Below are 57,274 nucleotides of genomic sequence, written 5' to 3' on the forward strand. Positions count from 1 at the left end.
GGTGCCGGCCCCCGGCCCGGCGGAGGACACCACCGGCGCACCCCGCCCCCTGCGCCGCCGCGTCCGGGGCGCGACGCTGCGCAGCACCGCCGATGCCGCCCGCCAGGCGGCGCGCCCCGCTCCCCGGCCGGCCGACGCGGACGCGGTCCGCTCCGCCCTCGAGGAGTTCGAGGCCGCGGTGGAGCGCGCGCACCGCGACAGTGCCGGCCAGACCGCCCCGCACGACAGACGCGACCAGAACCACCTCACGGAAGGAGCGGAGCAGTGAGTACGCCGACAGGTGACACTCCGGCAGGCGGCACCACGCGGGCCGACCTGCAGGCCGCCGCAGCCGACTTCACCTGGCTGCTCAACCGTTTCGCCACCGAGACCGCGGGCGTCGTCGACGCCATCGCCGTCTCCTCCGACGGACTGCTCATCGCCGTCTCCGAACTGCGCGAGCAGGCCGACTCGGAGCGGCTCGCCGCCATCGTCTCCGGCATCACCAGCCTGGCCGCCGGCGCCTCGGGCAACTACGGCCTCGGCGGCCTCAACAAGGTCATCATCGATCTGGAAGGCGGGCACGTGCTGGTCTCCGCGATCGGCAGCGGCGCCGTGCTCGGCGTGGTCACCGACAAGGAGGCCAAACTGGGCAACATCGCCTACGAGATGACCCTGTTCGCCAACCGGGCAGGTGCGGCGCTCAGCCCCCAGCTCGTGCTGGAGCTGAAGAACAGCGTCGGCGCCGCGTCGACGGGGTGACCGGTTTCCACCCGGTCGAGGAAGGAAGTACCGCCCATGGCGGACGGCCGCACTCCGCGAAGTGCCGGCGAGGACGGCTTCTCGCCCCCGGGCCCGCCGGACCCGGTCGGTCCCGCTCCCGCCGTACGGCCGTTCCTGGTCACCGCCGGCCGGGTGGCGCCCACCGCGTCCGGCCGGCCGGTTCCCGTCGAGACCCAGGTGGTGGCCACCGCCCTGGGTCTCCAGACCCTCGAACGGCTCTCGTTCGAGCAGCACGACATCGTCGCCGCCTGCCGGCAGCCGCAGTCCATCGCGGAGATCGCAGCACGGCTGCGGCTGCATCTCAACGTGGTCCGCGTCCTCGCCGAGGACCTGCGCGCCGCGGGGCAGCTGACGGTGCACGTGCCGCACACCGACGTCACGCACGACGCTTCCGTCCTGCGCAGGGTTATCGATGGCCTCCGCGCCATCCCCGACTCCCGGGGGGTACTCCGTGACACCGACTGAACCCGTCGCCCTCGGCACGGCGGCGCAGACCGCCGAACGGCCGCCGCTGCCGGTCAAGATGGTGATCGCGGGCGGCTTCGGCGTGGGCAAGACCACCGCCGTCGGCTCGATCTCCGAGATCGAGCCGCTGACCACCGAGGCGGCCATCACCGAGGTCGCGGCGGGCGTGGACGACCTCACGCACACCCCGCGCAAGACCACGACGACGGTCGCGATGGACTTCGGCTGCATCACCATCGACCCGACCCTGAAGCTGTATCTGTTCGGCACGCCCGGCCAGGAACGGTTCGGCTTCATGTGGGACGACATCGTGGAGGGCGCCGTCGGCGGACTCGTCATCGTCGACACGCGCCGCCTCGACGACTGCTACGCGGCCGTGGACTACTTCGAGCACCGGCAGATCCCGTTCGCGGTCGCCCTCAACGCCTTCGACGGCACGGTGGAGTACGACGTGGACCAGGTCCGCTGGGCGCTGGACGTCTCCGAGCACATCCCGGTGGTCGTCTTCGACGCCCGGGAGCGCGGTTCGGTCCGCGACGCGCTGCTGGTCGTCCTGGAACTGGCGCTGGCCCGCACGGAGGGATGACGCGCGGGGGGCCGGCACCCGGTCCCCCGCTCCGTCAGTCGCTCCGTCGCACCCCCGGGGACACGACCGCCCGCGTCACCGCCCAGAACACCGCGAGCGTCACCAGCGCCAGCACGGCCACCAGGGTCGCCCCGCCCACGACCTTCTCGTAGTTCCTCTGGTAGAGGCCGTCCACGATGTACCGTCCGAGGCCGCCGAGACTGACGTAGGCGGCGATGGTGGCCGTCGAGACGATCTGGATGGCCGCCGAGAGCAGACCGCTCATGATCAGCGGCAGCGCTACCGGCACCTCCACCTGGAAGAGGATCCTCGGTTCCGTCATGCCCATGCCCCGCGCGGCGTCCACAGGGGCCGGGTCGAGGGAGCGCACCGCCTCGTACGTGGTCACCAGGATCGGTGGGACGGCCAGGACGACCAGCGGGATCATCACCGGCAGCAGTCCCAGCCCGAGCAGCACGAACATCAGCACGAGCAGACCGAAGCTGGGCAGCGCCCGGGCGGCGGTGGCGATGAGGGCGAGGACGTTGCCGCCGCGCCCGGTGTGACCGGTGAGCAGACCGACCGGCAGCCCGAGGGCGGCGGCGATGCCGAGCGCCTCCAGCGAGTACTGGACGTGTTCGAGCAGACGGTGCGGAATGCCGTCGTAGCCGTGCCAGTGGGCGCTGTCGCTGAAGAACGCGTGGACGAAGTGCAGTACGTTCACCGGACGGTGTCCTCCAGGGCGGGGGCGACCGGCTCGGGCCGTCCGGTCGCCGACCTCGGTCCGCCGCCCGCCCCGCGCGGCATCCAGGGCGTCAGCAGGAGCCGTACGAGCACCAGCGCGGCGTCCACGAGCATCGCCAGGACGGCCGTGGTCACCACGGAGTTCACCGCCAGCACGGGCCGGTGGTAGAACATCGCGTCGGCGAGCAGATTGCCGAGCGCGCCCTGGTTGCCGATGAGGGTGCCGACGCTGACGAGGCTGATGCTGGACACGGTGGCCACCCGCAGGCCCGCGACGATGGCGGGCACGGCGATCGGCAACTGCACCTGCAGATAGCGGCGTACGGGTCCGAAGCCCATGGCGCTGGCCGCGGCCAGCGTCTCCTGCGGCACCGAGCGCACGCCCTCCACGATCGCCGGGACGAGCACCACCAGGCTGTAGACGGCCAGCGGGATCATCACGGTGAGCTCGCTCTGGCCGGTGTAGTCGATGAGGACGACGAAGAACGCCAGCGACGGGATGGCGTACAGAACCGTCGTCACCCCCAGCACGGGCACGTACAGCCAGCGAAAGCGCACGCACAGCTGGGCGAGCGGCAGGGCCGCGGCCAGGCCGGCCAGGACCGGCAGCAGGGCCTCCCGCAGATGCAGCCCGATCAGACCGAGCCAGCTGTGCTGGAGATCGCTCGGGATGTCGAAGAACCCGCTCATCCGGCGACCTTCTGGTCCGGGATGCCCGCGGCGTGGGCGCTGCGGATCGCCTCGCCGATGGTCTGCTGGGAGACGACGCCGACCACGCGGCCGGTACCGTCCACGGCCACGGACCAGCCGGTGGGCGAGAGCACGGAGCCGTCGAGCGCGGCGCGCAGCGAGTCCTTGCCGTACTCGAACGGCCGCCCGTACGGCAGCAGCCGCTCCGCCTCGATGCTCCCCGCGACCAGGTTCCCGGGCTCGCTCCAGCCGAGCGGCCTGCCGTCGAGGCCGGTGACGAGCAGATACGGCACCCCGGGCATGGAGCGGGAGGCGATCTGCTCGGCGGTGGAGTCGACGGCGACGATCGGCGTCGTCTCCAGCCGGAGGCTCTGCGAGGTGAAGAACGACAGCCTGCGGATGCCGCGGTCCGCGCCGAGGAAGTCCTCCACGAACGCGTCGGCCGGCGACGACAACAGCTCGGCGGGCGGCGCGAACTGGGCGAGCCTGCCGCCCGTGCGCATCACGGCGACCTTGGTGCCGAGCCGGATCGCCTCGTCGATGTCATGGGTGACGAAAACGATGGTTTTGCCCAACTCGCCCTGGATCCGCAGAAGTTCCTCCTGCAGTCCCTTGCGCACGACCGGGTCGACGGCGGAGAAGGGCTCGTCCATCAGCAGCACGGGCGGGTCCGCGGCGAGCGCGCGCGCCACGCCGACGCGCTGCTGCTGTCCGCCGGAGAGCTGGTACGGGTACCGCTTGGCGAGCGACGCGTCGAGCCCCACGCGCTCCATCAGCTCCCGGGCGCGTGCGCGGGCCCGGTCCTTGCTCCAGCCGAGCAGCCGGGGCACGGTCGCGATGTTGTCGACGATGGTCCGGTGCTGGAAGAGCCCGGCGTTCTGGATCACGTACCCCATGGACCGCCGCAGGGAGTTCACGGGCTGCCGGCTGATGTCGACGCCGTCCAGGGTGATGACGCCCTCGCTCGGCTCGACCATCCGGTTGATCATGCGGAGGGTCGTCGTCTTGCCGCAGCCCGAGGGGCCGACGAGGACGGTGATCGAGCGGCCCGGGATCTCCAGCGACAGCCGGTCGACCGCCACCGTGCCGTCCGGGTACCGCTTGGTGACTGAATCTATCCGTATCAAAGCGCCGAATACCCTTCGGGTGTGGCAAGAGGCGGCCCGATCACGGCCGTTGTCGCGCGGGCCGTTGCCGGGAAAGTCTAGACGCCGTGCGGAGCGGCACCGCGGCCGGACGATGCACGAGAACCCGAAAGGGTGGTACGCCGGCCCCGGATCCTCCCTGGGCCGATCGACACTTCCGCGGCCCGTGGTTCTCCCGGCACGGCGTCCGCTTGTTCAGCCGTGGGCGGGGCCGGGCGACGTGCCCCGAGACGGCGACGAAGGGCGGGGCACATGGACACCGTGCACGACCGCGTTCCGCGCGCGGACGGGATGCCGCGTCCCCGCGCCGCTGCCCTCGTCGCCCGCGTCACCGCCCTCGACCGGCTCACGCCCGGCCACTCGCAGTGGTGGACCCGCAGGGTCCTCGACCGCTTCCAGGCGGGCGGCCCCGAAGAGCACCCGCACGCCTTCCGCCGGACGCCGCACGGACGGGCCCGGCGGACGGCGGTGGTCTGAGCGGCGGCGCCGGCTCGGCCGTCGCCACCCCGACCGGCCGACCCCACCGGCGGCCCCGCGAGCGCGCGCTGCGCCGCGCCCGGTGGCAGGGCACCCGATCGTGCCGCCTCGGTGTGACAGAAGAGCGCCGCCGCACGCTGGGGCAGTCGGCATGAAGAAGAACTCCGCCAGAAACGACGACATGCCTGACTACCAGTGGGCAAGGATGGATACGGGCATGGGGAACAGACCAAGCCGGGGCAGAACGTTCGGCCCCCGGCTCGCGTACCCCCGCGGCCATGTGCGCGGGGCCGGCGGCGAGGTCCAGGGCGCCACAGCGCCCCTGGTCACCCGCGCGCTGACCGAGAACGCCCTCACCCCGGAGTCCGAACGGCGGGCGACGGCCGCGTTCCGCGCCGCCCGTGACGCCGGCGTGCACAAGGGTGCGCACACCCGGCGGCGCGACGACTGGCGACCACACGCGCGGGGCGGGGTGCGGTGCCGGTGAGGGCCGCACGGGAGTGGGGCGGCCACCGGAAGACCGGCGGCTCACTCCTCCTCGGTCCGCAGAGCCGGCCGGATCGCGGCGGTGACGGTGGGGTCTGACTCCCGGCAGGCGACCATGCGCGCCCACGTGCCCAAGTCGCCGCTGCCGAAGGCCGGGTGCGGACAGAGCCCGCGCCTCCGGCTCTTGTCGACGTCTGTGCCCGCACTCGGGCGTCCCGTCCGAGTCGCTGGGGCAGCCGTACTCCGAGAGCTGCGCAGACCGGACGGATTCCCTGATCCAACCGATTCGTGCGGGTCCGGAGAACCGGGACATCCCTCTGGACCGGGAGACGGCTCCGCGCCCGACCGCGTCGAACCGGACGGATGTCCGGCGGGCTCTGGAGCAGCGGCGTCAGGCGCAGTACACGGACATGGTGCGCGACCTGCCGGTGCTGATCGACGAGTCGGCACAGACGGTGCGCACCGAACCGGCGCGCGAGGGGCTCCGCACCACATGCGTCCGAACGAACGCGTGTACGACGTTTCTTCGTTATGATCACGCCCGGCAAGGCCGTAGCGCAGTGGTCGTCGCGCCCACGCAGCAAGCTGGAGGACGTCGGTTCGAATCCGACCGGCCTTGCCGCCTTTTGCCATGGAGGAACGTCGATCGGTGTCGGTTCGTCCTGCCGCGGGCGGAGGACGGCACCGTCCCTGCCGGTGGCCGGGGACCGGCCGGGGACCGTGGAGTGGTGATGACACAGCAGACGCCCGTACGCTGCCCCGCGATCGAGCACCCGGACATCCCCCTCGCGGATCCGGTGCTCCTCGACCCGATGCTGAACCGGCTCGCCTCGCCGGATCCGGTCCGGTCCGACGTCTCCTTCCCCCTCGGAACGCTGCGTGCGGACGGCCGGGTCGACCTGTGCAAGCAGGGCCTCGGACCGGGCGGGGCCGCCCGGGTGTTGCCGGTGGCCGCGTCCTCGCCGCACGCCGTCCACGTCCTGCTCGGCACCAACTCCATCGGGGACGACGGCGCACGCACGGTGGCCGGCGCCCTCACCGAGGGGCACGGCCTGCGCACGCTCTATCTGGGCTGCAACCGCATCAACGCCGAGGGCGCGGGGGCGCTCGCCGAGCGGCTGGCGGCGGACGACACCGTCCGCGCCCTGTGGCTCAAGCGCAACCCGGTCCGCGACGACGGCGTCCGCGCACTCGCCGCCGTGCTGCGCCGCAACACCGCCCTGCGCACCCTCGATCTGGTCAACACGGGGATCACCACCGACGGCCTGTCCGCACTGCTCGCCGCCCTCACCGGGCGGGCCCGGCCCCTGGAACGCCTCTTCCTCGGCGGCAACGGGCTGACCCCCGAGGCCGCGCCGCTCCTCGCCGCCCTCGTCCGGGACGCGGGCGTCCGCGAGCTGTACCTGCCGGCCAACCACCTCGGCGACGAGGGCGCGACCGCGCTGGCGGCCGCGCTCGACCCGGCCCGGCCGGTACGCCTGGGGCTCGGCGGCAACGGCATCGGACCCTCCGGTGCGCGTGCCCTGGCCGATGCCCTGGGCGGGATCGAGACGCTCGACCTGGGCCGGCCGCCGTCCGAGCGGAGCCTCGGCGCCCCCGCGAACACCATGGGCGACGCGGGAGCCGCCGCGCTGGCCACGGCGCTCGCGGGCAGCCCGCTGCGCCGGCTCGAACTGCGCCACACCGGCCTGACCGGCCGGGGAGCGAAGACTCTCCTCGCGGCCGTGCGCGACGACTCGCCCCTGGAGTACGTCGGGCTGGGCCCCGGCCTGCCGCGCAAGGTGAAGCAGTCCTTCAACCGGCTCATGCGGCCGGCCTCCCGACCGCATCCCGATCTGCACGCGATAGGGAGTGCCTACCGTTGAGCCGATTTCCCCCCGCCGAGGCGGCGGACTGGCGGCGGATACGCCGTTACGCGGTGCCCCGGTGGATGATCGAGCGCGCGACCGCGCGCCGGCTGGCCGGTGACTGGGCCGGCGCCTGCGCCGCGGCCGCCGTGGACGTGGACTTCGAACTGCCCCGGATCGCCGGGAAGTACGGTGCGGACGTCGCCACCGCCGTGGCCGACGACCTCCATCACTTCGCACCGGACCTGCTGCGGTGGCACCTTCCGCGGCTGCTGGGCGGACGGACGACGCTCGCCCCCAACCTCACCGTGCTGCTCTCGGGCCACCATCCGCCGGGCCGGGGCGGGGCGCCGTACCTCTACGTCCTCACACCCGCGATGACCGAGGGACCCCAGCGGCTGACCCTGCGGTTCGGGCAGCTGGGAGAAGAACACCGCCCGGGCGCCGCGGACATCACCACCGAGGACTGGACGACGGCGCGGCACCTGTGGGACGTACGCCATGCCGCCGAGTTGCGCGAGCACTGCGGCGGCAACGCCGAGAGACCGCCGTTCCTCAACGCCGACGGCACCCCGCGCCCGCCGTCGGAGCTGCCCCGCTCGGACCCCGGCGACGATCCGGCGGAGCGCGCCGAGTGGGCCGCCCTGCTGCACGAGGAGGGCGAGGTCGAAGCGGCCTTCGCCGCCGCGGGCGTCACGGCGGATCTGACACCGCCGCCCTCCCGCGGCTGGTACCACACGGACCCGAAAGCCCTCCTCGCCGCACGGCCGTTCAGTCTGACCCGGCTGGAGCCGGGGATCCGGCGGCTCGCGGAGGCAGGAGCCGGGAACCGCTTCCGGATAGCCAACGGCTGGCGAAACTCCATCCTGCTGGAACTGACGGACCGGACCGGCCCCGGCGGCGGACTGCGGGTCAGTGTCGTCCAGGAGGACGACAGTCCGGTCATGCCTCGGGCGCTGTGGCGCGAGCTCCCGGACCTCGGGCTGCTGCGGTCCGGCCGGCTCGCGCCGGCGCAGCTCCACCCGCTGGTCGGCGCCGCGCTGTTTCCGTCGCTTCCGGTCCCCAAGGGCCCTCCGGGACCGGAGGCACCCGTGCCGGTGCGGGTCAGGTGCCGCGGCTCCTGGCACCGGGTGCTCTCCCGCGGCGGCCGCCTCGACGTACCGCACGGCGAGGAGGAGCAGCAGCGGGAGCGGGCCATGCGCGCCTTCGGCGGCGCTGTGGCCGGCTGCTTCGCCGTCCAGCAGGCGTGGACATCGGGCACCGGGCGGCTGCCCCGGGCCCTGCGCGACCAGCGGCGGGAGCTGTTCCTGCGCGCCCAGCACGGCGACACCCCCGGAGTGCTGGAACTCCTGGATGCCGGGGTCGATCCCCGGATCCGGGACGGGGCCAGGCGCGGCCTGCTGCACGTACTGAACCTGCTCGACCACGAACCGCTGCTTCCCCGGCTGCTGTCGGCGGGACTCGATCTCGAGGGCAGGGACCACCGCGAGCGCACACCGCTGTGTGCCGCGGTCGGCCACGGCGGTTCCGTGGCCCTGGTGGAGGCGTTGCTCGCGGCCGGGGCCCGGATCGACGTGGTCGACACCATGGAGCTGTCGCTGGCCCAGGTCATCCGCAAGTACAAGCGGCACGACCTGGCGTTCCTGCGGGAGCGCGTGGAGAAGGAACATCCCGGTATCGGCGCCGACTGGTGGGAGGAATGGGAGCAGTGAGCGCACCCGACAGGAGCGCCGGAGGCCGCGAGGCCGCCGGCCGCGATCTGCCCGCCCCGCTCGCCGCGGCCGACGACCTGCGGCGCAGGCTGCGCGGCTCGCGCACGGAGCCGTCCGCCAGCCCCCAACTGGAGACGCTGGCGCTCGCGGTGACCGCCAACCAGCCGGTCCTGCTGTGGGGCGAGCCGGGAATCGGCAAGTCGGCGGGCATGGAGCAGCTCGCCGCGGGCCTCGGGATCCGGCTGGAGACCGTCGTCGCCAGCGTCCATGAACCCTCCGACTTCGCCGGTCTGCCCGTCATCGGTGACGACCCGGCGACGACCGGTGTCCCGATGGCGCCGCCCGACTGGGCGGTCCGCCTGGCCCGGGCCGGGCACGGTCTGCTCTTCTTCGACGAACTGTCCTCGGCACCGCCCGCCGTCCAGGCGGCGCTGCTGCGCGTGGTGCTCGAACGCCGGGTGGGCAGCCTGGTCCTGCCCGATGCGGTGCGGATCGTCGCCGCCGCCAACCCGCCGTCGAGCGCCGCCGACGGCTGGCACCTCAGCCCGCCGCTGGCCAACCGGTTCGTCCATCTCCACTGGACGCACGATCCGCGCACGGTGGCGCGCGGCATGGCCGGTACCTGGCCGGCGATGACCGTTCCGGTCGTCGATCCCGCCAAGGCCCCCGGCGCGGTCGCGCGGGCCCGCGGCGCCGTCTCCGGTTTCCTGACCGCCCGGCCCGGCCTGGTCCACCACATGCCGTCCGACGCGGAGAGCCGCGGCCGGGCGTGGCCGTCTCCCCGTACCTGGGAGATGGCGCTGGCGCTGCTCGCGGCCGGCTACGCGACGGGCGCCGGCCGGGAGTCCGTGGCCGCGGCGCTCGCCGGGGCCGTCGGGGACGGCGCCGGCATCGAGCTGCTGTCGTACCTGGAGCACCTGGACCTGCCGGATCCCGACCGCGTGCTCGCCGATCCCGGCGCCTTCGCCCTGCCCGACCGCGGCGACCGGCAGCTCGCGTTCCTGATCGCCGTGGTCGCGGCGGTCCAGAGCGACCTCACCCGGGAGCGCTGGGAGGCCGGATGGGCCGTCCTGGGCAAGGCGGTCGACGCGGGTGTGCCCGATGTCGCCGCGCGGGCCGCGGTCGATCTGGCGGCGATGCGCGACACCGACTGGCCGGTGCCCCAGGGCATCGACGGCTTCCTGGACCTGCTGCAGTTGTCCGGCGCCCTGCCCGGGCACGGCTGAGGCGACCGGATGGCGGAGCGCGGCCCCAGCCTGGACATGACGAAGCTGCTCGCCGCGCGGTACCGGGCGGCGAGCGAACGGCCCTACCTCGCCTCGGCGTTGTACGCGCTGACCGTCGTGCCGTCGGCCGAGGTCCCGACGATGGGAGTGGACCGGCACTGGCGCTGCTATGTGTCACCCGGCTTCGTCGAGCGGACACCCGTGGCCGAACTCGCGGCCGTGTGGGTGCACGAGGTGGCGCACCTGCTGCGCGACCACCACGGCCGGGCCGGGCGGCTTCCCGTCGCCGACCAGCGCGACCGGCACCGCGTGAACGTGGCGCAGGACTGCGAGATCAACGACGATCTCCTCGCCGACGGCCTGCCCCTTCCGGCCGGGCGGATGGAACCCAGTGGGTTCGGCCTGCCCGAGGGCCTGCTGTTCGAGGCGTACCTGGTCCGGTTGCCGCCCGAGGTGCGCTCGCCCGACTGCGGGTCGGGGGCCCACGGCCGTCACTCGCCCTGGGAGGCGACCGGGCCCGGCGGTCCCGCCCGGCTGGGGCCGGTGGAGGCGGAAGCCCTGCGGCGGCACACCGCCGAGGCCATGCGCGCCCACCAGCGCACCCGCGGGACCCTTCCGGCCGGGTGGCGGCGCTGGGCGGAGGAGGTCCTGGAACCCACGGTGGACTGGCGGCAGGTGCTGTCGGGTGCCGTCCGTGAGGCGGCCGCATGGGCCGGCGGGGCCGTCGACTACACCTACCGTCGCCCGTCCCGGCGCACCCCGGCGCTGCGTGGGGCCGTGCTGCCGAGCCTGCGCCGCCCGCTGCCGCGGGTGGCGATCGTCGTCGACACCTCCGGCTCGATGGGCGAGGGGGAACTCGCCGCGGCCCTGGGGGAGATCACCGGAGTGCTGCGCGAGGTGGGGGTGCGGGGCAACCGGGTCGCCGTGCTCGCCTGTGACGCCGATGTCCACGCCGTCTCCCGGGTGATGACCGCGGAGCAGGTCGCGCTGGACGGCGGCGGGGGCACCGACATGCGCGTGGGCGTCGAGGCTGCCCTCGCGATGCGGGACCGGCCCCGCATCGTCATCGTCCTCACCGACGGGTTCACCCCCTGGCCCGCGGAAGCCCCCTCCTGCCGTCTCATCGCCGCCCTGATCGGCGAGGATGCGCCGGCACCGCCCTCATGGGTGGAGACGGTACGCGTGGACGCGGGCGGCACCCCCGCCACCGGTGCCCCCGCGGGCCCGTGACGCGCGGAACGCCATGGCCGCCCGCCCCGGTGACCGGCCGCGGTCCGCGGTGTCCGGTCGCCGCCCTCCGGCACCGCGGCCTCCGGCACCGGCCTCCGGTGCCCGCCCCGGGCACCCGCCTCCGGGCGGACCGCGACGCGCCGTCCGCCGAGGGCGGTACCGTCCGTCGACCTCGTGATCCGCAAGGGCCGGACCGCCTACGGCAGTTGACGGAGTGTGTGACACCAGGCGTTGGATCGATCTAAAGATCACCGGCCCGGATCGCCGCCGACGAGACACTCCAAGCCGTCCGCGCCCTCTGCGGCAGACGGCCGACGGCCTTGGCCGGCCACCGCCGCACGAACCCACGGCACGAGTGCCGGGCATGGCGGCGGCGCCGTATCGGCCACCCACCGAATGCGGTACGTTCCAACAGGTCAGAGGCCATCCCTCGGCACCAGCGAGGGTAGGTGGGCGGGCCCGGGTCACCGGCGCCCCGGGCGGCGCGCCCAGCCCTCCCGGCCCGGTCGCCGGACGGGCCCGGCGTCATGTTCGCCAAGTTTTTCGTGCAGGCCCCCTTGACGGTCGGGGAGCCCGGCATTTAGATCGCTCCAACGCAGATTTAGATCGGTCTAAAAACCCGGTCGCGAAGGAGTGAACGTCATGGTCGACCGCTTCACCTACGTGGTCGTGGGCGCCGGTGCCGCCGGGTGCGTGGTGGCGAACCGGCTCAGCGCCGACCCGGATCACCAGGTCCTTCTCCTGGAGGCGGGACCGGCGGACCGGTCGCCGCTGATCCACATGCCGGTCGGCTTCACCAAGCTCACCAGCCCGAAGGTCAACTGGCGCTTCGAGACGGTCCCCCAGCGTCATCTCGGCGACCGCCCGATGTACTACCCCCAGGGGCGGACGCTGGGCGGCAGCACCTCCATCAACGCCATGATCTACATCCGGGGCCACCGCCTGGACTACGACGAGTGGCGGGACCTGGGCAACAAGGGCTGGGGCTACCAGGACGTCCTGCCGTACTTCAAGAAGTCGGAGGCCAACGAGCGCTTCGCAGACGGGTTCCACGGCACCACCGGGCCGATGAGCGTCGTCGAGCAGCTCATGCACAACCCCCTGACCAAGGCGTTCGTACGGGCGGGCCAGGAGATCGGCCTCCCCTACAACCACGACTTCAACGGCGCCGAGCAGGACGGCGTCGGCTACTACGACGTCACCCAGCGCAACGCCCGGCGGGAGAGCACCGCCACCGCGTTCCTGCGGCCCGCGCGGCGGCGCCCCAACCTCACCGTCGTCACGGAGGCGACGGCCACCCGGGTGCTGGTGGAGCACGGCCGCGCCGTGGGCGTCACGTACCTGCGGGGCGGGAAGGAGCACACCGCGTACGCCGAGGGCGAGGTGATCCTCAGCGGGGGCGCCGTGAACTCGCCCCGGCTGCTCCTGCTGTCCGGCATCGGGCCGGGTGAGGAGCTGAGCCGGCTGGGCATCCCCGTCGTCCATGAACTCAAGGGCGTGGGCAAGAACTTCCAGGACCACATGGACGTCTACCTCACGGCAACGACGGCCCCGGTCAGCTACAACCAGGAGGACCGCGCCGACCGCGCGCTGCGGCACGGACTGCAGTACCTCCTCTTCCGCACCGGCCCGGTCACCGCCTGTGTGGCGGAGGCCGGCGCGTTCCTGCGCAGCAGCGAGGAGGTGCGCTCGCCCGACATCCAGATCCACTGCCTGCCGGCGTACGTCGTCGACCACGGCCGGCAGCGCATCAAGGGCCACGGGGTCACGATCAACACCTGCAACCTCCGCCCGCGCAGCATCGGAGAGGTGACGCTGCGCTCGGCCGATCCCCTCGTCCCGCCCGCCATCGACCCCAACTTCCTCGCGGACCCCTACGACTGGGAGGTCTCGATGACCGCCTTCGAGAAGGGCCGCGAACTGCTGGCCACCTCCGCCTTCGCTCCGCTGATCAAGCGTGAGCACATGCCCGGCGCCCAGGTGCGCACCAAGCAGGAGATCCGCGCCTACATCAAGCAGTGGGCCAAGACCGACTACCACCCCGTCGGCAGCTGCAAGATGGGCGGCGACGACACGGCCGTGGTGGACACGGACCTGCGTGTGCACGGGCTGGCGGGGCTGCGGGTGGTCGACGCGTCCATCATGCCGACGCTGGTCAGCGGCAACACACAGGCGCCGTCCATCATGATCGGCGAGAAGGGTGCCGCGCACATCCTGGGCGAGGCATGAACGTGATGGCCGGTCAAGTCGACGAAAGGCGGCGGGGGAATGGGCAGGAATAGGGTCACCCTGGCGGACGTGGCGGCGGACGCCAAGGTGTCGCGGGCGACCGTGTCACTCGTGCTGAGGGAGAGTCCGCTGGTCGCGGACTCGACCCGGGCGCGCGTACGGGCCTCCATGGACCGGCTCGGGTACGTCTACCACCGCGGCGCCGCGAGCCTGCGCAGCCGCCGCTCGCACACCGTGGGACTGCTCGTCACGGACGTCTCCAACCCGTTCTTCGCCGAGCTGACCGTCGGCGTCGAGGCCGCCCTCGCGGACGCGGGCATCGTCGTGCTGCTCGGCCACAACTACGAGTCGACCGCCAAGCAGGCCGACCTGATGCGGGTGATACAGGAGTACGGGGCGGACGGCCTGCTGATCACCCCGGCGCACGACACCACCGCCGAGGACCTGCGTCCCCTGGTGACCGCCCGGGTGCCGCATCTGCTGGTCGTCCGCTATGTCGACGGCCATCCCGCGCCGTACGTGGGCGCCGACAACGTGGTGGGCGCGCGCGCAGCCACCGAGCACCTGCTGGCGCACAGTGCGCGCAAGGTCGCCTTCCTCGGCGGGCCCGAGCACTCCTCGGCCCGCTACGACCGGCAGCGCGGTGTGGAGGAGGCGCTGGCCGCCCGGCGGCGCACGCTCCCGGCGAGCAGGTCGGTGCCCAGCCCCGCGACCCGGCAGGGCGGGTACGACGCCGCACTCGCCGTGCTGCGCCGCAAGGACCGCCCAGACGCCATCGTGTGCTACAGCGACGTCGTCGCCTTCGGTGTCCTCCTCGCCTGCGAGGAACTCGGCATCCGTGTCGGCGAGGAGGTGCGCGTGACCGGCTTCGACGACATCACGGAGTCGGCCCTGCAGCACCCGGCACTGACCACCGTGGCCATCAGGCCGCGTGAACTGGGCGAACGCGCCGCCCAGTTGCTCATCAGGCGCATAGAGCGTCCGGACGGCCCCCCGGAGAGCGACGTGAGCGTGCCCCGGCTCGTGGTACGCGCCTCCTGCGGCTGCCGCCCCGAGGAACACAGTGAGAAGGAGACCGTATGAACAGGCCCCTGAGATGGGTCCTGGTCGGAGCGAGCGACATCGCCGCCACGCGGATGATCCCCGCGATGCGGGCGCTCGGCCAGGAACCGGTGGCCGTCCTCAGCGGCAGTCCGGAGCGCGGCCGGCGGTTCGCCGAGCGTCATCAGGTGCCGGTCGCGGCAAAGACGCTCGATCAGGCCCTGTCGGTGCCGGCGGACGCGGTGTACATCAGCACCACCAACGAGCTGCACCACGAGCAGGCCGTCGCCGCGACGACGGCGGGCCGGCACGTGCTGTGCGAGAAGCCGCTGGCGATGACCCTGGACGACGCCGCGGACATCGTCCGCGCCGCCCGCGCCGCCGGCGTGGTACTCGGCACCAACCACCATCTGCGCGCCTCGCCCGTCATTAGATCGATCCAAAGGATGGTGGCGGGCGGGCACGTCGGGCGGCCCCTGGCGGTACGCGTCCACCACGCCGTCGAGCTGCCGCAGCGCCTGCGCGGCTGGCGGCTGAAGAACCCGGCCGCCGGCGGCGGAGTGGTCTTCGACATCACCGTCCACGACGCCGACGCCCTGCGCTTCGTCCTCGGCCGTGAGGTGCTCGACGTGACCGCGACCGCCGTGAACCAGGGGCTGGCAGCGCCCGGCGTGGAGGACGCCGCCATGGCGGTACTGCGCCTTGACGGCGACGTACTCGCCTGCGCCCACGACGCGTTCACCGTCCCGCACGCCGGCACGGCGCTGGAGGTCCACGGCACCGACGCCTCGCTGCTGGCCACCGACGCGATGACCCAGGACCCCGACGGCGAGGTCGTGCTCCGCCGCGGCGACGCCACCACGCCCGTCGACGTCGGCCCCCGCGACGACCTCTACGTCACCGGCCTGCGGGCCTTCGCGGACGCCGTCCACGGCGAGGGCGAACCGCTGGCGACGGGCGCCGACGGTTTCGCGTCCCTCGCCGTCGCCCTAGCCGTCCGCGACGCCCTGCGCAGCGGCACCCGTACCCCCGTCATCCCCGTCAGCACCCTGGAGGGCGAGGCGCCGTGACCCGCACACCCGTGATCAGCGCGGCCGAGGCCGCCGCCCTCGTGCCGGACGGCGCGGTGGTGTCGGTCAGCTCCTCCAGCGGCCTCGGCTGCCCCGACGCCGTGCTGCGCGCCATCGGCGAGCGGTTCGGCGCGACCGGCGCCCCCCGGGGGCTGACCACCCTGCACCCCATCGCCGCCGGCGACATGTACGGCATCAGGGGCATCGACCACCTCGCCCGGCCGGGCCTGCTCAGCCGGGTGTTCGCCGGCTCCTACCCGAGCGGGCCGTCCTCCCTGGAGCCGCCGCTGATCCGCAAGCTGATCGAGGCCGGAGAGGTTCAGGCGTACAACCTGCCGTCGGGCGTGCTGTTCCAGATGCACCGCAGCGCGGCGACCGGCCAGCCGGGCGTCCTGACGACCGTCGGCCTCGACACCTTCGTCGACCCGCGCCGCGAGGGTGGCCGGATGAACACGGCCACACCGCAGTTCGTCCGCGTCGAGCAGTTCGACGGACGCGAGTGGCTGTTCTACCCGGCCATCGGCGTGGACGTGGCCGTCATCCGCGCCACCACCGCCGACGAGAACGGCAACCTCACCATGGAGGACGAGGGCTCGCCCCTCGGCGCCCTCGACCAGGCGCTGGCCGCCCGGGCGCACGGCGGCCTGGTGATCGCGCAGGTCAAGCGAATAGCCGAGGCGGGATCGCTGCCGGCACAGCAGGTACGCGTACCCGGCATCCTCGTCGACCGCATCGTCGTCGACGCCGAGCAGATGCAGACCACGCAGACCCCGTTCGACCCGGCCCTGGCCGGTACGCTGCGCCGCCCGCTGACGGAGGTGGAGCCCGCCGTGTTCGGGCTGGAGAAGGTGATCGCGCGGCGCGCCGCCATGGAGCTCCGCCGCGGCGCCGTGGTCAACCTCGGCTTCGGCATATCGGCCCTCGTCCCGAGGGTGCTGCTGGAGGAGGGCCGTCACACCGACGTCACCTGGGTCATCGAGCAGGGCGCGGTCGGCGGGTTCCCGCTCACCGGCTTCGCCTTCGGATGCGCGCTGAACCCCGAGGCGATCCTCCCGTCCGCGGACCAGTTCACCTTCCTGCAGAGCGGGGCGTTCCACACCTCCATGCTGTCGTTCCTGGAGATCGACGCCGACGGCAACGTCAATGTCTCCGCGCTGCCCGGCCGCTCCCACATCACCGCCGGCGTCGGCGGCTTCGCGGACATCACCGCCAACGCCCGCCACCTGGTCTTCAGCGGCTACTTCACCGCGGGCCGCAGCGACATCGCGATCGAGGACGGGGCGCTGCGCATCCGCCGGGACGGCACCGCGCCCAAGTTCGTCGAGGCCGTCCAGCAGGTCACCTTCAGCGGCAGCCGGGCGCGGGCCGAGGGCCGGCGCGTCACCGTGGTGACCGAGCGGTGCGTGATGAGGCTGCTGCCCGAAGGGCTGACGGTCACCGAGGTCGCCCCCGGAGTCGACGTCCAGCGGGATGTGGTCGAACGCGCGGGCTTCCCGCTCCGTGTCAGTCCTCGGCTCACCGTGACGGACGCCCGGCTGTTCCGCCCCGAGCCGATCGCACTCGACCTCGTCCCAGGAGACCGCCATGAGTGACACTCCTCCCCCGCCGCCCGAGGGCACCGTCCGGCTGGAACGCCACGGCGACACGGCCGTGATCAGCCTGGCACGGCCCGAGAAGCTCAACGCGCTGACCCCGGCCATGCTCGGGCAGCTGGCCGGGTGCGCCGACGCCGTCCACGCCGACGACACGGTCCGCGCCGTCCTGGTCACCGCGGAAGGCGACCGCGCCTTCTGCGCCGGGGCCGACCTCGGCGCCTTCGCGGACCACGACGCGCTCGCGGTGTGGCGGCACTGGGTGCACACCGGTCACGAGGCCTTCCGCAGGCTGGCGTCCCTGCGGCAGCCGACCATCGCGGTGCTCCAGGCCGGTGCCTTCGGCGGCGGTCTGGAACTGGCCCTGGCCTGCGATCTGCGGGTCGCCGCGGACACGGCGCGCCTGGGCCTGCCGGAGGTCGGCATCGGCACCCTGCCCGGCTGGGGCGGCACGGCCCGCCTCGCCGCGCTGATCGGCCCCGCCCGGGCCAAGCGGCTCATACTCACGGGTGACCTCGTCGATGCGGCGACGGCCCTGCAGTGGGGCCTGGTCGACGAGGTCGCGTCCGCAGGCCGGGTGCGGGAGACCGCCGATCGCCTCGCCGCCGCCATCGCCCGCCGCGGCCCCGTCGCGGTGCAGCTGGCCAAACAGGTGCTCAACCACGCCACCCCGTCCAGCGCCGAGGCGTTCGAGGCCCTCGCCGGGGCGCTGTCCGCCGCCACCGACGACCGCGCCGAGGGCCTGGCGGCCTTCCACGACCGGCGCACTCCCCGATTCCTCGGCCGATGAACCACTGGAGATCCCTGCCATGACCACCACCGACACCACGGCTCCGCGCCGCTATCCCCTGCTCATCGGCGGCGAGCACGTCCACGCGCCCGGCGGGCGGCTGTTCACCCGCACCAGCCCGGCCCACGACCGCGTCGTCGGCGAATACGTCGAGGCGACCGCGGAAGAGGTCGACCTGGCCGTGGAAACCGCCAGAAAGGCGTTCGACGACGGCCGCTGGCGGGACCTGCCCGGCATGGAGCGCGCCCGCGTCCTGCGGCGTGTCGCCGCGCTCGTGGAGGAACACGCCGAGGAACTGGCCCGCGTGGAGGCGCTGGAGAGCGGCAAGCCCGTCGCCCAGGCACGCGGGGAGGTCGCCACCACCGCCGAGCTGTGGTACTACGCCGCCACCCTGGCCCAGCACGCCTACGGCGACGCCCACAACGCCCTCGGCGGCGACTACCTGGGCCTGGCCCTGCGCGAGCCGGTCGGCGTCGCCGGCATCATCACCCCTTGGAACTTCCCCCTGCTGATCGTCAGCCAGAAGCTGCCCTTCGCACTCGCCGTCGGCTGCACCGCGGTGGTCAAGCCGAGCCAGCTGACGCCGGGGACCACCCTCATCCTCGGCGACCTGCTGACCGAGGCCGGCGTCCCCGCCGGTGTGGTCAACATCGTCACCGGCAGGGGAGACGTCGGGGCCCGGCTGAGCGAACACCCGCACGTGGACATGGTCTCCTTCACCGGCTCCACGGAGGTGGGCAAGAAGGTCATGACCGCCGCGGCCCGGACCCTCAAGCGGGTCGAGCTGGAGCTGGGCGGCAAGAACCCGCAGGTCGTCTTCCCCGACGCCGATCTCGACGCCGCCGTCGACGCCGTGGTCTTCGGCGTGCTGTTCAACCAGGGCGAGTGCTGCAACTCCGGCAGCAGGCTGCTGGTGCACCGCGACATCGCCGACGAGTTCGTCCGGCGCGTGGTGGAGCACGCCCGGCGGGTGGTGGTGGGAGACCCCCTCGACGAGACCACCAAGGTCGGCGCCATCGCCAGCGACGAGCAGCTGCGGGTCATCGAACGGCTCGTCGGCGAGGGCACCGAGGCCGGCGCCGAACTGCTGCTCGGCGGGCACCGCCTCGACACCCCCGCGGGACGGTTCTACGCCCCGACCGTCTTCGACCACGTCACCGCCGACATGTCGATCGCGACGACGGAGATCTTCGGGCCGGTGCTGTCCGTGCTGCGCTTCGGCTCCCTCGACGAGGCGGTCTCGATCACCAACTCCACCCCCTACGGCCTGTCGTCGGCGGTGTGGACACGGGACGTCGACACCGCCCTGGCCTACGCACGCCGCAGCCGGGCCGGGACGGTATGGGTCAACTGCTTCATGGACGGCTTCCCCGAGATCAGCTTCGGGGGCTACGGCGAGAGCGGCATCGGCCGCGAACTCGGACGGCACGCCATCGACGCCTTCACCGAGCTGAAGAGCGTGGTGGTGCACACCGGCCCACGGCGCAGCCCGTGGGTCCCCCTGGAAGGAACGGACAGACCATGACCGACACCGTCGCCGACGCCGCGCGGGGGCCGAATCCGCCCGCCTCGCTGCGCGCCGCGGCCGAACGCGCTCTCGGGGTCGCCCAGGAGAAGGTGGACCGGCTGGTCACCTCGCACGGCGACTTCTTCCCTCTGTACACCGAGAACGGCCGGTGGCACCACCAGAAGGAGTCGTGGACCAACTGGTGCGAGGGCTTCCTCGGCGGCCAGATGTGGATCTTCGCCGAGGTCACGGGCGATCCGCTGTGGCGGCGCCGGGCCGAGCACTACTCGCTGCTGGTGGAGGACCGCAAGCACGACCGGACCGTGCACGACCTCGGGTTCGTCTTCTGGCCCACCTGGAAGCGGTGGTACGACCTGACCGGCGACGCGTCCAGGAACGACGTCGTGGTGACCGCCGGGCGCACCATGGGCCTGCGCTACAACCAGGCGGGCCGCTACCTGCGGTCCTTCCTCGCCCCCGACAGCCTGTTCATCGACATCATGATGAACGTGGGCATCGTCTTCCACGCCGCTCAGCACAGCGAGGACGACGCCCTGCTGGACATCGCCCATCAGCACTGCCGCACCACGCGGCGCCATCTGGTCCGCGGCGACGGCAGCACCGCGCACGAGGGCGTGTTCGACCTGTCCACCGGCGAGTTCCTGCGCCAGAGCACCCAGCAGGGCTGGCGCGCCGACTCCTGCTGGGCGCGCGGCCAGACCTGGGCGCTGTACGGGTTCGGCACCTGTCACGCCCTCACCGGCGAGCGCGACTACCTGGACACCGCGATCGCCTGCGCCGAGCATTACATCTCCCGCACCGGGGACCGGCTCGTCCCGCCGAACGACTGGGACGAACCCGACCCCCGTCTGCCCTACGAGTCCTCCGCGGCCGCGATCGCAGCCAGCGGTCTGCTCCAGCTCGCGGAGCTGGTGGACGACGAACGGGCGGCGCGCTACCGCGGCCACGCGTTCGCCGCACTGGAACGACTGTGCCGGGAGGACTTCCTGGCCTCGCACGATCCGTCCTGGGAGGGCGTGCTCAAGCGCGCCTCCTACCACGAGTCCAAGGGACTCGGTGTCGATGAGAGCGTCATGTGGGGCGACTACTTCTTCGCCGAGGCGCTCCACAAGATCCTCGGCGGCCCCCTGACCGCCGTGTCCGGCCCCCGGCCGGCCGTCTGACGGTCCCCCCGCACGGCCGCGGCCGACCGCGCCGGCCACCGCCGCCGCGGACGGCGGCCGGCCTGTCCGCTCCCCTCCCCTTCCCCTCACTCCTTTCCCCTCCCCGGGCAACCCCCCACGCCCAGCCGCCCGCTGCCGTGGCACGCCCGCGCGTCCCCAGCCGGTGAACCCCGCACCCACCCGTACGCACAAGGAGCTCGACGACATGAGAAGGACGCCCCTGTGGGCCGTGGCGCTGACCGCCGCGGCCGCCCTGACGGTCACCGCCTGCGGCGGTGGATCGGTCGGCGGCAGTGAGAAGACCAACCAGGTGGAGGTGTTCTCCTGGTGGACCTCCGGATCGGAGGCCGCCGCCCTCGACGCCCTGATCGGCGACTTCAAGAAGGCCAACCCCGGCGCGACCGTCCGCAACGGCGCGGTCTCCGGCGGCGGCGGCTCCAACGCCCAGCAGGTCCTGCAGACCCGGCTGGTCGGCGGCAACCCGCCGGACACCTGGCAGACCCACCCCGGCAAGGCGATGAGCGAGATCCTCGACAACGGCCTGGCCCTCGACCTCACCGACGTCTACACCGCGAACGAGTGGACGTCCGTCATGCCGAAGCCGCTCATCGACGCGATGAGCCGCGACGGCAAGGTCTACGGCGTCCTCACCGGCGTCCACCGCGGCAACGTCCTGTGGTTCAACAAGAAGGTCCTCGCCGACGCCGGGATCAGTGTCGGCGAGCAGCTCACCCAGCAGGAGTTCGACCGCGCCCTGGACAAGCTCCGTGCCAAGGGCAAGACACCGCTGTGCCTGGGCGACAAGGACATCTTCGCCTCCGCCGAGGTGCTGGAGAACGTCCTCGTCGGCCGGCTCGGCGCCGACGGCTGGGACCGGCTGGTGAGCGGCCGCATGAAGTGGTCCGACCCGCAGGTCCGCGCCGCGGTGAAGGAGTACACCGGGCTGCTCGGCCGGGTCAACGGCGACCACTCCGCGCTGACCTGGGACCAGGCCGTCAAGCGGATGGCCGACGGCGGCTGCGCCTTCAACACCATGGGCGACTGGGCGTACGGCGAACTGGTCAAGGACGGCCAGCGCGACGGCGAGGACTTCGGGTACGTGCCCTTCCCCGGTTCGGAGCACGTCTTCGTCACCGTCGGCGACGTCTTCGTGGCCTCGGCCGCCGACAAGAACCCCGACCTGGTGAAGAAGTGGATCGCCTCGGTCGGCGGCAAGGAGAGCCAGCTGGCCTTCAACAAGGCCAAGGGCTCCACGCCCGTCCGCACCGATGTCGACGTGTCGTCGCTGGGTGCCTACCAGCAGGCGGCTGCCCAGGACTTCCGCAAGGAGACGCTGGTCAGCACTCTGGTGCACGGTGAGGCGACCTCGCCGCGCTTCCAGCAGTCCTTCTTCGACGCCGTCAACCAGCTCAACGCGAGCCACGACGTCGACGCCTTCGTCAAGGCACTCGACGGCGCCGCCGAGAAGTGACGCACGGCGTCCGCAGCGGGGTGTCCTCGGCCCTCCCGGCCGAGGACACCCGACCACCGAACCCCCAGCGACAGAAGAGTCCACCATGACCCACACGAGCACGGTCCCGGCGCGGCGGCCTGTCCGCACCGGCCGCCTCACGAGCCACGGGCGCTGGGCCCGGCTGCGCCGCACCTGGCTCGGCCCGGCGCTCGTCGCCCCGAGCTTCATCCTGCTGGCCGTCTTCGTCTACGGCTTCATCGGCTTCACGGTCTTCATCTCCCTGACCCAGCGGTGGAACCCCTTCAACCGCGACACCACCCTGCGCGATCCCGCCCTGGGCAACTACGCCGAGCTGTTCGCCACCCCCCGCTTCCAGGCGGACCTGCGCAACACCGTCGTCTTCACCGTGCTCTTCCTCCTCGCCTCCGTCGCCCTGGGTCTGGTGCTGGCCGTCCTGGTGCACCACGTCGTGGTCGGGCGGGCCTTCTTCCGCAGCGTCTTCCTCTTCCCCTACGCCCTGTCCTTCATCGTCACCGGTGTGGTCTGGCGGTGGATCTTCACCCCGCAGACCGGCGCCAACCTGCTGCTCGACGCGACCGGTGTGTCGAGCGCCTACGCCTCTGTGACCGGCACGCCACTGCGCCCCGACTGGATCAGTGACCAGCGTGTCGTCGGGCAGCTCAACGGCGTGCTGGAGTCGGTCATCCCGGGCGGAACCCATCTGCACACCCAGGTGGGCATCCCCCTCGCTCTCATCCCGGTCGTGATCGCCGCCGCGTGGCAGCTCGGCGGGTTCGCGATGGCCATGTACCTCGCCGGTCTCGCCGCCATCCCCGACGAGGTCCGGGAGGCCGCCCTGATGGACGGCGCCGGGCATCTGCAGACCTACCGCAAGGTGATCCTGCCGATGCTGCGGCCGGTCACCGTGACCACCCTGGTCATCCTCGGGCACGTCAGCCTGAAGATCTTCGACCTGGTGTACGCGATGGCGGGCAGCGGAGTCGGCTTCAGCACGGACGTCCCCGGCATCTTCGTCTACGAGCAGATGTTCCGCGCGCTGCGCTACAACGCCGGCGCCGCGGCGAGCGTGGTGATGCTGCTGCTGGTGTGCGCGGTCGTCGTGCCCTACCTCGCCCGCACCTACACCCGAGAGGACTCCTGACATGGCCGCCGTCACCCAGCTCCCGGCCTCCGTCGCCGCCGGGCCGCCCGGCGGCCCCGGCCCCGGGGCGCCCGGCGACCGGACGCGGCGCCGCCGCCTGCCCCGCACCCCCGGCCAGTGGGCCGTCGTCGCGGCCCTGACCGTGGGCACGCTGCTGTTCCTGCTGCCGGTCTACGTCATGGTCTCCGCGGGGCTGAAGTCGCCGGGGCAGGCCGATGTCTCCACCATGTGGCACCTGCCGTCCCCCCTCAGCCTCGACGGCTACCACGAGGCGTGGTCGCGGCTGTCCGGCAACTTCGTCAACAGCCTGCTGATGGTGGTGCCCGCGACCGTCATCTCCTCGCTGGTCGGCGCGCTCAACGGGTTCGTCCTGTCGAAGGTGCGCTTCCCGAAGGCCAACCTGGTCTTCACGATCATGCTGCTGGGCATGTTCATCCCGTACCAGGCCGTGCTCATCCCGCTGGTGACGTTCCTCCAGCAGATCGGCCTGTACGGCACCGTCCCCGGGCTCGTGCTCGTCCACGTCGTCTACGGCCTCCCCATCGCCACCCTCATCTTCCGCAACTACTATGCGGCGGTGCCGCAGGCCATCGTGGAGGCGGCCTCGATCGACGGGGCCGGTGTGCTGCAGACGTTCTGGCGGGTGATGCTGCCGCTGTCGCTGCCCGGGTTCGTCGTCGCCGGGATCTTCCAGTTCACCAACATCTGGAACGACTTCGTCTTCGGCATCGTCGTCGTGCCCGACCCCGCGAGCCAGCCCGTCACCGTGGCGCTGAACAACCTCTCGGGCACCCAGTCCGTGAACTGGAACGTCGTCATGGCCGGGGCGGTCATCGCGGCCGTGCCGACCGCGCTGATCTACCTGCTGCTCGGCAAGTACTTCATCCGCGGCCTGACGGCGGGATCGGTCAAGTGAGCACCGCCGGCCTGTGGTCCGCCTCCTCCCCCGCCCTCGTCACGGGCGAGGTGGGCCCGGTGGTCGACTGCGATGTGCTGATCATCGGCACCGGCATGGGCGGGGGCACCCTCGCCCGCGCCCTGGCCGGCAGCGGAGCCCGGATCCTGCTCGTCGAACAGGGTGGCTTCCTGCCCCGGGAACCGCAGAACTGGTCCCCCTCCGACGTCTTCGAGCGACGGCGCTACAAGAACGCCCCGCCGTGGGAGGACCGGACGGGGCGCACCTTCACTCCGGGCGTCCACCAGTACGTGGGCGGCAGCACCAAGGTGTACGGGGCCAGCCTGCCCCGCTTCCGTGAGGAGGACTTCACCGCGGTCGAGCACTGGGAGGGCACCTCTGCGGCCTGGCCGTTCTCCTACGCCGACCTCGAACCGCACTACGCGGTCGCCGAACAGTGGTACCGGGTGCACGGCTCGCCCGGCGCGGACCCCACCGAGCCCCACCGCTCGGGCCCGTACCCCTTCCCCGCGCTCGGCCACGAGCCCTACGTCGCCGACCTCGCCGAACGGCTGCGCCGCCAGGGCCTGCACCCCTACCCCCTGGCCATGGGGGTCGACCGGGGCGAGGGCGGTGCCTGTGTGCGCTGCCGCACCTGCGACGGCTTCCCCTGTCTGGTGGGGGCCAAGAGCGACGCGGAGACCTGCGGGGTGCGCCCCGCCCTCGAAGACGGCCGGGTCCGGCTGCTGACCGGGACACGCGTGGTACGCCTGGACACCGACCCCTCCGGGCGCACCGTGGTGGCGGCCCGGGCCGAACGCGGCGGGGCCCCGCTCGAACTGCGCGCGGGCACGTTCGTCGTCGGCGCGGGCGCCGTGGAGTCCGCCGCGCTGCTGCTGCGCTCGCAGTCCGCGGCCCACCCCCACGGCCTGGGCAACTCCTCCGGTCTGGTCGGCCGGGGTTACATGCAGCACAACAACACCGCCCTGCTGGCCGTGGACATGCGCCGCCCCAACCCCACCTGGTTCCAGAAGACGCTCGCGGTCAACGACTACTACCGCCCCGGGCGGGGCGGCCCCTACCCGCTGGGCAACATCCAGCTGCTGGGCAAGCTGCAGGCCGCCATGCTCAAGGCCGCCCGGCCGCGGCTGCCGCGCCCGCTCCTGCGCACCGTGACCGCGCACAGCGTGGAGTGGTGGGTGATGTCGGAGGACCTGCCGCACGACGACAACCGGGTGGTCCTGGCGCCCTCGGGGCGCATCCGGGTCCACTGGAGCCCGACCAACACCCGCGCCCACCGGGAACTGGTCGCCCGCGCGCGGCGGATGATGCGCCGGGCCGGCTACCGGTTCATCGCCGCGGACACCTTCGGTGTGGAGACCAACTCCCACCAGTGCGGCACGCTCCGCGCCGGCGAGGACCCCGCCCGGTCGGTCCTCGACCCCTACTGCCGCAGCCATGACGTACGCAACCTGTTCGTGGTCGACGCCTCGTTCCTCCCGTCGTCCGCCGCCATGAACCCGGCCCTGACCATCGCCGCGCAGGCGATCCGCGTGGCCCGTGAAGGAGAGGTACTGCCGTGAACGGGATCCTGGACGAGCTGGCCCGGCGCCGCGTGGTGGCGGTGCTGCGCGCCGCCGACGCGAGCGGCTTTCCGGCCGTCGCGCGCGCCCTGGCGGCCGGCGGCGTCACCTGCGTCGAGGTGACGATGACCTCGCCCGGCGCCCTGGACAGTGTGGCCACCCTGCGGGAGCTGGGACTCACCGTGGGCGTGGGCAGCGTCATCGCACCCGCCCAGGCGGCGGACGCCTGCGCGGCCGGCGCCGCGTTCGTGGTGACCCCCGCACGGGTCGAGGGGGTCGTCGGCCGCTGCGCCCCGCACGGGGTCCCCGTGGTGATGGGCGCCCTGACCCCCTCGGAGATGCTCACGGCCGCGCGGGAGGGCGCGGCGGCCGTCAAGGTGTTCCCGGCCGCCGTCTTCGGCCCGGACTATCTGCGGCAGGTACAGGCACCGCTGCCGCACCTGCGTCTGATGCCGACCGGGGGCATCACCGTCGCCGCGGCCGCCGGGTATCTGCGGGCGGGTGCCTTCGCCGTCGGGCTCGGCACCCCGCTCGTCGGCGACGGCGGCACCCCCCTCGACGAGATCACCCGGCGGGCCGACGCGCTCGTCCGGTCCTGCACCGGGCCGCAGCACCCCGCGCCCGCGGCCCGGCCCGGCGGTGCGGAAGAAGGAGGATACGCATGAGCGACCGCCCCCTGGTCACCCTGGGCGAGACGATGGGCCTGTTGACCACGACCGGTGAGGGCCCCCTGCGCCACCAGCGGACCCTGGAACTCGGCACCGGCGGGGCCGAGTCCAACGTCGCCATCGGAGCGGCGCGGCTGGGCGCCCCGGCCGCGTGGATCGGGCGCGTGGGCGACGACGAGATCGGCAGGCTGGTCCTGGCGAGCCTGCGCGCGGAAGGCGTCGACACCAGCGCCGTCCGCGAGGACGCCGGGGCCCCCACCGGTCTGATGCTCAAGACCCGCAGGACCGCCGTCGACCGGCGCGTCACCTACTACCGGCGCGGCAGCGCCGGGTCGCGGCTGTCGCCCGAGGACGTCGGTGAGTCCCTCGTCCTCGGTGCGGCGGTGCTGCACGTCACCGGGATCACCCCGGCCCTGTCGGCGTCGGCGCGCGACGCCGTCGAGTACGCGGTCCGGCTCGCGCGTGAGAACGGCGTGCCGGTCTCGCTCGACGTCAACTACCGCGCCACGCTGTGGTCCCGGCACGAGGCCCGGTCCTGCCTCGTCCCCCTCGCCCGGCAGGCCGACGTGCTGTTCGCCGGCGAGGACGAGGCGGCCCTGCTCGGCGCGTGCGGCGACCATGCCGCGCTGGCCACCGGGCTGGCCCGGCTCGGGCCCTCGGAAGTGGTCGTCAAACGCGGCCCGCACGGCGCGTACGCGCTCGCGGACGGCGTCGCCCACGCGACCGCGGCGATACCGACCACCGTGATCGATCCGGTGGGCGCCGGCGACGCCTTCGTGGCCGGGTACCTCGCCGAGCGCATCGCAGGCGCCCCCATGGCACGGCGCCTGCGCACGGCGGCGATCTGCGGGGCCGCCGCCTGCGCGGTCCGCGGCGACTGGGAGGGCGCCCCCGAACGCTCCGAACTCGAACGGCTCGCCCAGGCCGGCGCAGAGGTCCAGCGGTGATCACTCCCCCTCGGGGCGGCTATGCCCTCCTGGTGCGGTTCGCCCTCCGGGACGCGGCCGGGCCGGCCTTCGACGCCCTGGTGGCCCGCACCGTCGGCCTGGTCCGCGCCCACGAGCCGGGAACCCTCGTCTACGCCGTCCACACCGCCGCGGCACCCGCCGAGCGGATCTTCTACGAGCTGTACCGGGACCGCGAGGCGTTCGTGTTCCACGAGCGCCAGACGTACGTCCGGGAGTTCCTCGCCGCACGGGGTGCGTTTCTGCGGGAGCCGCCGGAGGTTACCGTGCTGACGCCGGTGTGACGTCAGCGGGGCTGCCGCCCGCCGGCCGGGGGTGCGGGGGCGAGCCGGGCCAGGCAGAGGGAGGGCTCGACGAAGGGTTCCAGCCGCTCCGCGGTGATCGGGGCGCGCACCTCCGCCAGCACACCGCGCATCAGGCCCAGGTGGAGGGAGCAGACCACCTCCCGGTGCTGCTCGGCGATCTCCCGGAAGGGGCAGTGCCGGATGCGGATGACCTGCTGGTCCGCGTCCGCCGTGTCACCCGGTGCCGCTTCGGGCGCGAATCCGATGATCTCAAGGACCCGCACCACCCGCCGGACCGCCTCGGCGGCGTCGAGGTGCTCCAGCGGCGCGGGGCGGTCGGCCAGATAGCGGCCCCAGGTCTCACCGGCCTCGATGGCGGCCTGCTCGGGCTGGGGCAGTCTGCCGATGACGATGCCGGTCAGCATCTCGGCCAGCATGCGGTAGCTGCGCAGCCCGCTGGTGGCGTCCGCGGCGGCGCGGTAGACCATGCGCGGCCGGCCGGGCTGGTCGCGCTCCTCCGTGTGGCGCGTGGCCAGCCCGGCCTCGACCAGCCCGTCGAGGTGGAAGCGGGCGGTGTTGGGGTGCAGGTCGGTGCGTGCGGCGACGTCCTGTACGCCCATGGGCTGCTGCTCCGCCCGGAGGATCTCCAGCACCCGGTAGCGGCTCTCTCCCAGGGGGGCCGGAGGACTGGGATCGGTCATGGGCTGTTCGGTCATGGACGCTATTTTATTTGCCTTTGTTCGTAAATACAGGTGTGTGTTTCACGGGCCCCGTTACCGTTCGGTGGAGGCCCAGGTCAGGAAGTGTTTCCTGCCTGCTTTCCGGTCGGCCGGGACTGGCGCAGGCGCCGTTGCAGCCGGTGGACGGCCACGGCGTGCGGGCCCCCGGCGGCGACGAGCCCCGAGGCCTCCAGCGGCCGGTGGTTGCGCACCGGCTCCGCCGAGACCAGCAGGACCACGATCACCGCGACGCACAGGGACAGCACCCGGTGGAAACGGCCCGCCTCCGAGTGCGGCCGGTCGCCGGGCCGGCCGGACGGGCGCCTCCGGCACGGCCCGCCGGTACCCGGCGAACACCTGCGAGGCCCATGCGCTCGTCGGCTGGCGGCCGCAGTACTCCAGCGCGCCGACCACGGCGAGCAGGACGACGGCGTACAGGGCCACGAAGACCCTCTCGCCGCTCACGACCGCTCCTGCACCGCCGGCGGCTCGGCGCCGGCTTGCGGCCTCGTCCTTGGCGGCCTCGACCTGAGCCGCGCCGTCGGAGACGATCCGGCGAAGAGCAGGTCCCGTCCGGGGGGTCCGGGTTCCGCGACCCGCTGACCCGGTGGCGCGCGCCCGGCCACGTCATCCACAGCAGGGGCAGCACCCCGCCGACGGGGAACACCGCGTCGCCGGGCAGCCTGAGCCATTCCAGGACGGTGTTCGCACGGCCCTGCAGATGACCGAGGCTGCGGGCGTCGGCGTATCGGCGTCGAGGACCTCGTACAGCTGCAGCGCCCCGCCGGGCAGCAGGGTGGCGAAGCTCATCCACGCCAGGCCGAGGTTGAGCGACCAAAAGGACAGCCGCGGCCAGCGGTCGTCCCAGCGGTCCTCGGGGATGAGGCAGCGCAGGGCGGACATCGCGAACCCGACTGCGAGCATGCCGTCCCGACGGCCGTCACCAGCACGGCCGCCGCACCCAGCCACGACCGATCATGCGCGCCCGCCTGCACCCTGGAGAGCCGTTCGGGGACACCTCCGGGTCCCCGCTGGTGTCCTGGACCGTGGTGTCCGGCGTTCCCATGCGTTGTCCTCGGCACGGTGGCCGCGGTATTGACGGTGCGCAGGATATAAACAACCACCATTTATACAAAAGGGGCCGAGTGGCCTTGTGGCGGAGGCGGCTTCGTGGTGACCGGCGCGGAAGGGGGCGAACAGCGGCCCGGACGGTGAACCATGCGCTGCCGCCGTCCGTGCACACCGACAACCGATGCCGCCGCGGACAACGACGTCTCAGCAGAGAGGAGCGGCCTCGTGCCCACTGACTACGCCTGTCAGGCCGCAGCCGAGCAGGCCGCGCGGGCGATCGCCCCCGTGTGTGCCCTGTTGGCGCCCGAACGAGGCCGCCCCTTGGCCGAGGACGAGGCCATGCCCGTCGTCCTGCGCTCGTACCTGGGCGTTGACCGCTCCTCCGGCGCCGGACGACGACGCGGGGCGCAACCGCCCGCCGTCAGCGCGTCCATGGGCGCCGCCGTGCTGCTGCTCTTCCTCGACGGGGTGCGGGCGGAGCTGGCGGGCGCCCTGCCGAACTGGCACGGCACGCTGCCCCGTCACCTCTCCGACGCGCTCGGCCTCCCGGCTGCCGGAGTCTCCGGCCGGCAGCGGACGGGCGGCTGGCAGAGCACGGCCGAGCTGCAGAAGGGGGCCGAGGACGTGCTCACCGCCCTGGTGGGCCGCGCACGCGGCGCCCCGGTCGGCCCGGCCGACCTCACCGCCCGCCTGGCACTGATCGAGGACGTGATGTGCGGGGCACTGCGCCGGATGGCCGTACCGCCCGACGCGGCGATCCGCTGCGCCGCGGAACTCTCGGCCGCGGGCGGTTCACTGTTCGGGGTGTGACGCCTCGCGGACCTTGGTACGCCGGCCCTGCGCCGGCCCCGCAGGCGGGACGTTCGGGCACGGCAGCAGGGCGGTGCTCACACGGACCCGGTGATCAGCTCGGGTTCGGTGGCCGCGCGGACCTCGGCCTCGGTGACGCCGGGCGCACACTCGACCAGACGCAGCCCGTGGTCGGTGACGTCCAGCACGGCGAGGTCGGTGATGATCCGCTGGACCACGCGTTCGCCGGTGAGCGGCAGTGAGCAGTCATTGACGATCTTGAAGGTGCCGTCCCTGGCGACGTGCTCCATCAGGACGATCACCTTGCGCGCGCCGTGGACCAGGTCCATCGCGCCGCCCATCCCCTTGACCATCTTTCCCGGAATCATCCAGTTGGCGATGTCGCCGCGCGCCGACACCTGCATCGCCCCGAGGATCGCCGCGTCGATCCGGCCCGAGCGGATCATCCCGAAGCTGGCGCCGGAGTCGAAGAAGCTGGCGCCGGGGCGTACCGTGACGGTCTCTTTCCCGGCGTTGATCAGGTCGGGGTCCTCGTCCCCGTCGTGCGGGTAGGGGCCGGTGCCGAGGATGCCGTTCTCGGACTGCAGCACCAACTCCACGGAGGCGTCGACGTGGTTGGGTACCAGGGTCGGCAACCCGATGCCCAGGTTGACGTAGTCGCCGTCCCTCAGTTCCAGTGCGGCGCGGGCGGCCATCTCGTCTCTGGTCAGTGCCATGGTCACGCTCCTCGTCCCGCGCCCCGGCGGGGCCTGGTGGTCAGCCGTTCGATGCCCTTGTCCGCGACCTGCGCGGGCGTCAGCGGCAGGACGCGGTCGACGTAGATGCCGGGGAGGTGGACCGCGTCCGGGTCGAGTTCGCCGGGTTCGACGAGGTGCTCGACCTCGGCGACGGAGATCCGGCCGGCCATGGCGCAGACCGGGTTGAAGTTACGGGCGGCCTTGCGGAACACCAGGTTGCCGTGCCGGTCGCCCTTCCAGGCGCGCACCAGCGCGAAGTCCGCCGGCAGGGCCCGCTCCAGCACGAACGGGACGCCGCCGAACTCGGCGGCCGGTTTGGGCGGCGAGGCGACCGCGACCCGGCCGTCGGAGGCGTACCGCCACGGCAGCCCGCCGGAGGCGACCGCCGTGCCGGTGCCGGTCCTGGTGTAGAACGCGGGGATGCCGACACCGGCCGCGCGCAACCGCTCGGCGAGGGTGCCCTGCGGGGTGAGTTCGACCTCCAGTTCGCCGCCGAGGTACTGCCGGGCGAACTCCTTGTTCTCCCCCACGTAGGAGGCGACGATCCTGCGGATCCGGCCGCGGTCGAGCAGCTTGCCGAGACCCACGCCGTCGGTTCCGCAGTTGTTGGAGTAGATCTCCAGCCGCTCCACGCCGGCCTCGACGACCGCGTCGATGAGCACGGCGGGGATGCCGCAGATCCCGAAGCCGCCCGAGGCGACCGACGCCCCGTCCCGGATGCCTGCCACGGCCTCGGCCGCGGTGGCGACCACTTTGTCCACCGTTGCTTCCTTCCGGGTCAGTTGAGCTTGGCGAGTTGGGCGAGGACGGTCTCCGGCGCGGCGTCCGCGGGGATGTCGGCGAGGAGGAAGTCACCGGACGGCAGCGCCGCGCCGTCCCCGTGCCAGAACTCCTGCGGGATCCGTGGTCCGGTCAGCCCGGAGCCGCCGACCGTCACGCCCTGCCCGGTCCGCCGGCCCAGGGTCCAGCGGTAGTGGTCGGTCACGTTGACGACCGGTGCGTAGACGCTGTCGTCGGCCTGCGGCAACCGTCCGGGGCGCGGGTCGCGTTCGTCGAGCAGCAGCATCGAGACCGGCGGTGCCGCCAGCCGCCGCAGCCAGTCCGCGACATACATCGCGGCGGTCTCCGCGTGATCGGCGGTCAGGTCCGTGAGCGGACCGGCGCCGCTGAGTTCGTGGGTCCGCGCCAGCCACAGCATCGGGGAGGGGATCTGCACGACGAGCGGAGCGGCCGAGGCCCGCGCCACGACCTCGGCCAGCTCGGCGGCGGCGACGGCGGTGGGCTCGTGGCCCAGCAGCGTGCGCAGGGCGTACCCGGTCCGCGGCCGGGCGGACAGGCCGGCGCGCAGCGTGTCCTCGCGGGCGAGGGCGTCGTCGTAGTAGGCGCCCAGGTCCAGCAGGGTGGTGTCGGATCGCAGCAGGCCCTGGACCTGCCCGGTGTACTGGGCGAAGGCGACCGGGTCGGTCCACGGGACGGGGCGGCCCTGCAGGACGACCGCCCGGGCGTAGTGCTGGTGGTCGACGATCAACGCGGTCCGCCGGCCGGAGGGCGGGGCGGAGAGGAGGGTGGCGAAGTCCATGGCCATGGGCGTTCCTGGGGTCGAGGAGAGGCTCGGAGGAGGGCCTGTTCTGAGTTCCCCGTCGTCCGCGCGGAGCGCGCGCAGCGGCGTGCGTGCCGGGCGTCGGGGCGCAGGCGGGGAACTCAGAACAGACCCTGGGGTGGGGACGACCGGCCCGGCCGTAGATGACGGCGATCCGGCCGAGCGGGAAGTGGTGGCCGGCGAACCGGCCCACGGGCGGCTGCCCGTCGCGCACGGCGGGTCAGGACTTGCGGTGCACCTCTTCGCCGTGCTTGTCCTCCAGCTCGCGGACCCGCTCCTCAAGCTGGGCGATCGTGACCTCGCGCCGGTCGGGGACCATGACGATCGGGAGTTCCTTCAGCGGAGCCGTCACCCGCTGCGGGCCGTCGATGGTGAAGACCGTCGCCGTGATGTCGTCGGTGTCCGAACCCCAGGAGCCGTAGTAGTGCAGGTTCTCCGGCGGCTCGGGGGTGACGAACTCGGCACAGAATTCGGCATAGGGCTTGCCCCGCCGGAGCCTGGCCGCGCGGGCGGCCTCGCGCGCAGCCCGGGTGCCCTCGACGTCCAGCCGGAAGGTCTCCGGGTCGTAGCGCACCCCGAAGATCTCCTCGGCGGCCTTCTGGCTGATCCGGCCGAGTTCGGCGTCTTTGACGACCGATTCGGGGAGCCGCTCCAGGGGGTCGCCGTAGCCGCCGCCGGCCCCCTGGCTGATCATGTAGAGCTCGCCGTCCTTGGCGATGTCGAACTGCAGGCCCATGTGGTAGGTCGAGTAGCGGCCGTCCTCGAAGGGACGCTCGTTCATCACCTTCTCGATCGACAGGTCGAACTTCTTGCTGTCCCGGCGGATGTGCTCGTAGACGTTGGTCCCCTTGACCATGGCGAGCGGATAGGTGCCGCAGCCGTAGCCGCCGTACATGCCGTAGATGGAGGAGAACTTCGCCCCCGACGTCACCGTCATGAAGCCCCACTGCGGGGTGCCCTCGGCGGCGACGATCATCTCGTAGCCCATTCCGCCGGTGAACTTGCCGAAGCCCATGTTGTCGCGGACGAGCCGCTTGGACACGAGCTGCATGAAGGGGACCTCCTCCTCCATGACCTCCTGTTCGGCGGTGTCGGCCATCGCGCAGAAGAGCGGGGAGACCGCGTCCTCACCGTCCCGGAAGGGCTTGGCGCCGCCCGGCATGCCGTTGAGGTCCGCGCAGAGGTTTCCGACCATGTCGCCGTGCTGGGTGATTCCGCCCCACAGGAACGTGTTGATCTGGTTGAACCAGTTCGCGACGACGTTGCTGTACTTCTCCGGGGTGGAGAAGGACATCCGGCTGTAGAGCGCCTGCGCGGCGGAGAAGCCGCGGAACGACGCCTGGAGCGACTGCCCCATCGGCGCGTCGTAGGAGGCGTCGGCCCAGGTGCCCTCGTCCGAGATGATCTCGATACAGCTCATGGCCGAGGTGCAGCGCGGCAGGTCGGGCCACCAGAAGGCCAGGATGGCCTGCATGATCATCGACTTGACCGAGCAGAGCGGACTGTTGATGGCTCGGTTGAGGATCTCCGGGCCCGTGCCGCGCAGGTCGATGGTCATCTCCTCGCCCTTGACGGTCACCTTGCAGGCGAACTTGATGAGGATGTTCTCCTTCAGGGTCGAGTCCATGAACTGGTCGAAACGGTAGGTGCCGTCGGGCAGTTCGCTGATCCGTCGGCGCACCTCCACCTCGACGTCCTCGACCGTGGTGCGCAGGGCCGCGACGAAGGTGTCGGCCCCGACCTCGTCGATGATCTTGTCGACCCGCTCCATGATCTTGCGTACGGCGGTGATCTTCACCTTGAGGTCGGCGAGCTGGAGCTTGGGGTCACGCACGGAGTGCTGGAGGAAGGTGAGCAGGTCTCGGCGGAGCCGCCCGCGCTCGACGATCTTGAAAGGGCTCATCCGCAGTCCGTCGTCGAAGGGCGTCTCGGACCCGGAGGGCATACCGCCCGGCTCGCAGGCACCGTTCTCGCCCTCGTGGATGGTCGCGGCGACCCAGGCGATGATCTCGCCGTCCCTGATGACCGGCATGATCATCGACTGGTCGGTGTTGTGGATGTTCCCGAACCGCGCGTCGTTGTGGATGAACCCGTCGCCCTCGTGGATCCCGACGGTGGGCTCGTCCTTCCAGTACTTCATGATGTAGCGGATCGGGTGGTGCAGGATCGCGCTGAAGGCGATGACACCGTGGCAGGAGAGGTAGGAGACGTCTCCGGCAGCGGTGTAGATGGCGGTCGTGAGGTCGCCCCACTTCGCACCGGGCGCCGCTCCCTGCGCCTCGCACATCTCATAACCCTCGTCGAGGGCGCCGGCGATGCGCTTGCGGATGCGCTCGACCTGGAGTCGGTCGACGCCGGCAGCGATGGCCCGCTCCTCATGGGCGGACCTGGGCGCGATGCTGTGGTCGCGCATGATGGCCGGGTCGGGGCCGAGGAAGAGGGTCGTCTCGTCCATGAACTTGTCGACCCACTCCTGCTCCTGGGGAGTCAGGGGCGTCGGCGGCCTGTCATCGATGGTGGTCATGTCAGTGGCTCCTTCTGTTTCGCATGGCGGGTCGGCGGCCGGTGCCGGGTCAGTCCCGGAGGAACCAGACCGCACCCTGGCGCGTCGGTTCGAGCCGCCAGCCGGGCTCGACGAGGTACGTCGTGTTCTCCGTGGTGACGATCGCCGGACCGGGGACGACGTGCTCGTGGGTGAGCACGCTGTGGTCGTGGACGGGCGTGCTGACCGGGTCGTCATGGCCGATGAAGACGACGTCGCGGCGGGAGACCTCGGCCGGGACCGTGCGCTCTCCCCCGGCTTCCAGGGAGTCGAAGCTCACCACGTCCCCGTCGACGTAGGACGCGACCCGGACGGTGTTGCACCGGATGCCGGCCTCCGGAGCGGCGCTCGACGCCCCGAAGCGGTGGCTGTAGACATCACCGAAGATCTTGATCATGGCGAGGACGTCGGCCACGCCGTTCATACGGCTGATGTCCTCCAGCGCCACCGCCTGGGTGAGCAGCTGGTTGCCGTAGCGCATGTCGAGTTCGAGCCGGTACCTCACGTCCTCGGCGGCGAAGCCCTGGCGGACCAGGTCCTCGCGCCCGCGCGCCTCCAGCTCCTCGACCACGGCGTTGAATTCGTCGTAGTCGTCGTAGAGCTGCCGCGTCGTCGGGTTGTACATCGTCACGTGGACGCCGCGCTCGTGGAAGTGGAGCTGCTTCATGTTCCCGGCGCCGCAGGCGGAGAACACCGAGGAGAACGGCGGGGCCAGCACTCGTCTGATCCCCGCGTGGCGGGCGATGCCGCAGGCGTGCAGCGGGCCGTTGCCGCCGTAGGCGAGCATCGTGAAGTCCTCCGGCAGGTAGCCGCGGACCCGCAGCTCCTTGCCGATACCGATCGCCATCTGCTCGTCCACCCCGTCCTTGATCGCCCGCGCGATGTCCAGGACGTCCATGTCGAGCGGGTCGCAGAGGGTCTCCTCGATGGCGAACCGGGAGCGCTTCGGGTTGAGCTTGATGTAGCCGTTGGCGTAGTTGTCCGGGTCGAGGTAGCCGAGGAGGAGGTCGGCGTCGGTCACCGTCGGGCGCAGACCGCCGCGGTCGTAGCAGGCCGGACCGGGGTTGGAGCCGGCCGACTCCGGGCCGATCCTGATCGAGTCGTGGATGCGGTCGTACGTGGCGATCGAACCGCCCCCCGCACCGAGGGTGTCGAGGTGGACCATCGGCACCGAGACGAGCCAGCGGTCGATGGTGGGCAGGAAGTCGTAGTGCTTGACGCCGCCCTCGGGCACGAGGCCGATGTCGAACGACGTGCCGCCCATGTCGGTCGAGATGACGTGCCCGAGCCCCGTCTCGTTCGAGAGGTGCTCGGCGGCTCCGACGCCGGCGATCGGGCCGGAATGGATCGTCTGGAGGGCGTCGGTCGAGTTCATCTGCGCCATGCCGCCGGAGTTGTGGATCACCAGCATCGGCTTGTCGTAGCCGGAGTCGCGCAGGTTGTTCGACAGCTGGGACAGCGCGTGGAACATGATCTCGTGGAGGAAGCCGTCGATGATCGTCGACGTCGCCCGGACGTACTCGCCCTTGCGGCCCGAGACCTGGTGGCCGAGCAGGACGGGAATGGCGCCCAGCTCATGGGCGGGGAACTCCTCCAGGACGATCTCCTGGATCGCGAGTTCGTGGACCGGGTTCTCGGTCGCGTTGACGAGGGTGACGACGAGCGCCTCCGCCCCGGCGTCGACGAGTTCGCGCACGACCGTGCGGACGTCCTCGGGGTCGAGCGGGGCGACGACCTTGCCCGCCGAGTTGATGCGCTCCTTGACCGAACGGATCATCTGGCGCGGCACGATCGGCTCCGGCCGCTCCGCCGCGGGCAGGTTCTGCTGCATCGAGTAGTCCAGGCCCTCGCCGTAACCGCGGCCCCGGGAGAGCGGGATCGTGTCCTCGAAGCCGTGGGTGACGATCGCGGCGACCTTGGGGCCCTTGCGTTCGATGAGCGCGTTGGTGCCGAGGGTCGTCGCGTAGCGGACCGAGTCGACCTCCTTGAGAGCGGTGCCGCGGTCGAGCCCCGCCCGTCGGCACGCCAGGTCGAGGGCCTCGTTGAAGCCGAGGGCGAGGTTGTGGTGGGTGGTGAGGGCCTTGGCCTCGACGTACTGGTCGTCCCAGACGAAGAAGCAGTCGGTGAACGTGCCGCCGATGTCGACGGAGATGCGCTTCATGGGCTGTCCCTGGGGTGTCGTGTGCGCGGTGCGGTCAGCGGACGTGGCCGATGGCCCTGAGGGCGGCGGTGTACTTCTGGGCGTCGTCGCCGGGGCCGTAGGTGTGGACCTCCTCGGGATCCACACCGCGCTCCTCCCACTGCGCCCGGAGCGCCGCGACGTCGATCAGCATGTCGACCGTCGGGGGGTGGCCCGGCGGGATGTACTCGGTCTCGATCTGGGTGCCGCAGCCGGGGCAGTAGTACTCGAGGATCCGGCAGTACTCCGGGTCCGGGGAGAAGGTGAACTCGTACCGCTCGGGGTCGATGACCGGCTGGTGGATCTCGCGGGGGTCCCGGTCGTGAACCAGGGTGCCCTCCTTGTAGTTGCCGTGCGCGCTGCCCATGTCCTGGTCGCAGACCCGGCACACCCAGCGTTCGGTGTCGAGGTCGATGACGAGGTACTCGGTCATGGGGACTCGCATGGGAGCCCTCCTTCGGGGTGGGAAGAACAAGGGGTCGAGGGTCGGGGTAGTGGGTCGGGGCGAGGGAGGGGTCAGAGCGTGTCGTGGAGCAGCAGGTCGCCGGCCGAGGTGACCCGGAAGGTCCAGCCTGGCAGGACCCGGGCGGTGAAGAAGGGACCCTCGACGATCGCCGGGCCCACAGCGGTGTCCCCGGGGCCGAGTTCGGTCAGGACGTGGACCGGCACCTCGTCGACCCGGTCGGCCGCCGACCGCACCGAGCGGGTTGCGGCGACCGGGGCCGGCCGGGTCCCGGTCTCCTCCTCCGGGGTCACTTCCGGATGCGGCAGCGGGGCGGTGACGGTGAGCCGGAGGGAGATCTCCCGGCCCGGGTGGTCGACCGGGTCGCCGGGACGGTACGGGGAGCGCGACACCGGCGTCCCGTCCTCCTCCTCGACGCTCAGCTCCCAGGCGGTCTCGCAGTCGGCGAGCGCGTAGCCCTCCTGGAACATGTCCCGCTCGGCCCTGACGAGCAGTTCGTCGTACGTCTGCCTCGCCGCCTCGGTCGTCGGCTTGGGGGCGCCGACCTCGTAGGTCTTGCCGACGTCGGAGAAGGCGATCCCGAACGCGGAGAAGACCGCCGCCGTACGCGGGATGAGGACCTGCCGCACCCCCGCGGGCCGGGCGGCGCCGGTCGCGCTCATCGGTCCGGCCCCACCGAACGCGGCCAGGGTCGTGTCCTCGGTCACGAGGTGCGCGAACGACGAGGACAGCGCCTCGAAGTACGCCTGCTCCATCCGGACCAGAGCCTCTTCGAGGCCGATCCCGAGCGGGGTCGCGATGGTGTCGGTGACGACGGCCCGGGAGCGCTCCGCGTCCAGCCTGAACGTGCCGTCGAGATAGGTGTCCGGGTCGAGGACGCCGAGCAGCAGATTGACATCGGTGATGGTCGCCTGCTTGCCGCCGAAGCCGAAGCACGCCGGCCCCGGGGCCGCCCCGACGGATGCGGGGCCGACCGTGATCCGCCCGTCCTCGACGGCGATGACGGAGGACCCGCCGACCCCCTTGGAGTGGACGTCGCTCATCGGGTAGGAGACCGGGACGCCCTTGATCGTGCCCCGCTCGTCCGCCGTGACCCGGTCGCCGGCGACCACGCCGACGTCGGTCGTGGTGCCCCCGATGTCGATCATGAGGGTGTGTGCGAGCCCGTACGCCCGGGCCAGCGCGGCCGTGCCCTCCAGCCCGCCGCGGGGGCCGGAGGAGTAGGTCTTGAGCGCCACCGACTTGGCGACCCGCGAGGAAGCACCGTCGTTGCGGTAGACGAGCAGCGGGTTGAGGACCTTGTAGGACTTCAGGCGCCGTTCGGCGCTGTAGAGGAATCGCTCCATCGTCGGGTGGAGGAAGGAGTTGATGACGCACGACCAGACCCGGCGGGGATCGTCGCGGTCGCCCGCCAGGTCCCAGCTGTAGATGACCGGGATGGAGCCGAGAAGATGCCGGGGGAACTTGCGGAGCAGGACCGTCCGCAGTCGGCGCTCCTGCTCCGGGTCGCCGCCCGCGACGACCACGCGGGCGGCCCCGAGCGTGGCCAGCCGGTTGACCTGCTGGACGACCTCGAAGTCGATCGTCTCGTTGTCGGCGTCCATGTCGATCGTGAGGAGGCGGTCGCCGACGAGGCTCTCGAAGAGTTCCTCCTGTGCGGCCGTGGCCCGCATCGCCGGTCCGAGGTCCGGCAGGGGCGTGAGGATGCCGATCATCGGGCCGCGGCGCTCGACGAGCGCGTTCGTCCCCTGGGTGGTCGAGTACCGGATGTGCTGGGTCGCGTGCAGCAGCCGCTCGATGTCGGGCGTGCCGTACAAGGCCGCCGAAGCCTTCTCCACGCCGGTGAAGAGGCATTCGGAGAGGTCGTGGGGGGTGGTGAGCGTCTTGGTGAAGGTGAAGCCGGTGCCGTCCCAGACGCAGATGTCGGTGAGGGTCCCACCGTTGTCGATGTTGATGAGGGTTTCCATGCCACTCCTTGGGCTGCAACTCGGGCTGCAACGGATCCGCGGGAGGGACGCGGCCGCCGCCCCGGGGCGCACCCCCGATGTCCGGCCCGGCCGTCGCCCTCGACGGTGAGATCCAAGGTGCTGGCGTCCCAGAGTTCGTGGCCGTCCCAACTTGGGACATGCACGCCGGTTGGTTCGGGTCGGCGGCGCGGGCATCATGAGGGCCCGGCGCGTGAGGGCCGCACGCGCCGGTGGCCGCGACAAGGAGGCCGTATGCCGGACAGGAACAGCAGGCTGCTGCGTATGGCGGCAGCCCGGGCCGACTTCCTGGAATACGGACAGCAGGGCGCCGCGGGCGTTCCCGACGTCCTCGCCGCGTCATGGGTGCGCAGTCAGCGGGCCGGGGTGGACATCAGCCGTCCGCCGACGGACTTCAGTGACGACATCGACACCAGCTCCCGTCTGGTCCGCTGCGCGGAGCCGGTCCTCGACCAGCTCGGCAACGACACCGCCGACCTGCCGCTGGTCATCGCTCTCACCGACAGCCACGCCCGCCTGGTGCAGCGCCGGGACTCCTCCTCGGCCGTCGGGCGGCTGCTCGACCGGGTCGATTTCGCCCCGGGGTACAACTACGCCGAGGGGAAGAAGGGCACCAACGGGGTCGGGACCGTCCTGGAGGCGGGACAGGCCGTGTCGGTGGTCGGTCCTGAGCACTTCACGGAGGAGCTGCAGGCGTTCGCCTGCACCGGCGCGCCGGTCATCGACCCGTTGACCGGGCGCATCGAGGGCATCCTCGACGTCTCCACACTGGCCGATGCGTGGAGCCCGCTCGTGCACACGCTCGTCAAGTCGGCGGCCAAGGACATCGGGCGCAACCTTCTGCTCGACCGGAACCAGGCCCAGCAGGCACTCTTCGAGACCTATCTGAGGGCCGACGCCCGCTCGACCCGGCAGGCGGTGTTCGCCTTCGCCGACTCCGTGTTCATGGCCAATGCCGCGGCCCAGGCCATGTTCGACCCGGTCGAGCAGCTGGCCGTCCGGGAACACGCGACCTTCCTCATGGCCCGCCGCGACCGTGTCAGCGAGACGATGGCCCTGCAGTCCGGCCGGATGATCCGCATACGCGGGACCCGGATCGTCTCGGGCTCCGACACCGCGGGCATCGTCGTCATCGCCGAGGCCGTGACCGACCGGGCGTCACATCCCTGGTCCCCAGCCCCCGGCCCGGAGTTCGACGACCGTGTCCTGCCACGAGTGGCGACGGCGGGTGCCGAGACCAGAGGGCTCGTCGGCGACCTGCGCCGGCCGCATGTGCCGATCGCCTCCGGCTCGTCCCCGGCGTGGATCCGCGCCTGCTCGGAACTACGCGACGCCCTCACCGCGAAGGCCCCGACGATCGTCCTCGGCGAGACGGGGGCGGGCAAGTTCACCCTCGTCGCCGAGCTCTTCCACGCCGACCACCCCTGCGGCCGCAGCGTCGCCGTCGACGCGAGCCAGCTGCACTCGGGGGAGAGCGACCTCGACGCGCTGCTGGGCAGCACCCGTGAGCAGACCCTGTGCATCGTCCGGAACATCGACCAGGCGAGCACGGAGGGGGTCGAACGCATCGACGAGCTGTTCACGACCCTCGGTTCGACGAAGGCTCCTGTCACGTTCGCCGCGACGGTGTCGGACTCCAGCCTCGACTCCGACCTGCCGTTCCATGCGCTCCTCGGACACTTCGAGGTCGCCGTGACCATCCCGCCGCTCCGATTCCGCACCGAGGACCTGGCGCTCATCGTCAGCCGGGTCCTGGAGGAGATCGCGCCGGGCCGGCGGGTGCGGCTGTCCCCCACGGCCATGCGAACCGTTGCCCGGTACACCTGGCCGCGCAACGTCTCGCAGCTGCGTGAGGCGCTGACCCATGCGCTGCGCGCGCGGCCGGTGGGGGAGATCCAGGACCAGGACCTGCCGAACTACTGCCAGACCCGGTCCCACAAGATCCTCACACGCATCGAGGCCGCCGAACGCGACGCGATCATCGCGGCGCTACGGGACAAGGGCGGCAACCGCGTCGCCGCCGCGACGCACCTCGGCATGTCGCGGAGCAGCCTGTACCGCAAGCTGCGGTCGTACGGGATCACGGCTTGAGAAACGGCCGGGACTGTCCCACATTGGGACGGCCGGCGTGCCGCCGCTCTCCCTATCGTCGAGGGCATGGGAAGCCCGCAGACCTTCGCCGGCCTCTGGGACCGGGCCGTCAGGAACCACACAGACCACACGTTTCTTCTCTTCCGCGCCGACAGCGGGGCGGTGTCCACCTGGACCTACGCCGAGTTCGACGCGCTCGTCGAGGGCGTGGCGGCCCGGCTGACGGCGTGCGGTGTGCGCCCGGGCAGTCCGGTCCATGTCGTTCTGCGCAACTGCCCGGCCTTCGTCGCGCTGTGGCTGGCGACGAGCCGGCTCGGCGCGTGGATGGTGCCGGTGGATCCGGCGTCGTCGGCCCGGGACGTGGCCCGCCACGTCACCCGCACCCGCCCCGTCGTGACGGTGTGCGCCACCGCGAGGCAGGCCACGGTGCGCGAGGGCGCCGACGGCCGCGTCCCGTATGTCCTCCCGCTCACCGAGACGGCCGCCGACCTCGCACCGGGCTCTTTGCTCCTCGCGGCTCCGCGTTCCCGCCCCGAGCGCTCAGCGCTTCCTCGCCCCGAGGACCGGATCGCGGTCATGTTCACCTCCGGAACGACGTCGGAGCCGAAGGCGGTGGAGCTCACTCAGCGGAACTACCTCCATGTCGCCACGGCCATGGCGGACCTCTCGGGTCTCGGTCCCATGGATCGCTGGTACGTCTGTCTGCCGCTCTTCCACGCGAACGCGCAGTACTACTGCTTCGCGTCGGCCATCGCCGTCGGCGCCTCGGTGGGGCTGACCGCCCGCTTCACCGCGAGCCGGTGGCCCCACGAGGTCGCCGAGCTGGGCGCGACTCACGCGAGTCTGTTCGCCGCGCCGATCCGGATGATCCTGGCACGGCGACGCGCCGACGCGCCGGCCCTCGCGCTGCGGCATGTGTGGTTCGCACAGAACCTCGCCCACGGGCAGTGGGCCGAACTGGCCGGGCTGTGCGGTGTCGCGCCCCGGCAGATCTACGGGATGACCGAGACCCTGGCCGTGGTCACGGCCGCCCCGCCCGACGGCCCCGACCCGGCGCGCATCGGCGCCGTGGTCCCAGGACGCCACGTCGTCCTCCTGGACCCGGTCACCGGCCGGCCGGTGCCGGACGGGGAGCCGGGCGTGCTCACACTGGCCGGGCACCGCGGGAAGGATCTGTTCCGGGGGTATCTGGACCACCCCGCCGCGAACGCCCGTGCCTTCCCCGACCTCGGTCTCCCCGTGCCGGAGAGCGGCCAGGTGTGGTTCAGCACCGGGGATCTCGTCCGCCGGGAGGCGGACGGTCAGTTCAGCTTCGTGGGCAGGGTCGACGACGTCATCAAGGTCGCCGGCGAGAACGTCTCCCTGACCGAGGTCGAGGCCGCTCTCGCCGAAGCCCCCGGGGTGCTGGAGGCCGCGGTGGTGGCCGCTCCGGACCCCGTCCGCGATCAGGTCCCGGTCGCCTATGTCGTCCCGAGCGACCCCGAACACCCGCCGACCGCGGTCCGGCTCGACGCCTGGGCGGCCGACCGTCTCACCCCCGCCTCGCGGCCCCGGGCCTGGACCGTCGTGGACGCACTGCCCCGCACCTCGGTCGGGAAGATCCGCCGTTTCCGCCTCACCCCGAGCCCCGAGGGGGCTTTGCCGACTGCCCCAGCGAACTGCTCCGGCTCCGTCCACGTCCAGGACACCCGTGTCCGGAGCCCCGCTGGAGCCGCCGATCCCACGAAGGACCAGTCCAGACCCATGGGAAGAAAGTAGGGCACCATGACTGCGGTTACGCCCCTGCCCGCCCGCATCGGCATCATCGGTGCAGCCCATACCCCCTTCGGGAAGCTGCCGACGGAGACGGTGGGAAGTCTCGTCGAGACGGTGACGTCCCAAGCCCTGACCGACGCGGGTGTCGAGCCCGAAGAGGTCGACGAGATCTTCGTCGCACAGTTCAACAGCGGCCTCACACCGTTCGCGTTCCCGTCCTCCCTCCCGCTCGGGGCTGCCGGCGGGCTCTGGGGGCGGCCGATGACACGGGTCGAGAACGCGTGCGCCTCCGGCTCGGCCGCCGTGCACCAGGGCGTTCGGGCCATCCTCTCCGGGCTCGCCGACACCGTGCTCGTCGTCGGCGCCGAGAAGATGACCCATGCGACGGGTGCCGAAGTGGCCCGGGCACTGCTGGGAGCCGACCCTCAGCTCGCCGGAACGAACTCGCCCACCGGCTTCGCCGGCCTCTTCGCGGACGTCGCGCAGGACTATGCCAAGCGGTACGCCGCTGACGACTGGCTCGGCGATGTCCTCGCCGCGATCGCCGCGAAGAACCACCACAACGGGTGCTCGAACCCGTGGGCGCAGATACGCAAAGACCTCGGCATCGAGTTCTGCTCGACCGTCTCGGACGCCAATCCCCTGGTGGCCGGGCCGCTTCGACGCACCGACTGCTCACCCGTCAGCGACGGAGCCGCCGCCCTCGTCCTGCGCCGGGACCCGGCCGACCCGCTCGCCCTCATCGCCGGGGTGGGGCACGCCAACGACCACCTCGACGCCCGCCGACGCGACGTCCTCGAATTCGCCGCGGGCCGACTCGCCGTCCAGCGTGCCCTGGGTATGGCCGGGATCCGGGTGGACGACCTCGATCTCGCCGAGGTGCACGACTGCTTCACCATCGCCGAACTCCTCGTCTACGAGATGCTGGGACTCACGCCCCGGGGACAGGGCCGGCGCGCCGTGGAGGAGGGCTGGGTGTACCGGGACGGCCGGCTCCCCGTCAACGTCTCCGGGGGGCTCAAGGCCAAGGGGCACCCCGTGGCAGCGACCGGCGTGTCGCAGCACGCCCTCGTGGCTCTCCAGCTCTCCGGCATGGCGGGCGAGATGCAGCTCGACGGGCCTCGCACCGGCCTCGTGCACAACATGGGCGGTGTCGCGGTCGCCAACTACGCGACGGTGCTGCGCGGATGACCGCTTGATCGCCCACCGGTGTGCGCGGCGCCCTCGTCAGCCGTTCACGGGGACGGTGCGCGTGGTCATGTGTGCCTGCCGCATCCGCCCGTCCGGCCTGAACCCGCCCGCCTCCGGCGTGGTCCCCCCGACAAGAACCGGCGGGTCACCGCGGAGGGAGTACGGCCGCCGTCGGTGATCCCGCGTGCGTGCGGTTGCGGGTCCGGATCCGGAAGATGGCCAGTCCTACCACGCCGAACGCGGCCGCCCAGCCCAGGCCGAGGGCGAGGTGGCCCCATAGCGCGCTCTCCCCGAAGGCGCCGCCGACGGCGAACTGCATCGGGCCGAAGGACGGGAACCACTGCAGAACGGGCTTGTTGGCGAGCGGGTTGCCCAGCGGGTTCTGCAGGAAGGTGTCCATCAGGCCGCCCATGATGATCAGGAAGAAGCCCTCCAGGTCGTGTTTCACCAGGACGCCGAGGAACAGGCCGAGGGCGCCGTAGGCGAGGGCGATGACCGTGAACCCCGCCAGTACGGCGAACCAGCCGGCGAGACCCGGTCGCCAGAAGAGCAGCATCGCGAGGGCCGTGTAGAGGGCGATCGCGGTGGCGACCAGGGCGACGGCCAGAGACTTGGCGCCGACCAGGGTGGACTGCCGGTACCCGGCGAAGACCAGGCGCCGGTCGAAGGCGAGTGCCTTGCGGACGGCGTCGAAGACGACGAACCCGGCGATCATCGTGACGGAGTTCAGACCGGCCGAGACCAGGGTCAGTTGGCCGCCGTCCACACGCAGCACGTCGCCGGTCGAGTACAGCTTGAAGTTCAGCGGGGTGTGCCCGGCCATGGCGTCCATCAGCAGGTACCACACGGGTACGAAGAGCACGAGCAGCAGCCCGGCGAGGCGGTTGCGGGTCTGGTCGCGGACGCAGAACCGCAGGGCGGTGGGGAACTGCCCCAGCAGCGGCCGGGGCGGGACGGTGCTAGGCACGGACATCGTGCTGCTCCCTCGATGACGTACGCGGGGTGATCCGGCCGTCGGCGAGATCGGCCAGCAGGTCGAAGCGGTCCTGCTCGAAGACGAGATGGGTGATGATCACGACGGCCTTGCCGTGGGCGCGCAGGCCGTCGACGACATCCCAGAACCGCAGGTACGTCTCCCAGTCGAACCCCTGATAGGGCTCGTCGAGGAGCAGCACGTCCGGGTCGTGGAGCAGGGCCAGGGTGAGGTTGAGCTTCTGCCGGGTGCCGCCGGACAGATCGCCGGCGGCCGAACGCGCGTAGCGCTCGTAGCCGAGGAGACGGACGAGTTCATGGCCGCGGTCCAGGTCGGGCAGGCGGTGGGCGGCGGCGAAGTAGCGCAGATGCTGCTCGACGGTGAGGTTGGCGTTCAGGACCGGGTCCTGGGGGCAGTAACCGAGGGCCCCGGACAGGGTGACCTCGCCCCGGTCGACGGGCAGGGTCCCGGCCAGGATCTTCAGCAGCGTCGACTTGCCGGCGCCGTTCTCGCCGACCACGGCGACCAGTTGCCCGGGGTCGACCGTGAGGTCGGCGCCCCGCAGCACAGGATGTCTGCCGTAGGACTTGTGGATGTCGCGGGCTTGGAGTATAGGCAATGGGGCTGGTGTCGAACCGGTCGCCATGCGCGGTCTCCCTATGAGTCGTCCCCTTGTACTTCTTGCGGTGTCGCGTTCAGCCCGCCCGCGTAGATGCTCAGCATCTCGGGGGCCCAGCGGGCCATGCCCTCGGCCGACAGCGGGTCCACGCCCAGGACCTCGGTGAGACGGTCACGCAGCAGGAAGACAGCCAGGTCGTTGCCGAGCAGGAACGCGGCACGCACCGCCGGCTCACGCCCGGGCGCTGCCAGTCCCGCGGCCGCCATGCCGTCGAGCGCCGTCCGGCTCAGGTCGAACAGCCACCTGAAGAGCAGCCGTCCGGCGTCCGTGTCGGACAGCAGGAGCCGGCGCAGGTAATCCGGCAGCGGCGAGCCGGGCGGAAGGTGCCGCGCGAACACCTCACCCAGTGAACCCGCTCCGGTACCCGGATCGAGCAGCTCCGCTCCGCCTTCTCCGGTCAGTTCGCCGAGCATCGCCTCGAAGACGCCCAGCACATGGTGGTCGACCTCTTGGCGCAGCCCTTCCTTGGACCCGAAGTGATGCACGACAAGGGCGGGTGACACTCCCGCGACGGCGGCGATCTGCCGCACGGACACCGTCTCCGGACCGTGCGCGGCGAACAAGCGCAGAGCCTCGTCACGGATGACCGCACGCGTGGTCCGGTCATCACGGATTGAACGCATGTACAGCATACTAAACAATCGTTCAGCCCGTGTCCATGGAGGGGCCCGCCGTTCACGTCCTGTCACCGGTGCTGCGGGTGCCGCGCCGTCGCGGGCAGGCCTGGTCGCGGCGGGACCATCGGTCCGACGTGCTGGAGCGCCGCGGGACCGCTCCGCCGGAGGACGACGTGAGGGCCGCCGCAGGGATCAAGGGATCAGTCGTCGGCGGTGCGCACCACGAGCACCGGGCAGGTCGCGTGCTGGACGCAGTGCTGGCTGACCGAACCGAGGAGCATTCCGGCGAACGCGCCGTGTCCATGGCTGCCGACCACCAGCAGGTCGGCGTTCCTGGCCGCCTTGGTCAGGACGAGCGACGGGTGGCCCTCCACGACGAGCGGGACGACCGGGATGCCGGAGTGCTCCCCCAGCACCTCCTCGATGGTGCGCCGCAACTCCTCGCGGGCCCGTCCCTCGAAGTCCCCGCCCGAGTAGTCCACGGGCATGCCGTAGGTGACCGGCAGGCGCCACGCCTGCACGGCACGCAGTTCCGCACCGGTCAGCTCTGCCTGGCGAGCCGCCCACCGCAGCGCCGACCTGCTGGAGTCCGATCCGTCCACCCCCACCACGATCACTTCCCGGGGTGCTGCGCCGCCCAATGCCCTCACCTCTCCATGCCGTGCCTTCTTGCTCGCTTCAGACTCCTGCCGGCGAGGGCACGCCCGAAAGGGACCTTCGGTCCAGACGCCTGCCCCGTCCGGCCCGGCGACCGGCCACGGCACGGGGCCGGGGCCAGACCGGTCACGCCCGTGGCGGTTGCGCCACCCGGGCGCGACGTGGGTGGTGGCCGAGCCAGTGGTGGGCGGCGAGCTTGACCCTGTCCTCGACCAGGAACCAGATCAGGGCGTAGCCCCAGACGGCGGCCGCCCAGGCCCAGCCGAGCGGGGTCATCAGTGCGCCGTAGGCGGCGATGAGGGTGGCGATCAGCTGGGTTCCGAGAACCGCGCCCAGCAGGACCGGGGCGGGCGCGGGGCGGGTCCAGAAGGGGTCGCGGGTGCGGGTGACGAAGATGGTGAGGTGTCCGGAGACGGACAGTTTCAGGTAGACGAGGGTGCGGATCAGGCCCCGGTCCAGGCCGATGACCTGGTCGGCGAGGACGAACAGCAGAAAGGTCTCGGCCACGCCCATGAGGCCGATCGCCGTGGCGATGGTCAGCACGGTGCGCATGTCCCAGGCCACGGGCTTGTCCGCGCCGCGCACGTGGTCGTAGGCGATGGAGAGGATCGCGCCGTCGTTGAGCAGCGCGAGAAACACGATCATCACGGGGGTGACGGGGAAGAAGTCGAACGCGACGATCGCCAGCGCGATCAGGAGAAGGACCCTGATGGTCTCGGCGATGCGGTAGGTCGCGTAGCTGATCATACGGGCGAAGATCTCCCGGGCCTGACGGATGGCGTCGACGATGACCGACAGGCCGGGGGCGAGCAGAACCACGTCGGCGGCGGCGCGGGCGGCGTCGGTGGCACCGGCCACCGCGATCCCGGCGTCGGCCTGCTTGAGTGCCGGCGCGTCGTTGACGCCGTCGCCGGTCATCCCCACGATGTGGCCCCTGGCCTGCAGGAGTTTCACGATCCTGTACTTGTGCTCCGGGAACACCTGGGCGAATCCGTCCGCGGACTCCACCACGGCGGCGGACGCGGACCGTTGCACGCCCTCCTCCGCCGGGCCGGACGCGGCGAGAGTGCCGGCCGGGAGGATGTGCTCGCCGAGGCCGATGCGGCGAGCGACCTCCCGGCCGATGGCGACCTGATCGCCGGTGACCATCTTCACCTCCAGCCCGAGTGCGCGGGCCGCGGAGACGGTCGCGGCCGAGTCGTCCCGGGGCGGGTCGGCCAGCGGAAGCACCCCCAGCAGCAGCCAGGTGCCCGTGGCGTCGGTGCGTGCCACGCCCAGCGAACGGTAGCCGCGGGAGGCGAACTCCTGGACCACCGCGTCCAGTCGCCGTGCGGCGGGATCGCCCGCGCACAGGGCGGCGATCACCTGCGGCGCCCCTTTGCTGACCTTGAACCGAGCCCCGCCGGGGTCGCTGACGGTGGCCTCGGTGCGCTTGGTGACCGGGTCGAACGGCACGAACTCCACCACCACACGGCCGTGGGGCAGGTCATCGGGAGCCGCGGCCAGGACGGCCAGGTCGATCGGATCGCGGTCCTCCGCGCGGGACGCCAGCGCCGCCGCACCGAGCAGGTCGGCCGCCTCGACACCCGGCGCCTGCCACGGGCTCTGCACTGCGAGCCGGTTCTGGGTGAGGGTGCCGGTCTTGTCCGAGCACAGCACGTCGATGCCGCCCAGTTCCTCCACCGCGGGCAGGTGGGACACCACCGCCTGCCGGCGGGCGAGCCGGCGGGCGCCGACCGCCATGGTCACCGACAGCACCGCCGGCAGTGCCACCGGCACCGAGGCGATGAGGACGACCAGGGCGAACTCCAGCACGGTCAGCACCGCGTTGCCGCGCGCCACCGACACCGCCACGGTCAGCGACACCAGGACGAGCGCGGCGACGATCAGGTACTGGCCGATCCTGATCACGGCGCGCTGGAAGTGGCCGGCCGTTCCCGCCGCCTGCACCAGTGCGGTGGTACGGCCGAAGAAACTGGCCGCCCCGGTGGCGTACACCAGGGCGTCGGTCTCGCCGCGCACCACCACCGACCCCGAGTACAGCACCTCCCCGGCACCACGGCCCACCGGCAGCGACTCACCGGTCAGCGCCGACTGGTCCACCTGGACCGCGGCCCCCAGGAGGCGTGCGTCCGCCGGGACCACGTCCCCCAGCCGGAGGCGGACCACATCGCCAGGCACCAGTTCCCGCACCGGCACGGTGGCCCAGGCCGTGTCCCGCAGCACCCGCGCCGTGGTCGCCAGCCGCTGCTTGAGCGCGGCGATCGCGCTCGCCGCCTGGTGTTCCTCGGCGAACGCCACACCGCCGTTCATCGCCAGCAGGACCGCGATGATCGCCGCGTCGGTCCAGTGCCGCACCAGCAGCGACAGCACCAGCGCCGCCTCGATCATCCAGGCGATCGGCCCCCAGAAGTAGCCCAGGAACACCAGCAGCGCGCTGCGGCGCTGCTCGGCGATCTCGTTGGGACCCACCTGCTCCAGCCGGGTGCGTGCCTGTGCGCTGCTCAGCCCCCGCGCGGAGGAGCCCAGTTCGGCGAACACGGCGGGCAGCGGCGCCCGCGCCAACTCCTCTGAAGCCCGCCCGCCCTCACCGCTCACGAGGCCGCACCCCCTCGACACCCCGTGACAAGGGCGGTGCGGGCCGGTGCCGACCGGGACGACGCACCGGGACAGCCGCACCCCGGACGGTCTGCCGATCGGAAAGCGTGATGGCCATGGGCCTGGTCCGCCCTCCCTGGTCGCCTCCGTCCATCCACCACCTTGCACCGGCCAACGCGCGTCGGCATCTTCGCCGCCGGAGACACACTCGGCACCCGCCACTCGGCGGTGATCGCACTCGCGCAGGAGGCGGGCGCCGGGAACGAAGGCGCGAGCGAGGGCCTTGTACGGCATGCCGCCGGGCCGCCCCGCGATGACGCTCCTGCTCCGGTGCCACGCTCATGCGGAGGAACAATCCTCCCGCTGCGCCATTGGGCCGGCAACGGGACGCGGTAGAAAGGACGCATGCCGGAACGCAGGAACCCCGCAGGGGCCATGGACGATGTCGATGCGGTCACCCGAGCGGTGCTGACCGCTTCCCGACTGCTGATCGCGGTCTCCGCCCGCTCCCTCGCCGAGGTCGAGGAGCGGGTGACCGTCCCGCAGTTCCGGATGCTGGTGGTGCTGTCCACCCGGGGTGCCACCAAACTGGTCGCGCTTGCCGATCTGCTGCAGGTGGCGCCGTCGACGGCGATGCGCATGGTCGACCGGCTCATCGCGGTCGGCCTCGCCGACCGGCGGGCCAATCCTGACAACCGTCGTGAGACGCTGCTGCAGCTCACCGAGGAGGGACGGCGCATCGTCGAGGACGTCACCGCCCGGCGTCGCACCGAGATCGCGGCGATCGTCGAGCGGCTCCGCCCGATGGAGCGGCTGGCGCTGATCGAGGCCCTCAACGCGTTCAACGAGGCGGGCGGGGAGCCCCCGGCGCCCGCGGTGGACGACCCGGAGCCGCATCCGCTGGGCTGGGTGATGGACGGCGCGGTGGCGCACGAGGCGTGACGCCGTGATGCGGGCGTCCGATTCCGGTCCTGAGCCGTCCGTCCTTCTCCCACCCGCAGTCTTTTTGCATAATGCAAGAGACACGTGGAACGTGAGGCTTCGCCGCTGGGCCACGACGCTTGCCGGCCCCACAGGTGTGTCCGCCGGACTGGTGTCCTCCTCCCCCGGCGGCAGGATGTGAGGCCGCAGGCGGACGGGAACGACACTGGGGTGAGACGCGAGTGCGACGACGGCATCGGCTCCCGTCCGCGGCGGACACGCGCCTGATGGCGCATCTGCGGTCTGCGGTGTGGGGGCCTTCGGAGTTCGTCGGCCTGCCGCCTTGGTGGCTGATCGGCGAGGGGTTCCTCGCCGGGTTCCTCGCTGCCGGGGCGATCGTCGGCAGCACGCTGGTCGGCGCCTGGACCGGAAGACCCTCCCTGGCCGACGGCGAGGCCGGCCTCGTGTGCGCGGCCGCCCTCGCCCTGTATCTGGTTCTGGTGCGGGCCGGACGCGCGCTGATCGGCGTCGTCGCGCTGCTGGGTGTGTGCCTGGCGCTCCAGGCCCCGCAGGCCGCGGCGGGCGTGGTGCTGGCGGAACGGGGGCGGGTGCAGTCCGTCGTGGTGACGGCGGTTCGGGACGCCGGGGTGACGGCCGACGGGCGCGACCACTACCTGTGCTCCGTGGAGGACGGCAACGGCGTACCGCTCAAGGTCCGCATATGGCGAGGATGCCTGCAGACGACCCGCCCGGGAGACGCGCTGTCCGTCCTCTACGACCCCGAGGGACGCGTGCTCCCGCGCGGCGTGGAGGCCGGGGCAGGGGTGCCGGGGCCGCTGCGCGGCCTGGCCGGGTGGGCCGCCGCCCTCATGGCCGGGAGCATGGTCGCGGTCGTGCGTTCCTACCGGATGTCCGGGCCGTCGGACGCCCTGACGCCTTCTGAGCGGGGCGGCGCCGATCGCCGCTGACCGACCGGCCGGGGACGGTGCGGGAGCGGCGGTGTTCACGGGTTCCCCGTGGGCACCCCGGTCGTGGGTACGCCGGGAGGCGGGCTGAGGACGACGACGGGCTCCCCCGGCTGGGGCACGGGCGGGGTGACCTGACCGGAGGAAAGCTTGGGCGGAGTGGTCTCCTGGAAGTCGACCTGGCCGAAGTTGACCAGGCCCGTGCGCTCCAGCACGGTGATGTGGTCCAGGACGATGTCGTTGGCCTGATCGGCCAGCCGGCGGACCAGGGTGTTGGTGGTGGTGGCGCGGATCTTGGCGATGGCCGGGAAGATCTGCCCGTGCGTCACCCGCAGGATGTTGGCCAGGTCGGTGTCGAACTGCTTCCCGGTGTCCGACTTCAGGGTCGCCACGAAGCCCTGTTGCTGGGGGGTGGGCTGGTTGGGCAGGGTGATGCCCAGTTCGGGTGCGATCCTGCGGCAGGTGGCGTCGAGCGCCGAGTGCCCGATCACCAGGTGCTGACCGGCGGTGCGGACGGCCGGGGTCGTGCCCTTCTGCAGGGCCATCTCTCCGGAGGGGAACTCCCACAGCCCGGCGGAGCGCACCTTGACGACGAAGTCGCGGTCGGCCTCGGTGAGCGGGCCGTACCGGGTGTTGGCGATTACGCGTGCGGCGTTGGTGGACGTGTTCTGGATCCCCAGCATGCCGGGGTAGACGAGGGCGGCGAGGGTCAGACTCAGCGCGCCGCCCACCAGGACGGTTCCTGCCGTGGTGCGTGATATGCGCATGGTGCCTCCCGTTGCGGACAGCGTGAACGTCCGGGGGTACGGAGGCACGGCACGCCGGAACCTTTGCTCCAGGTAAAGATTGCATGATGCCAAACACAAGCGGCCGACTCCTTCACGGACAGCCCCGAGGCCGGTACCGGGGGTGAGTTCGCGATGGTTCGCACCGGCCCGCGCCGACGACCGTGAGGGGCCGCGGTGCGGTCCTCACGCCTCGTGCAGGCGCGCCGAAGCGACACGTCCCGGCCGCATGATGCGGACGGTCCGACTCTCGCAGGCCGGGCAGCGGGGAGAGGTCAGGGGCGAGGGTACGCGCCTGCCGTCCAGGTGGTACACGGCGTCGATCCGGGCACGCTCGCCCACGGTCACATCGATGTCATACGCGGCTTCCCAGCCGTGTCCGCAGTCGAGACACGCGAAGGAGTAGGCGCGGCGAACATGGTCTGTATGCATGAGCCACCTCCTGGAAGGGGCCGTCGTCGAGGTCTCCCTCCTTCTATTTTTGCACAGTGCAAAACGGCACCGCAGGGTGTGGCCGCGGCGGACGGCCGTCATGCATCAGGCAGAGGCGTGGACCGCGCGGAGGGCGCTTTGGTGGCTGAGCCAGCCGACCGGTGTGCCGTGCGCGGAGTCCAGTACCGGCACTCCGGTGCCCGCCGCCGAGATGAGAGTGCGCAGGGCTTGGGAGAGGGGTTGGTCCGCCGCCACCGACGCGGGCGGCTCGGCGAGCTGCCCGACGAGCGTCGGCGCTGCCTCCGGTTGTTCGGCAAGGGCTTCGGCCACCGCTTGGGCGGTGACGATGCCGACGTACGCGCCGGCGTCGTCGATCACCGGCAGGGCACCGTGGCCGGACAGGCTCAGCAGATCGGCGGCGTCCGCGAGCGTGGTGGACGCCGGCAGGGGCGAGGGCAGGGGTTCCATGACGGTGCCGACGCGCTGGGAGCCGATCTGCGCGCCGGAGGCGGGGCCTTCGAGATCGATGCCGCGCCGACGCAGTTTGAGCGTGTAGATGGTGTCGTGGGTCAGCAGGCGGCTGGTGGCGGTGGCGAGCACGATCGCGAGCATCAGCGGCAGGATGATCGAGTACTCGCCGGTGAGCTCGAAGAGGATGACCACGGCGGTGATCGGTGCGCGGGCCGCGCCGGCGAAGACTGCGCCCATCCCGATCAAGGCGTACGCGCCCACTGCGCCGGCCGACTGGGGCAGCAGGTTGTGTACGCCCGCTCCGTAGACCGAGCCGAGCATGGCCCCGATGAACAGGCTGGGGGCGAACACCCCGCCCGAGCCGCCGATGCCGATGGTCAGGCTGGTCGCCAGCATCTTGCCCACCAGCAGCAACAGCAGGAAACCGACCGCGTACCCGCCGTGGGTCGCCTTCTGCAGCACCGGGTAACCGACCCCGTACATCTCGGGCAGGGCGAGCAGCACCAGGCCGAGTGCCACCCCGCCGACCGCGGGGCGCAGCCACTCCGGGCCGCGCCAGATCCAGTCGCAGGCGTCCTCGATCAGGTACAGGAACCGCGAGAAGCCCACTCCGACAGCGGCGGCGACGATGCCGAGCAGCGCGAACAGGCCGTACTGGGCGAGATGGTCGACGTGGAAGTCCGGCAGGCGCAGGAAGACCGCGTCGCCGAAGGCGGCGCGTCCGATCACGCTCGCCGTCACGCTGGCCAGTACCGTCGCGCCGAACGCCTCCGCGCTGAAGGTGCCCAGGATCAGTTCCATGGCGAAGAAGACCCCGGCCAGCGGGGCATTGAACGTCGCGGCGATGCCGGCCGCGGCGCCGCAGGCGACCAGGAGCCTCATCCGCCCTTCGGTCACCTTGGTCACGCGGCCGAGGGTGGAGCCGAGCGCGGAGCCGATCTGCACGATGGGTCCCTCGCGGCCCACGGAACCGCCCGAGCCGATGGTCAGCGCGGAGGCCAGCGTCTTGACCAGGGCGACCTTCGGGCTGATGCGGCCGCCGCGCTGGGCGACGGCCAGCATCACCTCGGGCACCCCGTGGCCGCGCGCCTCCTTGGCGAACCGGTTCACCAGCGGTCCGTACAGCAGGCCGCCGAGCACCGGGGCGAGGAGCACGAAGTACGGGCCGAGCCACGGCGCGTGCGGATTGCCCGTGCCGGGGGAGGCCGCGTAGTCGGCGTGGCCGGAGAAGAGGTGCGTGAAGGTCTCGATGCACCACCGGAAGACCACCGAGCCGACACCGGCTCCGGCGCCGACGATCACGGCGAGCGCCATCAGGGTCCAGGAGGTGGAGCGCAGAGCCGCGAACGCCTGCGCAAGTATGGGGTCGCTCGTCTCAGGGCTTGTCGTCCGTTTCGTTCGCTTCGTGTCCTTGGCCGCCTCGATGGCACGCATCACTTCCCCTTCCTTAGTTTTGCATTATGCAAAACATGTCAAGGGGGTGCCAGTCCGGCCCCGGGGCCTGCTGCACCGACCCGGGCGCGTACTGTCCTTGCACCGAGTGACTGATCCGGACCATCGGTTCAGAGAGTGGCCCGTCCAGGCTCCGTACGGGCAAAGGCCCGTGCTGCAGTTCCAGACCCAGGACATTGCCGCACACCGGCAGTGTCGAGAGGGCGTCCGCACCGCATAATCCTCGGGTGTCCGAGCATCCCGTCCCGATACCGTCCGGCTGCGTACCCGCCGGCACCCGTCTGGTCCTCCGAAGACGCCGCCCGGTGGACCCGCGCCCGCGCCGCGCCCTGGGCGCGGCCGCTGTGGCCGGCAGCGGCACTGCTGATCACCATGGTCTGGGCGAACGCGGCGACGCCGGACCGGCCGTGCAGCGACACCGCTCCGTGCGGTGCGGACTGGCTCGGCATGGCGGAGATGGGGCTGGCCGTGGGGCTTGTGTACTGGCTCGCCCGGCTGCCGGAGTTGGCGCTGATCGCCGCACCCGTGTTGGCGGTCATCGTCGCACGGGTGGAACTGCCGGGCCGCGGGCTGATGGCCTCGGCCGCCAACATCTCGGTACTCGTGGCCCTGGCCTTCGGCGGCGCGGCCGCCTGCGAACGCCTCGCCGCCCGTCACCGGCAACGACGCTCGGCGGAGCGTGCCGCGGGACTCCGGCACCCGCTGCCCGGCCCGGCCGCCCCACTGCGGCGCGGGACGATCCCAATCACAGCAGGGCTGCTGCTCATCGGGACGGCCGCCTTCGCCGTCGTACAGGGGCTCGACGACATCCGCGCGGACCAGCACCGGGCGGATCACGCCGCGCGCACCACCGCGACAGTGGTCGCACGGGGCGGAGAGTCGGTCCGGGTGCGCACCGGCGACGGCCGGCGTCTGACCCTCGGTGCGGCATACCCGGAGGATTACCGCATCGGCGGCACTGTGACGGTGCTGGAGGACGGAGGGTGGCGGCGCCTGGCCGCCGAGCCGTACGACGCCCTCGGCCGGCAGCTGCTCGCCCTGGCCGTCGGCCTGCCCGGGTGCTCCATGCTGCTCACCGGGCTGCTGGCCCGGCGCCGTGCCGCCGCACTGCGCCGGGCACCGGTGCCGGCCTTGCGGATACTGGAACGCCTCGGCGACGACGGCAGGATCTGGATCTACGCGGGGGATGACACAGCCGCCCGTACTCCGGTCCTCGTCGGCCGGTTCACCGCGGATCGGCGCGACGCGGACGAGCCCGAGGCAGAGCACGGCGAGGTCGAAGCAGACGAAGACGAGCCGCTCGTCGTCGACACCCGGCTGCACGAAGCCGTCATGTTCGGCTCTCCGTACGAAGGTGGCGAACTGGTCCTCGCCACCACCGACAGGGACGCCCGGCCGGTCGTGATCCGCACGACCGGCCCTGTCCGGCGGCCTCGCCCCGGCACGGGGACGACGCCGACCGCCGAAGAGTCAGGACCTGCCTCCGTGGCCGTGGACCCACAGGATGCGACCGCGGCGGACCGGGTCTCCGTGTCCCTGCCTCCGGGGGAACATCCTCTGCGCTGGGGACCGAGCGCTCTGGCGCGCACCGGCGGCCTCGCCTTGGCCCTGTGCATGGTGACGGGCACCGCCTTCGTCATCCACCTGCTCGTGACGGAGGGGTTCGGGTGGAAGGTCGTTCTCCTGCCCGGCCTTCTGATGTGGGCCGGCCCCGCTGCCTCGCAGCTCAACTGGCGTGTCACTGCGGACAGTTCGGGGCTATGGCTGGTCGGGGCGTGGCGGGTGCGGCATGTCCCCTGGGAACGGCTG

The 57,274-nt window shown here is 72.1% G+C and carries 50 protein-coding genes, 1 tRNA gene and 1 pseudogene; 31 read left to right on the forward strand and 21 right to left on the reverse strand.

The window, feature by feature from the left end; all coding sequences use genetic code 11:
• The 4 genes and pseudogenes from ACFSL4_RS21005 to ACFSL4_RS21020 all read left to right on the forward strand — a co-directional run.
• Positions 1-268: pseudogene (locus tag ACFSL4_RS21005) on the forward strand (ATP-binding protein); the annotation flags it as partial.
• A complete protein-coding gene (locus ACFSL4_RS21010; protein ID WP_381085019.1) occupies positions 265-741 on the forward strand; it encodes a roadblock/LC7 domain-containing protein in 477 nt (158 codons plus the stop codon). The pseudogene ACFSL4_RS21005 and the gene ACFSL4_RS21010, both read left to right, overlap by 4 nt.
• A gap of 36 nt (positions 742-777) precedes the next feature.
• Positions 778-1,227 (forward strand): DUF742 domain-containing protein, encoded by a 450-nt coding sequence (locus tag ACFSL4_RS21015; protein ID WP_381085021.1) that lies wholly within the window; start codon positions 778-780, stop codon positions 1,225-1,227.
• Entirely contained in the window at positions 1,214-1,813 is a 600-nt protein-coding gene (locus ACFSL4_RS21020; RefSeq protein ID WP_381085024.1) for a GTP-binding protein, read from the forward strand. Before ACFSL4_RS21015 ends, ACFSL4_RS21020 begins: the two co-directional genes overlap by 14 nt.
• Before the next feature lie 34 nt (positions 1,814-1,847).
• Here ACFSL4_RS21020 and ACFSL4_RS21025 read toward each other — a convergent pair whose 3' ends face one another.
• The 3 genes from ACFSL4_RS21025 to ACFSL4_RS21035 are packed head-to-tail and all read right to left on the reverse strand — an operon-like array spanning position 1,848 to position 4,353.
• Complete coding sequence (locus ACFSL4_RS21025; RefSeq protein WP_381085027.1) at positions 1,848-2,516, reverse strand: ABC transporter permease; 669 nt, start codon at positions 2,514-2,516, stop codon at positions 1,848-1,850.
• Positions 2,513-3,226 (reverse strand): ABC transporter permease, encoded by a 714-nt coding sequence (locus tag ACFSL4_RS21030; RefSeq protein ID WP_381085030.1) that lies wholly within the window; start codon positions 3,224-3,226, stop codon positions 2,513-2,515. The genes ACFSL4_RS21025 and ACFSL4_RS21030 overlap by 4 nt, the downstream gene beginning before the upstream one ends.
• Entirely contained in the window at positions 3,223-4,353 is a 1,131-nt protein-coding gene (locus ACFSL4_RS21035) for an ABC transporter ATP-binding protein (protein WP_381085032.1), read from the reverse strand. The genes ACFSL4_RS21030 and ACFSL4_RS21035 overlap by 4 nt, the downstream gene beginning before the upstream one ends.
• 270 nt (positions 4,354-4,623) lie before the next feature.
• Here ACFSL4_RS21035 and ACFSL4_RS21040 point away from each other — a divergent pair, with 270 nt between their 5' ends.
• The 21 genes from ACFSL4_RS21040 to ACFSL4_RS21140 all read left to right on the forward strand — a co-directional run bounded on the left by ACFSL4_RS21040 (position 4,624) and on the right by ACFSL4_RS21140 (position 27,772).
• Positions 4,624-4,848: a hypothetical protein gene (locus ACFSL4_RS21040; protein ID WP_381085035.1), complete on the forward strand. Its 225-nt coding sequence runs from the start codon at positions 4,624-4,626 to the stop codon at positions 4,846-4,848.
• A gap of 217 nt (positions 4,849-5,065) precedes the next feature.
• Complete coding sequence (locus ACFSL4_RS21045; RefSeq protein WP_381085038.1) at positions 5,066-5,335, forward strand: hypothetical protein; 270 nt, start codon at positions 5,066-5,068, stop codon at positions 5,333-5,335.
• A gap of 545 nt (positions 5,336-5,880) precedes the next feature.
• Positions 5,881-5,953 (forward strand) — tRNA-Cys (locus ACFSL4_RS21050).
• A gap of 112 nt (positions 5,954-6,065) precedes the next feature.
• Positions 6,066-7,199, forward strand: a complete 1,134-nt coding sequence (locus ACFSL4_RS21055) for a leucine-rich repeat domain-containing protein (protein ID WP_381085041.1) — start codon at positions 6,066-6,068, stop codon at positions 7,197-7,199.
• Positions 7,196-8,893, forward strand: a complete 1,698-nt coding sequence (locus ACFSL4_RS21060; protein WP_381085044.1) for an ankyrin repeat domain-containing protein — start codon at positions 7,196-7,198, stop codon at positions 8,891-8,893. The genes ACFSL4_RS21055 and ACFSL4_RS21060 overlap by 4 nt, the downstream gene beginning before the upstream one ends.
• Positions 8,890-10,119 (forward strand): AAA family ATPase, encoded by a 1,230-nt coding sequence (locus ACFSL4_RS21065; RefSeq protein WP_381085047.1) that lies wholly within the window; start codon positions 8,890-8,892, stop codon positions 10,117-10,119. Before ACFSL4_RS21060 ends, ACFSL4_RS21065 begins: the two co-directional genes overlap by 4 nt.
• A 9-nt stretch (positions 10,120-10,128) precedes the next feature.
• Complete coding sequence (locus tag ACFSL4_RS21070) at positions 10,129-11,349, forward strand: vWA domain-containing protein (RefSeq protein ID WP_381085050.1); 1,221 nt, start codon at positions 10,129-10,131, stop codon at positions 11,347-11,349.
• Positions 11,350-11,991: 642 nt separating this feature from the next.
• On the forward strand, positions 11,992-13,578 hold the full coding sequence (locus ACFSL4_RS21075; protein WP_381085054.1) for a GMC family oxidoreductase: 1,587 nt from the start codon (positions 11,992-11,994) through the stop codon (positions 13,576-13,578).
• Between the two features lie 39 nt (positions 13,579-13,617).
• Positions 13,618-14,661, forward strand: a complete 1,044-nt coding sequence (locus tag ACFSL4_RS21080) for a LacI family DNA-binding transcriptional regulator (protein ID WP_381085056.1) — start codon at positions 13,618-13,620, stop codon at positions 14,659-14,661.
• Entirely contained in the window at positions 14,658-15,689 is a 1,032-nt protein-coding gene (locus ACFSL4_RS21085; protein WP_381085059.1) for a Gfo/Idh/MocA family protein, read from the forward strand. The genes ACFSL4_RS21080 and ACFSL4_RS21085 overlap by 4 nt, the downstream gene beginning before the upstream one ends.
• Positions 15,686-17,281, forward strand: coding sequence for an acyl CoA:acetate/3-ketoacid CoA transferase (locus tag ACFSL4_RS21090; protein WP_381085062.1), 1,596 nt, complete (start codon positions 15,686-15,688; stop codon positions 17,279-17,281). Before ACFSL4_RS21085 ends, ACFSL4_RS21090 begins: the two co-directional genes overlap by 4 nt.
• Complete coding sequence (locus ACFSL4_RS21095; protein WP_381085065.1) at positions 17,274-18,071, forward strand: enoyl-CoA hydratase/isomerase family protein; 798 nt, start codon at positions 17,274-17,276, stop codon at positions 18,069-18,071. The genes ACFSL4_RS21090 and ACFSL4_RS21095 overlap by 8 nt, the downstream gene beginning before the upstream one ends.
• Before the next feature lie 19 nt (positions 18,072-18,090).
• Positions 18,091-19,596: an aldehyde dehydrogenase family protein gene (locus tag ACFSL4_RS21100; RefSeq protein ID WP_381085068.1), complete on the forward strand. Its 1,506-nt coding sequence runs from the start codon at positions 18,091-18,093 to the stop codon at positions 19,594-19,596.
• Positions 19,593-20,762, forward strand: coding sequence for a glycoside hydrolase family 88 protein (locus ACFSL4_RS21105; protein ID WP_381085071.1), 1,170 nt, complete (start codon positions 19,593-19,595; stop codon positions 20,760-20,762). The genes ACFSL4_RS21100 and ACFSL4_RS21105 overlap by 4 nt, the downstream gene beginning before the upstream one ends.
• 205 nt (positions 20,763-20,967) lie before the next feature.
• A complete protein-coding gene (locus ACFSL4_RS21110) occupies positions 20,968-22,233 on the forward strand; it encodes an ABC transporter substrate-binding protein (protein WP_381085074.1) in 1,266 nt (421 codons plus the stop codon).
• A gap of 85 nt (positions 22,234-22,318) precedes the next feature.
• Entirely contained in the window at positions 22,319-23,377 is a 1,059-nt protein-coding gene (locus tag ACFSL4_RS21115; RefSeq protein WP_381085076.1) for a carbohydrate ABC transporter permease, read from the forward strand.
• Position 23,378: 1 nt separating this feature from the next.
• Entirely contained in the window at positions 23,379-24,293 is a 915-nt protein-coding gene (locus tag ACFSL4_RS21120) for a carbohydrate ABC transporter permease (RefSeq protein ID WP_381085079.1), read from the forward strand.
• Positions 24,290-25,855 carry a GMC oxidoreductase gene (locus tag ACFSL4_RS21125; protein ID WP_381085082.1) on the forward strand — a complete coding sequence of 522 codons (1,566 nt, stop codon included), beginning with the start codon at positions 24,290-24,292 and terminating at the stop codon, positions 25,853-25,855. The genes ACFSL4_RS21120 and ACFSL4_RS21125 overlap by 4 nt, the downstream gene beginning before the upstream one ends.
• Positions 25,852-26,520: a bifunctional 4-hydroxy-2-oxoglutarate aldolase/2-dehydro-3-deoxy-phosphogluconate aldolase gene (locus tag ACFSL4_RS21130; protein WP_381085084.1), complete on the forward strand. Its 669-nt coding sequence runs from the start codon at positions 25,852-25,854 to the stop codon at positions 26,518-26,520. The genes ACFSL4_RS21125 and ACFSL4_RS21130 overlap by 4 nt, the downstream gene beginning before the upstream one ends.
• Entirely contained in the window at positions 26,517-27,470 is a 954-nt protein-coding gene (locus ACFSL4_RS21135; protein ID WP_381085087.1) for a sugar kinase, read from the forward strand. The genes ACFSL4_RS21130 and ACFSL4_RS21135 overlap by 4 nt, the downstream gene beginning before the upstream one ends.
• Entirely contained in the window at positions 27,467-27,772 is a 306-nt protein-coding gene (locus ACFSL4_RS21140; protein ID WP_381085089.1) for a putative quinol monooxygenase, read from the forward strand. Before ACFSL4_RS21135 ends, ACFSL4_RS21140 begins: the two co-directional genes overlap by 4 nt.
• A 2-nt stretch (positions 27,773-27,774) precedes the next feature.
• Here the strand turns inward: ACFSL4_RS21140 and ACFSL4_RS21145 are convergent, their stop codons facing one another.
• From ACFSL4_RS21145 to ACFSL4_RS21155, 3 genes are all read right to left on the reverse strand, one after another.
• Positions 27,775-28,488 carry a helix-turn-helix transcriptional regulator gene (locus ACFSL4_RS21145; RefSeq protein WP_381085092.1) on the reverse strand — a complete coding sequence of 238 codons (714 nt, stop codon included), beginning with the start codon at positions 28,486-28,488 and terminating at the stop codon, positions 27,775-27,777.
• An 80-nt stretch (positions 28,489-28,568) separates the two neighbouring features.
• Positions 28,569-28,757: a hypothetical protein gene (locus ACFSL4_RS21150; RefSeq protein ID WP_381085095.1), complete on the reverse strand. Its 189-nt coding sequence runs from the start codon at positions 28,755-28,757 to the stop codon at positions 28,569-28,571.
• A gap of 361 nt (positions 28,758-29,118) precedes the next feature.
• A complete protein-coding gene (locus ACFSL4_RS21155; RefSeq protein WP_381085098.1) occupies positions 29,119-29,415 on the reverse strand; it encodes a hypothetical protein in 297 nt (98 codons plus the stop codon).
• Positions 29,416-29,787: 372 nt separating this feature from the next.
• Here ACFSL4_RS21155 and ACFSL4_RS21160 point away from each other — a divergent pair, with 372 nt between their 5' ends.
• Positions 29,788-30,372, forward strand: coding sequence for a hypothetical protein (locus ACFSL4_RS21160; RefSeq protein WP_381085101.1), 585 nt, complete (start codon positions 29,788-29,790; stop codon positions 30,370-30,372).
• A 77-nt stretch (positions 30,373-30,449) separates the two neighbouring features.
• Here ACFSL4_RS21160 and ACFSL4_RS21165 read toward each other — a convergent pair whose 3' ends face one another.
• The 7 genes from ACFSL4_RS21165 to ACFSL4_RS21195 form a co-directional block, all read right to left on the reverse strand.
• Positions 30,450-31,088, reverse strand: coding sequence for a 3-oxoacid CoA-transferase subunit B (locus ACFSL4_RS21165; RefSeq protein WP_381085104.1), 639 nt, complete (start codon positions 31,086-31,088; stop codon positions 30,450-30,452).
• Between the two features lie 2 nt (positions 31,089-31,090).
• Entirely contained in the window at positions 31,091-31,870 is a 780-nt protein-coding gene (locus tag ACFSL4_RS21170) for a CoA transferase subunit A (protein ID WP_381085107.1), read from the reverse strand.
• A 17-nt stretch (positions 31,871-31,887) separates the two neighbouring features.
• On the reverse strand, positions 31,888-32,694 hold the full coding sequence (locus ACFSL4_RS21175) for a hypothetical protein (RefSeq protein ID WP_381085110.1): 807 nt from the start codon (positions 32,692-32,694) through the stop codon (positions 31,888-31,890).
• Between the two features lie 235 nt (positions 32,695-32,929).
• Positions 32,930-35,233, reverse strand: a complete 2,304-nt coding sequence (locus ACFSL4_RS21180; protein WP_381085113.1) for a hydantoinase B/oxoprolinase family protein — start codon at positions 35,231-35,233, stop codon at positions 32,930-32,932.
• A gap of 49 nt (positions 35,234-35,282) precedes the next feature.
• Positions 35,283-37,412 (reverse strand): hydantoinase/oxoprolinase family protein, encoded by a 2,130-nt coding sequence (locus tag ACFSL4_RS21185; RefSeq protein ID WP_381085116.1) that lies wholly within the window; start codon positions 37,410-37,412, stop codon positions 35,283-35,285.
• Between the two features lie 34 nt (positions 37,413-37,446).
• Positions 37,447-37,875: an acetone carboxylase subunit gamma gene (locus tag ACFSL4_RS21190; RefSeq protein WP_381085119.1), complete on the reverse strand. Its 429-nt coding sequence runs from the start codon at positions 37,873-37,875 to the stop codon at positions 37,447-37,449.
• A 71-nt stretch (positions 37,876-37,946) separates the two neighbouring features.
• Positions 37,947-39,860: a hydantoinase/oxoprolinase family protein gene (locus ACFSL4_RS21195; RefSeq protein WP_381085122.1), complete on the reverse strand. Its 1,914-nt coding sequence runs from the start codon at positions 39,858-39,860 to the stop codon at positions 37,947-37,949.
• Positions 39,861-40,112: 252 nt separating this feature from the next.
• Between ACFSL4_RS21195 and ACFSL4_RS21200 the strand changes: the two genes are divergently transcribed.
• The 3 genes from ACFSL4_RS21200 to ACFSL4_RS21210 all read left to right on the forward strand — a co-directional run bounded on the left by ACFSL4_RS21200 (position 40,113) and on the right by ACFSL4_RS21210 (position 44,915).
• Entirely contained in the window at positions 40,113-41,969 is a 1,857-nt protein-coding gene (locus ACFSL4_RS21200; protein WP_381085125.1) for a sigma-54-dependent Fis family transcriptional regulator, read from the forward strand.
• A 66-nt stretch (positions 41,970-42,035) separates the two neighbouring features.
• Positions 42,036-43,727, forward strand: coding sequence for a class I adenylate-forming enzyme family protein (locus tag ACFSL4_RS21205; RefSeq protein WP_381085128.1), 1,692 nt, complete (start codon positions 42,036-42,038; stop codon positions 43,725-43,727).
• Between the two features lie 6 nt (positions 43,728-43,733).
• Entirely contained in the window at positions 43,734-44,915 is a 1,182-nt protein-coding gene (locus ACFSL4_RS21210) for a thiolase domain-containing protein (RefSeq protein WP_381085131.1), read from the forward strand.
• 145 nt (positions 44,916-45,060) lie between these two features.
• Here the strand turns inward: ACFSL4_RS21210 and ACFSL4_RS21215 are convergent, their stop codons facing one another.
• The 5 genes from ACFSL4_RS21215 to ACFSL4_RS21235 all read right to left on the reverse strand — a co-directional run bounded on the left by ACFSL4_RS21215 (position 45,061) and on the right by ACFSL4_RS21235 (position 50,439).
• Positions 45,061-45,888, reverse strand: a complete 828-nt coding sequence (locus ACFSL4_RS21215; RefSeq protein WP_381085134.1) for an ABC transporter permease — start codon at positions 45,886-45,888, stop codon at positions 45,061-45,063.
• A complete protein-coding gene (locus ACFSL4_RS21220) occupies positions 45,875-46,534 on the reverse strand; it encodes an ABC transporter ATP-binding protein (protein ID WP_381085137.1) in 660 nt (219 codons plus the stop codon). Before ACFSL4_RS21220 ends, ACFSL4_RS21215 begins: the two co-directional genes overlap by 14 nt.
• An 11-nt stretch (positions 46,535-46,545) precedes the next feature.
• On the reverse strand, positions 46,546-47,190 hold the full coding sequence (locus ACFSL4_RS21225; protein ID WP_381085140.1) for a TetR/AcrR family transcriptional regulator: 645 nt from the start codon (positions 47,188-47,190) through the stop codon (positions 46,546-46,548).
• Positions 47,191-47,384: 194 nt separating this feature from the next.
• The gene (locus ACFSL4_RS21230; protein ID WP_381085143.1) at positions 47,385-47,834 is read right to left on the reverse strand and encodes a universal stress protein; all 450 of its coding nucleotides are present in this window, start codon (positions 47,832-47,834) and stop codon (positions 47,385-47,387) included.
• A gap of 133 nt (positions 47,835-47,967) precedes the next feature.
• On the reverse strand, positions 47,968-50,439 hold the full coding sequence (locus ACFSL4_RS21235; protein ID WP_381085146.1) for a plasma-membrane proton-efflux P-type ATPase: 2,472 nt from the start codon (positions 50,437-50,439) through the stop codon (positions 47,968-47,970).
• A 405-nt stretch (positions 50,440-50,844) separates the two neighbouring features.
• Between ACFSL4_RS21235 and ACFSL4_RS21240 the strand changes: the two genes are divergently transcribed.
• Together ACFSL4_RS21240 and ACFSL4_RS21245 are read left to right on the forward strand one after the other, a co-directional pair.
• Entirely contained in the window at positions 50,845-51,381 is a 537-nt protein-coding gene (locus ACFSL4_RS21240) for a MarR family winged helix-turn-helix transcriptional regulator (RefSeq protein ID WP_381085149.1), read from the forward strand.
• A gap of 266 nt (positions 51,382-51,647) precedes the next feature.
• Positions 51,648-52,328 (forward strand): hypothetical protein, encoded by a 681-nt coding sequence (locus tag ACFSL4_RS21245; RefSeq protein ID WP_381085152.1) that lies wholly within the window; start codon positions 51,648-51,650, stop codon positions 52,326-52,328.
• Between the two features lie 35 nt (positions 52,329-52,363).
• Here ACFSL4_RS21245 and ACFSL4_RS21250 read toward each other — a convergent pair whose 3' ends face one another.
• The 3 genes from ACFSL4_RS21250 to ACFSL4_RS21260 form a co-directional block, all read right to left on the reverse strand.
• Complete coding sequence (locus ACFSL4_RS21250; protein ID WP_381085155.1) at positions 52,364-53,092, reverse strand: DUF4142 domain-containing protein; 729 nt, start codon at positions 53,090-53,092, stop codon at positions 52,364-52,366.
• A 204-nt stretch (positions 53,093-53,296) separates the two neighbouring features.
• Positions 53,297-53,542, reverse strand: a complete 246-nt coding sequence (locus tag ACFSL4_RS21255) for a hypothetical protein (protein WP_381085158.1) — start codon at positions 53,540-53,542, stop codon at positions 53,297-53,299.
• A 105-nt stretch (positions 53,543-53,647) separates the two neighbouring features.
• Positions 53,648-55,327 (reverse strand): chloride channel protein, encoded by a 1,680-nt coding sequence (locus tag ACFSL4_RS21260; protein WP_381085245.1) that lies wholly within the window; start codon positions 55,325-55,327, stop codon positions 53,648-53,650.
• Positions 55,328-57,274: the final 1,947 nt, after the last annotated feature.

It is taken from the genome of Streptomyces caeni (assembly GCF_042678285.1).
GTDB lineage: Bacteria > Actinomycetota > Actinomycetes > Streptomycetales > Streptomycetaceae > Streptomyces > Streptomyces caeni.

Bases quoted from the DNA above. Each gene is read 5' to 3' on its own strand.
- ACFSL4_RS21250 (WP_381085155.1), bottom strand. From the start codon at position 53,092: ATGCGCATATCACGCACCACGGCAGGAACCGTCCTGGTGGGCGGCGCG.
- ACFSL4_RS21135 (WP_381085087.1), top strand. From the start codon at position 26,517: ATGAGCGACCGCCCCCTGGTCACCCTGGGCGAGACGATGGGCCTGTTG.
- ACFSL4_RS21095 (WP_381085065.1), top strand. From the start codon at position 17,274: ATGAGTGACACTCCTCCCCCGCCGCCCGAGGGCACCGTCCGGCTGGAA.
- ACFSL4_RS21075 (WP_381085054.1), top strand. From the start codon at position 11,992: ATGGTCGACCGCTTCACCTACGTGGTCGTGGGCGCCGGTGCCGCCGGG.
- ACFSL4_RS21245 (WP_381085152.1), top strand. From the start codon at position 51,648: ATGGCGCATCTGCGGTCTGCGGTGTGGGGGCCTTCGGAGTTCGTCGGC.
- ACFSL4_RS21175 (WP_381085110.1), bottom strand. From the start codon at position 32,694: ATGGCCATGGACTTCGCCACCCTCCTCTCCGCCCCGCCCTCCGGCCGG.
- ACFSL4_RS21055 (WP_381085041.1), top strand. From the start codon at position 6,066: ATGACACAGCAGACGCCCGTACGCTGCCCCGCGATCGAGCACCCGGAC.
- ACFSL4_RS21105 (WP_381085071.1), top strand. From the start codon at position 19,593: ATGACCGACACCGTCGCCGACGCCGCGCGGGGGCCGAATCCGCCCGCC.
- ACFSL4_RS21080 (WP_381085056.1), top strand. From the start codon at position 13,618: ATGGGCAGGAATAGGGTCACCCTGGCGGACGTGGCGGCGGACGCCAAG.
- ACFSL4_RS21210 (WP_381085131.1), top strand. From the start codon at position 43,734: ATGACTGCGGTTACGCCCCTGCCCGCCCGCATCGGCATCATCGGTGCA.
- ACFSL4_RS21110 (WP_381085074.1), top strand. From the start codon at position 20,968: ATGAGAAGGACGCCCCTGTGGGCCGTGGCGCTGACCGCCGCGGCCGCC.
- ACFSL4_RS21255 (WP_381085158.1), bottom strand. From the start codon at position 53,542: ATGCATACAGACCATGTTCGCCGCGCCTACTCCTTCGCGTGTCTCGAC.
- ACFSL4_RS21220 (WP_381085137.1), bottom strand. From the start codon at position 46,534: ATGGCGACCGGTTCGACACCAGCCCCATTGCCTATACTCCAAGCCCGC.
- ACFSL4_RS21155 (WP_381085098.1), bottom strand. From the start codon at position 29,415: ATGCTCGCAGTCGGGTTCGCGATGTCCGCCCTGCGCTGCCTCATCCCC.
- ACFSL4_RS21165 (WP_381085104.1), bottom strand. From the start codon at position 31,088: ATGGCACTGACCAGAGACGAGATGGCCGCCCGCGCCGCACTGGAACTG.
- ACFSL4_RS21185 (WP_381085116.1), bottom strand. From the start codon at position 37,412: ATGAAGCGCATCTCCGTCGACATCGGCGGCACGTTCACCGACTGCTTC.
- ACFSL4_RS21205 (WP_381085128.1), top strand. From the start codon at position 42,036: ATGGGAAGCCCGCAGACCTTCGCCGGCCTCTGGGACCGGGCCGTCAGG.
- ACFSL4_RS21040 (WP_381085035.1), top strand. From the start codon at position 4,624: ATGGACACCGTGCACGACCGCGTTCCGCGCGCGGACGGGATGCCGCGT.
- ACFSL4_RS21120 (WP_381085079.1), top strand. From the start codon at position 23,379: ATGGCCGCCGTCACCCAGCTCCCGGCCTCCGTCGCCGCCGGGCCGCCC.
- ACFSL4_RS21100 (WP_381085068.1), top strand. From the start codon at position 18,091: ATGACCACCACCGACACCACGGCTCCGCGCCGCTATCCCCTGCTCATC.
- ACFSL4_RS21085 (WP_381085059.1), top strand. From the start codon at position 14,658: ATGAACAGGCCCCTGAGATGGGTCCTGGTCGGAGCGAGCGACATCGCC.
- ACFSL4_RS21030 (WP_381085030.1), bottom strand. From the start codon at position 3,226: ATGAGCGGGTTCTTCGACATCCCGAGCGATCTCCAGCACAGCTGGCTC.
- ACFSL4_RS21260 (WP_381085245.1), bottom strand. From the start codon at position 55,327: ATGGCGCTCGCCGTGATCGTCGGCGCCGGAGCCGGTGTCGGCTCGGTG.
- ACFSL4_RS21225 (WP_381085140.1), bottom strand. From the start codon at position 47,190: ATGCGTTCAATCCGTGATGACCGGACCACGCGTGCGGTCATCCGTGAC.
- ACFSL4_RS21070 (WP_381085050.1), top strand. From the start codon at position 10,129: ATGGCGGAGCGCGGCCCCAGCCTGGACATGACGAAGCTGCTCGCCGCG.
- ACFSL4_RS21200 (WP_381085125.1), top strand. From the start codon at position 40,113: ATGCCGGACAGGAACAGCAGGCTGCTGCGTATGGCGGCAGCCCGGGCC.
- ACFSL4_RS21015 (WP_381085021.1), top strand. From the start codon at position 778: ATGGCGGACGGCCGCACTCCGCGAAGTGCCGGCGAGGACGGCTTCTCG.
- ACFSL4_RS21190 (WP_381085119.1), bottom strand. From the start codon at position 37,875: ATGCGAGTCCCCATGACCGAGTACCTCGTCATCGACCTCGACACCGAA.
- ACFSL4_RS21180 (WP_381085113.1), bottom strand. From the start codon at position 35,233: ATGACCACCATCGATGACAGGCCGCCGACGCCCCTGACTCCCCAGGAG.
- ACFSL4_RS21240 (WP_381085149.1), top strand. From the start codon at position 50,845: ATGCCGGAACGCAGGAACCCCGCAGGGGCCATGGACGATGTCGATGCG.
- ACFSL4_RS21045 (WP_381085038.1), top strand. From the start codon at position 5,066: ATGGGGAACAGACCAAGCCGGGGCAGAACGTTCGGCCCCCGGCTCGCG.
- ACFSL4_RS21215 (WP_381085134.1), bottom strand. From the start codon at position 45,888: ATGTCCGTGCCTAGCACCGTCCCGCCCCGGCCGCTGCTGGGGCAGTTC.
- ACFSL4_RS21195 (WP_381085122.1), bottom strand. From the start codon at position 39,860: ATGGAAACCCTCATCAACATCGACAACGGTGGGACCCTCACCGACATC.
- ACFSL4_RS21115 (WP_381085076.1), top strand. From the start codon at position 22,319: ATGACCCACACGAGCACGGTCCCGGCGCGGCGGCCTGTCCGCACCGGC.
- ACFSL4_RS21145 (WP_381085092.1), bottom strand. From the start codon at position 28,488: ATGACCGAACAGCCCATGACCGATCCCAGTCCTCCGGCCCCCCTGGGA.